This is a genomic window from Pseudomonas graminis (assembly GCF_004364335.1).
In the GTDB taxonomy this organism is placed as follows: domain Bacteria; phylum Pseudomonadota; class Gammaproteobacteria; order Pseudomonadales; family Pseudomonadaceae; genus Aquipseudomonas; species Aquipseudomonas graminis_D.
This window is the reverse complement of sequence record NZ_SOCR01000006.1, coordinates 1-57,268: the sequence shown is the minus strand read 5'-3', so window position 1 is coordinate 57,268 and position 57,268 is coordinate 1. Positions and strand designations below refer to the sequence as shown.

Here is a 57,268-nt window from a genome sequence, read left to right as displayed (position 1 = left end):
ACCAACCGGCCTGGATCAGCAGGGGTGTGCGCTGGGGTGACGGCGCCGTCAGGTGCGGACCCGCAACCCGGTAGTGATCGCCCGCATGATTGATCGGACGGATGCGCTCGCCACGGGCATAGAGCGGGACAGATTTGTCGGCCACTACCGCGTCATCAGCCCAGCTGCCCTCCCACAGTTTGTAGACCACGTCGAGAAATTCCTCGGCCCGCTCATAGCGGTCATCGTGCTTGATCATCTCCTCAAGCCCGAAGTTACGCGCGGCGCTGTTCAGGTAGGAGGTGACGATATTCCAGCCGATACGTCCGTCAGTGAGGTGATCCAAGGTGCTGAAGCGCCGGGCATGGCTGAACGGATGTTCGTAGCTGGTGCTTACCGTCACGCCGAACGCGAGGTGCTCGGTCACCGCCGCCAGCGCCGGAATAATCATCAACGGGTCATTGGCGGGCGCTTCAACTGCCCACTTCATGGCGGCATCAGCGTTGCCGCCGTACACGTCGTAAAAACCCAGCACATCACCGAAGAACATCATGTCCAGATGCGCTTGATCGGCAATTCGGGCCTGGTTTGACCAGAAGCGTAACGAGTTCATGGTCAGGCGCTCGTCTGCCGGGTGAGCCCACAGGCTGGGGGCGCCACCGCAGCCCACGCTGGCTTGCTCATACAGGGCGAACAACAGAGGTTTTGGATCGGACATGGGATTTCCTGCCAAAAGTGGTAAAGCGCTGGCGATCAGCGCTGGTTCTTGAAGCCTTTGCCGTAATGGCGTTCCAGGCGCAGTTGAATCAGTTCAAGCCCGATGGACATCAACCAGTAGAGCACCGCTGCGGTGGTCAGCATCTCGATGTAACGATACGAAGATCGGCCATAGGACTGCGCCAGAAACATCACCTCCCAAACGCCCATTACCGATATCAGCGATGAGTCCTTGAGCATGGAAATGAACTGGCTGGTGGCGGGCGGGATGATGGTGCGCATGGCTTGGGGCAACACAATCTGAATGAACGTCGTCACGGGTTTAAGGCCCAGTACGGCGGCAGCTTCCCGTTGACCCGGCGCCACGGAAAGAATCCCGGCGCGAAAGATTTCGCTCAGGTAGGCCCCGTAATTGAGTGACAAGGCGATGATCCCGGCGCTGATAGCGCCAGGCACCACGCCCAGTTGCGGCAGCCCCAGGTAGATCAGCAGTATCTGGATCAGCAGCGGCGTGCCACGAAAGAACGACGCGTAGAAGCTGGCGATACCGAACGCCACGGCGCTGCGCGACAGTCGCGCCAATGCCGTGACGAACCCCAGGATCAACGATAACCAGATCGAACAAAAGCACAGGAACAGCGTCAACGCCGCCCCCTGCAGAAAGCCGTTCGGGCTCAGATGGACGCCGATCAGGTTGGGGAGCTTGTCCAGAATGATCGAGAACTTCAGGTCGAAGCTCAGGAAAAACTGCACGCACGCCGCCAGCAGCACCAGCCAGGTCAAATACACGCGTGTGCGAAAGCCCAGGCGCGCGCGGAGCCGGCCGAGCAGCGTTTCAGGAGCGCCTGCGGTTGGCGCCGGTCGTGGTTCAAAGGCACTCATTGGGTGATGTCAGAGCCGATCCATTTTTGCGAAATCTTGCTCAACGTGCCGTCAGCCCTCAGTTGGGCGATGACCTCGGTCACTTTGGTCCGCCACTCGGGGTCGCCTTTTTCGATCGCGACGACGTTGGGCTCGGCATACAGAGGCTCACCGACCACCTTGAAGCGCGGGTCTTGGGCGATGCGTTGGTTCGCCGTAATCAAATTGGTAACCATGGCGTCCAGACGTACGCCAGTGCCCAGCGCCAAGTCCTGGAAAGCCACCTGCTCATTGTCGTAGGGGGCAACTTGAACGCTGCTGAAAGGGTAGGTGATGGGCCTGTCTTCAGCCCCTTCGATCACAAGGTCTTTGTTCAGGTAGGCCTCATAGGTCGAGGCGCTGATTACGCCGACTTTCTTGCCCGACAAGTCTTTACCAGTGGTGATGCTCTGGTCCTTGGCGTTGACGACCACCACAGCGGGCGACTGGTAGTAGGTGGCCGGGAAGTCAAAGACTTCAGCGCGTGCCTTGCTGGGCGTCATCGAGCAGATGCAGATGTCAAAACGACCGCTCCAATGACCGGCGGCGATTACATCCCATGAGGGCGTCTCAAGCTTGAGTTTGACGCCAAGACGCTCGGCTACAGCCTTCGCGACATCCACGTCGAATCCGTCCAGCTGGTTCTGATCATTCAGAAACGAAAAGGGCGGATAACTCTCCATCAGGACTTCAGTCAATTCGCCTGTTTTCGTCACGCGATCCAAAGTTGAACCGGCAAATGCCGTCGAGCAGGCGATGAGCAAAGCAGCGCCGATGACAAAGTGGGGTTTCTGTTTCAAGGACACGCTCCAACGCGGCAATTTGCGCCGGATTTAACCGCATTGGAGAGGGGCGTGGGTACGAGGTTTTTTGACTAGGAAGCTAACTTTTTGGCATATCAGCCTGTTTTTTTATAGGCGTTTAATAGGCATTTAATAGGTGCTTTTGATTACAGGAATTTCCGAATGGCGGGCCTCGAACCCATCACTCCAGCCCCAGTTTTTTCAACCGATAACGCATCGACCTGAACGTCAAATTCAAACGCTGCGCGGCCGCTGTGCGATTCCAGCGGGTTTCCTCCAGCGCCTGCAGGATGAGCTTGCGCTCGATGCTTTCCAGATAGTCTTCCAGGTTATCGATGTTGGCCAGACTCGGGCCGTCCTCCTCGGCGGTGCGGGACGGCTCGGCCAGGCGCAGGTCTGCGGTATTGATCTGATCGTCTTCGCACAGCGTGTACGCCCTTTCGAGCATGTTCTCCAGCTCGCGCACGTTGCCGGGAAAGCGATAGCCCTTGAGCGCCGCCAGCGCGTGGGGCGGGAGGAGGGTGGCAGGCTCGCCAGCGGATTCAGTCAGGCGACGCAGCACGCTGTTGGCGATCTCTTCGATGTCTTCGCGGCGTTCGCGCAAAGGTGGTACGCGCAGCTCAATGACGTTCAGCCGATAATACAAATCCTGCCGAAAGCGCCCGGCGGCCACTTCCTGATTAAGGTCCTTGTGGGTGGCGCATAGCACGCGAACGTCCACGATTTGCTCCTGCTGGCCGCCGATGGCGCGAACGGACTTTTCCTGTATCGCGCGGAGCAATTTCACCTGCATCGCCAGCGGCAGGTCAGCCACTTCATCGAGAAACAGCGTCCCGCCACTGGCGACCTGAAACAGCCCGGGCTTGTCTTCGTGGGCGCCGGTGAAACTGCCTTTGCGATGGCCGAAGAATTCGCTCTCCATCAGTTCTGACGGGATCGCGCCACAGTTGACTGGCACGAACAGCTGCTGGGCGCGCGGGCCTTGCTCATGAATCAACCGGGCCACCAGTTCCTTGCCGCTGCCCGACTCGCCGCTGATGTAAATCGGTGCCTGGCTGCGCGCCAGTTTGGCGATCTGCTTGCGCAGCGATTGCATCGGTGGAGAGCTGCCAAGCAGGCGATGGTCGATGCGGTTTTGCTCGGCAGGCGCGAGGCGCAGGCGCAAGGCGCTGGCGACCAACTCACGCAAGCGCGTCAGGTCGACCGGCTTGGTCAGGAAGTCGAACGCGCCGGCTTTCAGGGCATGAATCGCCGTGTCGAGGCTGCCATGGGCGGTGATCATCGCCACCGGCACCTGGTTGTGGCGCTTCTGAATGTGTTGCACCAGCTCCAGGCCATTGCCATCGGGCAGGCGCATGTCGGTCAGGCACAGGTCAAACGCCTCGCGCGCCAGCCAATCCTGCGCTTCCTTGACGTTTCTCGCGCTGCGGGTGTCCAGCTTCATCCGTCCGAGCGTGATTTCCAGCAACTCACGAATGTCCGGCTCATCGTCGACGATCAGGATCTTTTGCCGTTGGCTCATGTTCAGCTCAGCTTGAACGGATGGGCGAAGGTAATTCGCATGCAGCTTCCGCCACCTTCCCGTGGTGTGTAATTGAGGCTTGCCTGATTGCTTTCGCACAGCTCGCGCGACAGGTACAGGCCCAGGCCGGTTCCTTTGCTTTCGGTGGTGAAGAAGGGCTCGAAGATTTTTCCAAGATGCTCTTCGGCAACCCCCGGGCCGTCGTCGAGAACCTCCAGCGTCGGCAGTTCGCTGAACGGGGCCTGAAACAACCTTAGCCACACTTGTGCGTGTTCGTGCAGCTGCCCGCTATAGCGCAAAGCGTTTTGCACCAGATTGCTCATCACTTGCTGCAATTGCTCAGCGTCCATCTGTGTGGAGAGCGCGCCCGGAAGGATGTCCAGATGCACGCTTTGACCGGTCTGCAGCTCATCGCCAAGGTCTCGCACGAAATTTTCGAGCCACTGCTTGAGATCGAGCAGCTGGGGTTCGGTCTGACGTCGACGAGACAACTGCAGAACGTTCTCGATCACCAGATTCATCCGCCGCGATTGATCGTGAATGATCTGACTGAGACGCCGGTCCGGCGTGGTCAGTTCCTCGGATTCCAGCAGCAGTTGCGCGGCATGACTGATGGCGCCCAGCGGGTTGCGGATCTCATGGGCAATACCGGCGGTCAGTCTGCCCAGCGCGGCCAGTTTGAGCTGCTGGGCCTGTTGGGAGATCTGAGACAGGTCATCGAGAAACACCAGGGTGTGGCGATGACTGCCCCGCGCCAGTGCGATGAAACCCGGACGCAGTACCGGGCCAATGGCTGATGTGGTGATGCTGCGCGGTGCCATCGACGGGTTGGTCATCCATTGACCCAGGCGCTCGACCAGTTGCGGCGAGTAAGCGTCGACGATCTCGCCCAGCAAGCGCTCGTGGCCCAGCAGATTCAGCGCACTCTGGTTGGCGAGCAGCACCTTGTGATCCTCGTCGAGCACCAATATGCCGGTTCGCATGCGTTGCAGGATCAGCGCGTTGAGCTCTTCAAGGTTGTCGACGTCCGCGGCGCGACGTTCGGCGATGTCTTCGCTGAGCTGGAGGCGGCGCGATAGGGCCTGAACCAACAGTGCTGCCGCGAAGCACAGGGCGCCCAGCGAGCCGGCCTGCACGAAATGATTGGCCGCGGAAGGCTTGTGATAGCTGATGTAGAAGGTCAGATAAATGATGCCGATGGCCGAAAGCGCGGCGATAAGCAGGCCCGTCCGCTTGCGCAGCAGCACATTGCTGATCGCCACAGACGCAATGATCAGATTGCCAATGCCGCTCGGTGCCCCACCTCCGGCGTAGAACAGCGCCGCCAGCATCAGCGTGTCGGCCATGGCCAGGGAGAACAGTTGGCCCTGGCGGCTCGGGCGCTCAAGCAGCACAACGACGAGGATGTTGAACACCAGATACAGCCAGCAGCCGATGCGGAACAGCTCGATATCGGCCAGCTCCAGCAATTCGGCATCCAGGCTGCTGGAGATCAGCAGCACCAGCAGCACGCCGATGCTCAGACGATACAGGTGATACAGCCGCAGGATGCGTTGGGCCTGGGGCGTCGTTAGCGGCAGGCTGTCAGCGGTCACGTGCAGCGGGGCCCTGCAGCCGGTGCGCTTCGGTGCAATACCATTGCTGGTCTTGGCTCAGCGCCCGATCGCGAGGGACATGCACCCCACATTGCGCGCAGCGCACCATGGGCGCTGCATGGAGCTCCGGCGTTGCGGGTTTCGGGCGTGGGGCGGGGCCTTTCACCAGGCGTTTGAAAAACCAGATGGCCGCCACAATCAGGGCGATCCACATAATCAAGCGAATCATGTCTGTCAGCTTATGAAGTGAAGAGCGCGCAGTGTAGCCAAGCGGGTGTCGGGCGCACAGTCATCTCCATCGCCGGATGCTGTCGGAAAACGGTCAGGCATGAAAAAAGGCCCCGAAGGGCCATTTTTTTTAGCTGACGTTTGGCAGGGACTGAATCAGTCGAACAGGCCAAAGGTCATGTAGCTGAAGATCGAGCGGCTTTTTGGCGTGCCGTCATCGTCAGTGTTTTTCTTCTCGTCGTCAGCCGACTGGTTTTCAGGCAACAGGTCGGCAGGGATGGCTTCCTTGGCGTCCTGATACTGCTTGATCACGTCCTGGTTGGCGCGGGTTTGTCCTGGCGGCAGCGGCGGACGGCTTTCGATCAGGCCCAGCGTCGCTTTGGACAGCCACGAGCGGTTGTCGGCTTCTGCCGTGCGCGCTTCGAACTTGCCGTCGACCAGTTGCGGGTGATCCGGGTAGTTGGTTTTCAGGACCTGCAAGCTGGTGTCAGCCAGATCGTCCAGGTGCAGACGCTGATAGGCCTCGACCATGACCGCCAGGCCGTCACCGACCGATGGGGTTTCCTGGAAGTTTTCAACTACGTAACGACCGCGGTTGGCCGCTGCCACGTAGGCCTGACGGGTCAGGTAGTAGTCGGCAACGTGAATCTCGTAGGCCGCCAGCAGGTTGCGCAGGTAGATCATGCGCTGCTTGGCGTCAGGGGCGTAGCGGCTGTTCGGGTAGCGGCTGGTCAGTTGGGCGAACTCGTTGTACGAATCGCGAGCAGCGCCCGGGTCACGCTTGGTCTGATCCAGCGGCAGGAAGCGGGCGATGATACCGACGTCCTGGTCGAACGAAGTCAGGCCCTTGAGGTAATAGGCGTAGTCGACGTTCGGGTGTTGCGGGTGCAGACGAATGAAACGCTCGGCCGCCGACTTGGCAGCTTCCGGCTCGCCATTCTTGTAGTTGGCGTAGATCAGCTCGAGTTGCGCCTGGTCAGCATAGCGACCGAACGGATAACGTGACTCCAGCGCCTTGAGCTTCTCGGTGGCGCTGTTATAGCTGTTGTTGTCCAGATCGGCCTGCGCCTGCTGGTACAGCTCGACTTCACTGAGGTTTTCGTCGATGACTTCTTTCTTCGAAGAACAGGCAACAGTAAGTCCGAGGATGGCTATCAGCAGCAGGTGTTTCACTTGCATGGCGGCTTGCGTCCCTATAACGGCCTGCTGTCTTGCGCAGGACCGTCCTGTTATGATGGGCGCCCCGTGGAACCCCCGGGACAAAAGACGCCGTATTTAACCACAAGCGCACAGCCGAAACCAAAGGCCAGTGCCACCTCCTAGTTTGAGCATGTCTGAGATCATAGAACTCCGCGCAGAGGTGCCGTCCGAATTGGGCGGTCAACGCCTCGACCAAGTCGCCGCCCAACTATTCGCAGAGCACTCGCGCTCGCGCCTTTCCGCCTGGATTAAAGACGGCCGCCTGACTGTGGACGGAGGCGCTTTGCGCCCGCGTGACATCGTGCATGGCGGCGCCGTTCTGCTCCTCAAAGCCGAGCAGGAAGCCCAGGGCGAGTGGATCGCGCAGGACATCGAGCTCGATATCGTCTACGAAGACGACCAGATCCTGGTGATCAACAAGCCGTCCGGTCTGGTTGTGCATCCCGCAGCGGGTCACGCCGACGGCACCCTGCTCAACGCCTTGCTGCACCACGTGCCGGACATCATCAATGTCCCGCGTGCCGGCATCGTGCACCGCCTGGACAAGGACACCACCGGCCTGATGGTAGTCGCCAAGACCATTCAGGCGCAGACGCAGCTGGTCACCCAGTTGCAGAATCGCAGCGTCAGCCGCATCTATGAGTGCATCGTCATCGGCGTGGTGACCTCAGGTGGCAAGATCAACGCACCGATCGGTCGTCATGGTCAGCAGCGTCAGCGCATGGCGGTCATGGAAGGCGGCAAGCCTGCGGTCAGCCATTACCGGGTTCTGGAGCGTTTCCGTTCGCATACCCACGTGCGGGTCAAGCTGGAAACCGGGCGTACCCACCAGATCCGTGTGCACATGGCCCACATCAACTTCCCGCTGGTCGGCGACCCTGCCTACGGCGGTCGTTTCCGGATCCCGCCTGCGGCCAGTGTCACCATGGTCGAATCGCTGAAACATTTCCCGCGTCAGGCGCTGCACGCGCGTTTCCTTGAACTGGATCATCCGACGACCGGTAAGCGCATGAGTTGGGAATCGCCGCTGCCGGACGACTTTGTCTGGTTGCTGACCCTCCTCAAGCAAGACCGCGAAGCGTTCATCGGATGACTGAACGCGTGGCGGACTGGCTGATTCCCGACTGGCCTGCGCCAGTGGGTATCAACGCGTGCGTCACGACACGTTCGGGCGGTGTCAGTGTGGCGCCATTCGACAGCTTCAATCTGGGTGATCACGTTGACGACGATCCGGCAGCCGTCGCCCATAACCGGTCGGCACTGACCTCGCGCCTGGATATCCAGCCTGCATGGTTGAAGCAGGTTCACGGTGTTGAGGTCATTGAGGCCGCGCCGGCAGCAGTGCTTGAGGCTGATGCCAGCTGGAGCAAAACCCCGGGCGTGGCCTGCACCATCATGACGGCCGATTGTTTGCCGGCACTTTTCTGCAATAAAGCAGGCACTCAGGTCGCCGCTGCCCACGCGGGCTGGCGAGGTCTCGCGGCGGGTGTGCTTGAGGCGACGGTGCACAGCTTTGCCGATGCGCCCTCCGACATCCTTGTCTGGCTCGGCCCTGCCATCGGGCCGCAGGCGTTCGAAGTGGGCCCTGAAGTGCGCGATACCTTTATGGCTACGCATCCCGAGGCGGCCGATGCATTCGTGCCAAGCGCCAACCCCGGCAAGTTCATGGCCGACATCTATCAGTTGGCGCGTCTGCGTCTCGCCGCCCACGGTGTCACGGCTGTCTACGGCGGAGGTTTTTCGACCTACAACGATGAGCGATTCTTCTCGTATCGCCGCGGCGCACGTACCGGACGGTTCGCTTCGCTTGTCTGGATCGACGCCCGGTAGTCTTAGCCGCGCTTCTGCACTCATTCCTCCCGAAACCCTTCCTTCACGCTAATGTTGATCCATGTCAACCCGTTAGCGCTTGAATCCTGCCTAATCGACCGCATGTAAAGGACCATCTGGCAGGTTTTCTTTATTAGGTGTGTTCATTACTCCGGCCTGCCCTTATAGGAAGGTAAATCATGCGTATTGACCGTTTAACCAGCAAATTACAACTCGCTCTTTCGGATTCTCAATCACTGGCGGTGGGCCTGGACCATCCGGCCATTGAGCCTGCGCACTTGATGCAGGCCCTGCTTGAGCAGCAGGGCGGCTCGATCAAGCCTTTGCTGCTGCAAGTGGGCTTCGACATCAACAGCCTGCGCACCGCGCTGACCAAAGAACTCGATCAGTTGCCGAAGATCCAGAATCCGACTGGCGACGTGAACATGTCGCAGGATCTGGCGCGCCTGCTGAATCAGGCCGATCGCCTGGCTCAGCAAAAAGGCGATCAGTTCATCTCCAGCGAGTTGGTGTTGCTCGCCGCCATGGACGAGAACAGCAAACTCGGCAAGCTGCTGCTGGGCCAGGGCGTCAGCAAGAAAGCCCTGGAAAACGCCATCAGCAACCTGCGTGGCGGTGATGCCGTCAACGACCCGAACGCGGAAGAATCCCGTCAGGCGCTGGACAAGTACACCGTTGACCTGACCAAGCGCGCTGAGGAAGGCAAGCTCGACCCGGTGATAGGCCGCGACGACGAGATCCGTCGGACCATCCAGGTGCTCCAGCGTCGGACCAAGAACAACCCGGTGTTGATCGGTGAGCCTGGCGTGGGTAAAACCGCCATCGCCGAAGGCCTCGCCCAGCGCATCATCAACGGCGAAGTGCCGGACGGCCTGCGCGGCAAGCGTCTGCTGTCGCTGGACATGGGTGCGCTGATCGCGGGTGCCAAGTTCCGTGGCGAGTTCGAAGAGCGCCTCAAAGGCCTGCTCAATGAGCTGTCGAAGCAGGAAGGGCAGATCATCCTGTTCATCGACGAGCTGCACACCATGGTCGGCGCCGGGAAGGCAGAAGGCTCGATGGATGCCGGCAACATGCTGAAGCCGGCATTGGCCCGTGGTGAGCTGCATTGCGTGGGCGCCACGACGCTCAACGAGTACCGCCAATACATCGAGAAGGACGCCGCTCTCGAACGTCGCTTCCAGAAAGTGCTGGTGGATGAGCCGAGCGAAGAAGACACCATTGCCATCCTGCGCGGTTTGAAAGAACGCTACGAGGTTCACCACAAGGTGGCGATCACCGACGGTGCGATCATCGCGGCAGCCAAGCTCAGTCATCGGTACATCACCGATCGGCAGCTGCCGGATAAAGCGATCGACCTGATCGACGAAGCGGCCAGCCGCATCCGTATGGAGATCGACTCCAAGCCGGAAGTCCTCGACCGTCTTGAGCGTCGCCTGATCCAGCTCAAGGTAGAAGCGCAGGCGTTGAAGAAAGAAGACGATGAGGCCGCGATCAAGCGCCTGGAAAAACTGCAGGAAGAGATTCAGCGTCTTGAGCGGGAATATGCCGATCTCGAAGAAATCTGGACATCCGAAAAGGCGGAAGTGACCGGCTCTGCGCAGATCCAGCAGAAGATTGAGCAGTCCCGTCAAGAGCTTGAAGCGGCGCGGCGTAAGGGCGACCTCAACCGCATGGCTGAATTGCAGTACGGGGTCATCCCCGATCTGGAACGCAGCCTGCAGATGGTCGACCAGCACGGCAAGCCGGAAAACCAGTTGCTGCGCAGCAAGGTGACCGAGGAAGAGATTGCCGAAGTCGTGTCCAAGTGGACAGGCATTCCGGTGTCGAAGATGCTCGAAGGCGAGCGTGACAAGCTGCTGAAAATGGAAGAGTTGCTGCACCAGCGCGTTATCGGACAGAACGAAGCGGTCGTCGCGGTGGCCAACGCGGTGCGCCGGTCGCGTGCCGGGCTATCGGACCCCAACCGTCCGAGCGGGTCGTTCATGTTCCTCGGCCCAACCGGTGTCGGTAAGACCGAGCTGTGCAAGGCGCTGGCGGAGTTCCTGTTCGACACCGAAGAGGCCATGGTGCGGATCGATATGTCCGAGTTCATGGAGAAACATTCCGTGGCTCGACTGATCGGCGCGCCGCCCGGCTATGTCGGTTACGAAGAGGGTGGTTATCTGACCGAAGCGGTCCGCCGCAAGCCTTACTCGGTCATTCTGCTGGACGAAGTCGAGAAAGCGCACCCGGACGTGTTCAACGTCCTGCTGCAAGTACTCGAGGACGGGCGTCTGACCGACAGTCACGGGCGTACGGTTGATTTCCGTAATACCGTGATCGTCATGACCTCCAACCTGGGCTCGGCTCGCATCCAGGAGCTGGTGGGCGATCGGGAAGGGCAGCGCGCGGCGGTCATGGACGCGCTCACCACGCACTTCCGTCCGGAGTTCATTAACCGGGTGGACGAGGTGGTAATCTTCGAACCGCTGGCCCGCGACCAGATCGCAGGCATCACCGAGATCCAGCTGGGCCGCCTGCGCCAGCGTCTGGCGGAGCGCGATTTGGGTCTGGAGCTGTCGAGCGAGGCCATGGACAAGCTGATCGCCGTCGGCTACGACCCGGTGTATGGCGCACGGCCGCTCAAGCGAGCCATCCAGCGCTGGATCGAAAACCCGCTGGCTCAGTTGATTCTGTCGGGTGGCTTCATGCCTGGCACCAGCATCAGAGGTACGGTGCAGGACGACGAGATCGTCTTCGGCTGATCCGCGCTTCTATAGAAGATAGAGGTGCAGAAGGGCTCTCCTGGCGAGAGCCCTTTTTTATGCGCGTTGATTTATTGCCCGAACCGCAGAAATTTCGGGGGCTTGAGGGCGATCCGCAAAAAATTCGCAAATCATTGTCTTGAAAGCAATTTAGAGGGTTGACAGGTGTTTCTGGAAATGTAGAATAGCGCGCCTCAGAGACGTGAACGCAGCGATGCGAACAGGTCGAAGAGGCTGAAAATGCGGTAGGTTCAGTGAGGTAAACGCCAGATTCGTTTGGTGGAGATCTACTGAATTTGTTGTGTTGAAGCGCGTCAAACGCTGCATCTGAAATTGATAGATTTGAAAAGATCGTTCCGTGATAGCTCAGTCGGTAGAGCAAATGACTGTTAATCATTGGGTCCCAGGTTCGAGTCCTGGTCACGGAGCCAATTTCAAGAGGTAGTACCGTCGGGGTATAGCGCAGTCCGGTAGCGCGCCTGCTTTGGGAGCAGGATGTCAGGAGTTCGAATCCCCTTACCCCGACCATTATTTGGGTCGTTAGCTCAGTTGGTAGAGCAGTTGGCTTTTAACCAATTGGTCGTAGGTTCGAATCCCACACGACCCACCATTTTTGACCTGGCTTCATCGGGTTGGATCTTAGGGAGTGACGCCATTCGCGTCACCCGCTCTGGAAACGCCTCAGGGTGTTTTCATGTTTCACCGGGGTATAGCGCAGTCCGGTAGCGCGCCTGCTTTGGGAGCAGGATGTCAGGAGTTCGAATCCCCTTACCCCGACCATTTTCGCCTTGGTTGTATCTGGGCAGAAAATACCGCTTAAGCGCCACTCGCGCTGAAGCTACAAAAAAGCGTCCTTCGGGGCGCTTTTTTCGTTTCTGACATTTATTGAGCCTTGGGTGTGGTCGCCCAGTACGCCTCGATCTGATTCTTCAGGTCATCCGGGATCGGTGCGAAGTCCAGGGAGCGTGCGTGTTCCTGCCCGCTCTCCAGCGTCCAGCGAAAGAAATCCTGAACGGTCTTCTGACGATCAGCGTCCTTTGGCTGCTTATACATCACGATGAACGTTGCGGCGGTTATCGGGTAGGCGTTTTCCCCCGGTGCATCAAGCATCGACAGATCAAAATCCTTCGCGTTTTTCCAGTCTGCCGTGGCGGCTGCCGCCTGAAAGCTTTCAGTACTCGGCGTCACGAACGTGCCGGCAGCATTCTGCAACAGCCCATAATTCAACTTCTGCTGTTTGACGTAGGCGTACTCGACGTAGCCGATCGAGTTCGGCACCTGCTTGACGTACGTCGCCACGCCCTCGCTGCCTTTGCTGCCCATGCCCACCGGCCAGTGGACCGATGCGCCTGCGCCGACCTGGCTCTTCCATTGCGGGCTGACCTTCGCCAGATAACTGACCCAGTTGAACGTGGTGCCGGAATCATCCGAGCGGTACACCACGCTGATTTTCGCATCAGGCAATTTCGCGCCCGGGTTGAGGGCAGCAAGGGCCGGGTCATTCCATTTGCTGATTTTGCCCAGGTAGATGTCGGCCAGCACCGGGCCTGTGAATTTCAGGGTGCCCGTTTGGACCGAAGCGACGTTGATGACCGGGACGATGCCGCCGATCACTGAAGGAAACTGCTGCAGGCCTAGAGCTTGAAGGTCTGCTGAACTCATCGGCCGGTCAGTCGCGCCGAAATCCACGGCGCCTTCCTTGATCATTGCGATGCCCGCGCCAGAGCCGATGTACTGATAATTAACCTTGATCCGGGTCTTCTGGTTGTAGTCGGTGGCCCATTTGTACAGCACCGGATAAATGAACGTGGAGCCCGCGCCGGTGACCTCGGACGCTGCGCCTGCCGTGGCGGCCATGGATAGATTGAGCACGATGCCAAGGCCTGCGGCCAGCATCATTCGGGAGAGCTGCAACATGGATGACTTCCTGTAATCGAGCGACATCGGGGTGAGATGCGTTGATGGGATCACAGCAAACAGCACGTTTTTATGACAGGGCGTGACAGATTTTCTTCATCGGCTGGTTGATCAATCGCAACGGCCAGGCCGTTTATTTACACGGCGCTCCGGTGCGGATTCACAAGGCCCGGTATAGACTTCAGGCAGTCTTTTCAGGATCGGCCGTTATATGAAGTCGCCAACGCCTTCACTCGAGCAACAGCGACTTGAAGCGCTGCACCTTCTCGAAGTACTCGACACGCCCCCCGAGGTCGCGCTGGACCGGATCACCCGTCTGGTGGCACAAGTGCTGAACGTGCCGATCGCCCTGATATCGCTGGTGGATCAGGACCGCCAATGGTTCAAGTCCCGAGTGGGGCTTGAAGCGGTAGAGCTGCCGCGGGAGGTAGCGTTCTGTGCGCACGCCATCCTTGAAGCCACCGAGCTTGTGGTGCCCGACGCCATCGAAGACACTCGGTTCTGCGACAACCAGCTCGTCACTGGTGATCCCCATGTCCGCTTTTATGCTGGCGTACCCATACGCACCAGGCAGGGCTTTGCCGTGGGTACGCTTTGCGCCATTGACGCGCGGCCCAGAATCCTCAGCCCGGACGAGTTGGGCATCCTTCACGATTTGGCCGAAATAGTCAGCCGTGAAATGCAGCTGCGGGAAAACCTGATGTTGGCGCGGATTCAGAAGAATCGCTCCGAAGCGATGTTCCAGGCCAGCGAGGCAGGCTATCGCTCGATGTTCGAGCTGGCCTCGGTGGGCATTGCGCTGGTCGCGCCGGACGGTGGCTGGATCAGCGTCAACGCCGCGCTGTGCGACGTGCTTGGCTACGCGCCCGATGAGCTCAAGCACCTGACGTTTCAGGACATCACTCATCCCGACGATCTGGACAGTGATCTGGAAATGCTGCATCAGCTGAGTGTCGGTCAAATCGACAGCTACCAGATGGAAAAGCGTTACCTGCGCAAAAATGGCAGCGCGGTATGGGTCAACCTGAGCGTCACCAAGAAGCTGTCCGAAGCAGGAGAGCTGGAATATTTCATTTCGATCATCCAGAACATTCAGGCGCGCAAGGAGCTCGAGCAGGAAGCACGGCATGATTCCCTGACCGGCCTGCACAATCGCCGCGCGCTGGACTCGCTGCTGCCCATCGCTCAGGCCCGGGCTGATCGCTCAAAACTCCAGCTGGCGCTGATGTTCATCGATCTGGATGGATTCAAAGTCATCAACGACAGTTATGGGCACGATGCCGGTGATGATCTGCTGCGCGCTATTTCCACACGCTTGCAGAGCTGCATCCGCAGGACTGACAGTCTGGTTCGGCTGGCCGGCGACGAGTTCATCGTGATTCTGGAAGGCATCACGCCCGGCGTGGATGAAGCGCGAGAAGTAGCGCACAAACTCCTCGCCGCGATTGCACAGCCCCTGACGATCAAAGGGGATGTCATTCGCAGCAACGCCAGCATCGGCTTTTCCATGTATGAACCCGGTTCAGGCAAAGCGCCTGACGAACTCATGCGCGAAGCCGACCGCTGGATGTACAAGGCCAAGCATCTGGGCAAAGGGCAGGTGATGCCATAGCGCGCTGTCGCTCGGCGCGGTAACTCAAGCGCAGCGCCTACGCCTTAAAACCAGACCCACATCCCGCAGCAACACCATCGTTGCAGGCGCGCGCTTGCCTGCGAAGACTTACGGACAACCGATAGAGACGCGTCGGATGTACCCACGCTTTCGCGGGCAAGCGCGCTCCTACGCCTGCGGCAGAAGCGGGCCGGTGTATGCGTGAAAGGGGGCGTTGATTCTGGCCTGGGGCCGTAGGACCGTGAATCGCATCCGCCGGACGTCCAGCGCCTGGCACAGATCATTGTAGGAGCGCGCTTGCCCGCGAAGACTTACGGACAACCGATAGAGACGCGTCGGATGTACCCACGCTTTCGCGGGCAAGCGCGCTCCTATGCCTGCGGCAGAAGCGGGCCGGGGTATGCGTGAAAGGGGGCGATGATTCTGGCCTGAGGCCGTAGGACCGTGACTCGCATCTGCCGGACGTCCAGCGCCTGGCACAGATTATTGTAGGCGTGCGCTTGCCCGCGAAGACTTACGGACAACCGATAGAGACGCGTCGGATGTACCCACGCTTTCGCGGGCAAGCGCGCTCCTACGCCTGCGGCAGAAGCAGGGCGGCATATGCGTGAGAGGGGCGTTGATTCTGGCCTGAGGCCGTAGGACCGTGACTCGCATCCGCCGGACGTCCAGCGCCTGGCACAGATCATTGTAGGAGCGCGCTTGCCCGCGAAGACTTACGGACAATCGATAAAGAGGCGTCGGATGTACCCACGCTTTCGCGGGCAAGCGCGCTCCTGCGCCTGCGGCAGAGGCGGGCCGGTGTATGCGTGAAAGGGGGCGATGATTCTGGCCTGAGGCCGTAGGACCGTGACTCGCATCCGCCGGACGTCCAGCGCCTGGCACAGACCAGTGTAGGAGCGCGCTTGCCCGCGAAGACTTACTGACAACCGATAAAGAGGCGTCGGATGTACCCACGCTTTCGCGGGCAAGCGCGCTCCTACGCCTGCAGCAGAAGCGGGCCGGTGTATGCGTGAAAGGGTGGGGCGGTGATTCTGGCCGGAGGCCCTAGGACCGTGACTCGCATCCGCCGGACGTCCAGCGCCTGGCACAGACCAGTGTAGGAGCGCGCTTGCCCGCGAAGACTTACTGACAACCGATAAAGAGGCGTCGGATGTACCCACGCTTTCGCGGGCAAGCGCGCTCCTACGCCTTCGGCAGAAGCGGGGCGAGGTATGCCTGAGAGGGTGGATCTTCAAGCCAGATCCGCCGCACTATTCGCGGCGGACCTGCAGGACTCCGCCTTAGTGCAGCTTCATCCGTGGCTCGGTTCCGCGACCGATTCGGCTGCCCAGCATGAGCATCAACGTGCGGAACATCCCGTACAGCGCCATCTGGTGCATGCGGTACAGCGAGACGTAGAACATCCGCGCCAGCCAGCCTTCGAGCATGACGCTGCCGGTCAGGTTGCCCATCAGATTGCCGACCGCCGAGAACTTCGACAGCGAAATCAGCGAGCCGTAATCCTGATAGCGATACTCCGGCAGCGTGCCACCCTCGATGCGCAGCTTCAGCGATTTCACCAGCAGCGACGCCTGCTGATGCGCCGCTTGGGCGCGGGGCGGGACATTACGGTCAGTGCCTTTTTGCGGGCAGGCCGCGCAGTCACCGAAGGCGAAGATATTGTCGTCGCGGGTGGTCTGCAGCGTCGGACGCACCTGTAGCTGGTTGATGCGATTGCTCTCAAGCCCGGCGATGCCCTCCAGAAACGCCGGAGCGCGGATGCCCGCCGCCCAGACCTTCAGCGTTGCAGGAATCACCTGACCGGTCGCCGTCACCAGGCTGTCAGCCGTTACCTCGCTGACCGCCGAATTGGTCAGCACCGTCACGCCCAGTTTTTCCAGCGTCTTGTGCACCGGGCCGCCAATACGTTCCGGCAGTGCCGGCAGGACGCGCGGCCCGGCCTCGATCACCGTGATGCGCAAGTTTTCCGGCTTGATCTGGCCCAGTCCGTAAGCCGCCAATTCGTGCGCGGCGTTGTGCAGTTCTGCTGCCAGCTCGACACCCGTGGCACCGGCACCGACGATGGCGACGTTGATTTCTTCAGCCGCGTCATTCTGGCTGGCGTGGGCGCGCAGGTAGCGATTGAGCAATTGCTGATGGAAGCGCTCGGCCTGCTTGCGCGTGTCGAGGAACAGGCAGTGCTCGGCCGCGCCTTTGGTGCCGAAATCATTGGTCGTACTGCCAACGGCAATCACCAGCGAGTCGTAGTCCAGACTGCGCGCCGGGACCAGCTCATTGCCGTTTTCGTCGAGGGTCTCGGCCAGGTGGATCTGCTTGTTCTCGCGGTCCAGCCCGGTCATGCGGCCCATCTGGAACTGGAAGTGGTTCCACTTGGCTTGCGCCACGTAGTTCAGCTCATCCTCATAAGAGTTGAGCGAGCCGGCGGCCACTTCGTGCAGCAGCGGTTTCCAGATGTGGGTCAGATTGGCGTCGACCAGCGTGACGCTGGCGGTGCCTTTCTTGCCCAGGGTTTTACCCAGACGGGTAGCCAGCTCCAGACCGCCAGCGCCTCCGCCGACAATCACAATACGATGGGTCATGGGGATATCTCATAAGGCTTAGGGAATTCTGTGTCAGCGCGATCCGCGCGAGCGCAAGGCAGCTCATAGCGTCAGATCGTTCGGTAACCGGCTCAAAGGGCCCGGTCAGAGCACCACCACAAGGAGCAGCCAGAGCCAAAAAGGCCGGCGCTCGACTTGGGCGGGGTGCTTGACGGTACTCTTCGACACGCGCTGTGTCGGCAGGTTTCAGGCGGCTGATCATTTGAGGCTCATTAACATATTGACCCGGATCAGGAAACGGCGCTGTTGGCTGCGTTAAAGTCCTGGACGCTCGGTTCGATCGGCTCGATACACAAAACATCATCCAGACGCACGATGCCGCTTTGTAACACTCGCGCGGTGATTCCGCCATGGCCGCGAACGGCCTGAAAAATACCGTGGCCGAGACGTTGCTCAAGGCGCGCGCAGGGTTGGCACCAGCCGGTGGTTTCGAAGATCGCCTGGCCGATGCGAAAGCGTCGATTCTTCAGGCTGAACAGGTTGATGCCGCTGATCACGATGTTGCGCCGCAGATCCTGTGGCAACACCGGGTTGTCCTCGGCCCGCCCCATCAGTGAGCTGACCACGGCGAAATGCTCCCACTGGATCAGCGTCACCTGTCGGGCGTTGCGCGGCCCCGGGCGGGCGTGATCGCCAGTCAGGCCTGCTTCGCGGCGGGCTTCCACCGCGTCAAGTTCAACCATCTCGCCACGGGATTCCGGGCGCACGCCGATCCAGCGCACACGTCCGCGCTGGGGCACATCGGCGATCAATTCCTGCAACGGACTCATAGACTGATTCCCACATCAAACACCACGCTGCGGCCCAGATTGGTCCGCAGGAAATCCGGGGCATCCGGATGGGCGAACAATACCCGGGCGAAGGTCGGCCCGACCAGCGAGAGTGATCGCCATCCTTGACGCAAATACTCGGTGGGCGGCGGAAAGTGGCTGTTCAGGTCCAGCACCTCGCGCTTGAGGCTGGCGAAGGCAATGATGTCCAGCTCGCCCAAATCCAGCCCGCGTTCTTTGTAGTTGTGAGCCTTTTTGCGCAGCGTAGGTGCCAGGCGGCGGAGCAATTCGGCAGCAGGAATGCGTTTGGGTTTGGCTTCTCGCCGCACCAGCTGACTGAGGGAAAACGCGCTGCGCCGACGTTGCAGTTCTTCGCGCCACTCATCGTTGAGCCGACGGCCTTCATCCAGAACAAAGAACACCTCAAAACACGCATCGCGAAACAGTACGTCCGGCGGCTCTTGCCCGGCAGGCAGGAAGTCGTCGGTGCGATGGGGAATGTTCAGGCCCTGCAGCAACCGTTCGCACACCCAACGTTCGCGCTCCCACTTGCGCGCATTGGACAGAAACGCATTGGCTTGCTCGGCCTGGCTCGTCAAAAGACGCAGATAATCGGAGTCATCCATGGGGCCAAGCTTAATCCATCTTGGAGCCGGCTTGCTGGCGAACGCGATTTATCCCTCACTGCTGCGTCATCTGACCCCATGCCTTCGCCAGCAAGCCGGCTCCTACGTTTGATGCAGCGCAGAGCCCTCGCCACCGCAAGTCAGTTGTGCCGCTCGATGACAAATGCGGTCTGCGCTCTTCATTGGTGGTGCCTGACCCAATGCCTTCGCCAGCAAGCCGGCTCCTACCGTTTGATGTACAACACAGAGCCCGTGCCGTCGCACGTCGAGTGTAGGAGCGCGCTTGCCCGCGATTGCGGTGGGGCGGCACCGATTGTCTTCCAGGTAAATCCGGGCTGCTACAGGCGCAGAGTGCGGCGTGCTACAAATCCCGCTGTTTCCTGAACTGCCCCGGCGGCATGCCGTGGGCGTGGCGGAAGCGCCGCGAGAAGTAGGCCTCGTCGGCAAACCCACACAACCGCGCCACTTCCCCCACCGGTTTGCTGCCGTTGAGCAGCAGCGTGCGCGCCAAGTGCATGCGCCGCTCCAGCACCAGCTCGCTGAAGGTCTTGCCGACTTCCTTGCGCAGCCAGTGGGTCAGGTAGTTGGGCGACAGAAACGCGGCCGAGGCGGCTTTTTTCAGACTCAGGTCCGGGTCGTCGAGATTCTTGCGCACGTACTCCGACATCCGCGCCAGTGCGTCGCGGCGGCTGCGCTCTGCGGCGTTGTCATCGGCCAGCAGCTTGATCGGGTCGGCGTACAACTGGCAGACCGTACCGATCAGTTGCAGCAGACACCCCTTGAGAACTTCCCGCGTACCGAACTGCCGGTTCGCGTCCAGCTCGCGCATGCGCCCCAGCAAATGCTCGATCTCGGAGAAGTTTGCCGCGTTCAGCGTGAAATCCAGATGCTCCTGAAAACGGAACGGCGACAGCTCCGGGGCGAGGGCGATGGCCACGTCTTCAAGGTCCAGCGGGTCGCATTGCAGCTGCGGCAGCAAGAAGGTTTGGGCAAAGTTGATCAGCAGGAAATTGCCTTCCGGCGGATGCGGGATCAAATGCAGTTTGTGCGGCAGGATGAACGCCAGCGTGTTGCGCGGGAAGGGCCGCACCACGCCGCCAATGTGCTGCACGGTATCGCCGCCGAGGTTGATCTGGATCTGAAAATACTCGTGCCGATGGGGTGCGGTTTCCGCCTTGCCCTCGGTCTTGCCGCGAATGTAAAAATCCGTCCGCTCACTGCGCTGTTGCATTCCGTAGGTGGGTACGCGATTGACGGAATCCATCGAGTGCTCCTCGTCTTGTATTTCTTATTGTCGGTCGTCGTATGACTAAATCCAAAACTTTCATCCGGGAGATGGCGAGTCGAATTGTCCAAGAATGCTATTACCGCTCGCCTTCTAAAGACCGCTCTAGCGCAGGCATTTGCGCATGCATTCGCTTGATGATTGCTGTTTTAGCACGCGCACCGTTTTTTGGACAATTCATTACGGGCGCCTTTTGAAATCCGAAAACGTTCTAAGCGTCGTCTTGTTTAAAACCGGTCGTACGATAACTTGGGGGTGCACGTCATCACTCGATACCAATAAAAACAATGAGGAATTCTCATGTCGAGCAACCCTGATATTCAGGCGATGGATGCTGTCGTGGCCGCTCCAGTCACTGCCGCTCCCGCCCGACCTATGACCCACCGTCGCTGGTTCATGCTGTCGCTGTTGTTGATCGCCACCATCATCAACTACGTCGACCGCGTCAACATCTCCATCGCGGCGCCCTTCATGGCCAAAGACCTCGGTCTGGATAAAGTCGAGATGGGCCTGATCTTCTCCGCTTTCGCCTGGACCTACGCCTTCGCCCTGGTGCCCGCCGGCTTCATCGCCGATCGATTCGGTTCACGGTTCACCTATGGCGCCTCACTGATCTCATGGTCGGCGGTCACCGTGTGCCAGGGCATGGTCGGCGGCTTCGCTTCGTTGTTCGGGTTGCGTCTGGCAATCGGCGCGATGGAAGCGCCGGCGTTTCCGGCCAACAGCCGCGCGGTTACGGTCTGGTTCCCGGCGCGGGAGCGGGGCACGGCCAGCAGCATCTACGTGTGCGGGCAGTATCTGGGCACGGCACTGTTCACCGGTTTGTTGCTGTGGCTCGCCACGACCTATGACTGGCGCCACGTGTTTTATAGCACCGGCATTGTCGGCATCGTCTTCGGAATTGCCTGGCTCCACCTGTACCGCGACCCGATGAACTGCAAGAAGGTCAGCAAGGAAGAGCTGGCCTACATCGAAGACGGCGGCGGCCTGGTCAAAAGCAGTCAGGAACGAAACAAATTCAAGTGGGCGCAAATTGCCGAGCTGCTGAAATACCGTCAGGTGTGGGCCATCTGCCTGGGCAAGTTTGCGAGCACGTCGGCGCTGTACTTTTTCCTGACGTGGTTCCCGACCTACCTGATTGAAGAACGGCATCTGACCATGGTCAAGGTCGGCATCTTCGCGGTACTGCCGTTCATTGGCGCCACGGTCGGCGTGCTGCTGGCGGGGTTTATCGCCGACTGGATGATCCGTCGCGGCTACTCGCTGTCTTTCTCCCGCAAGCTGCCGCTGGTGGTGGGTTCGGCGCTCGGCATGTCGATCATGCTTGTCAACTTCACCGACTCCAATGAAGTCTGCATCGCACTTCTCACAATCGCCTTTTTCGCACAAGGCATCGCGTCATCCTCCTGGGCGGCCGTGTCGGAAATCGCACCCAAGGAACTGATCGGCCTGACCGGGGGCATCACCAGTCTGGCGGCCAATATCGGCGGCATTGTCACCCCGATTGTCATCGGGCAGATCCTCCACGTCACCGGCAACTTCGCATGGGCGTTCTGGTTCATCGGCGGGGTCGCGTGCATCGGCACACTGTCTTACTCACTGCTGCTCGGCCGCATTTATCGAATAGAGCTCAAGGCCAGCTAACCGCTCAAGAATGTGTGTGTGAACTTATGCCGTACTGGGCAGAGGCGTATGCAAATACGCCTTTTTTAATCCCGGCGATATTGAGTTTTTTAGTCCAGCGCAAACACGGTTTTATCCAACTTTCCCACGGTTTGATCCCGTAGGCTGAAATGCATCTGACTGAATTGAGCGTCTTTCGGCGATAAGGAATTCCATGAGCAACTTTGTATTCGAACCGCCCCGCGTCAGCAGTTTGCCGGTGCATGGCACTGATGCGCGATTCCCCATTGGCCGGGTGTTTTGCCTGGGCCGGAACTACCAGTGGGGCGATGTCGCAAGTGACGAGCGCGAGGTCCCGGCGTTCTTCATGAAGCCGGCGACGTCGGTGGTGGATGCAGTGGGCGAGGTCGCGTTTCCGACCCAGACTGAACAGTTCTGCCACGAGATCGAGCTGGTCGTCGCCATTGGTAAGGACGGCTATGAGATCGACGCCGAGCAGGCGCTGGACCACGTCTGGGGCTACGCCGCCGGGCTCGACCTGACCCGTCGTGATCTGCAAATGGCCGCCAAGGCGGTGGGCAATCCGTGGGAGCCGGCCAAGGCGTTCGACGGCTCCGCGCCGATCACGCCCATTCGCCCGGCAGGCCGCGATGGGCACCCGCGACAAAGCGCCATCTGGCTGAGTGTCAATGGCGTCGAGCGTCAGCGTTCCGATCTCGACGAGCAGATCTGGTCGGTGAGCGAAGTCATCAGCCAGCTTTCCCATTCCGTTACGTTGCGCGCCGGTGACCTGATCATGACCGGCACGCCGCCCGGTGTTGCTGCGCTCGAAGCGGGTGACGTGATCAATGGCGGCATCGACGGTATCGGCGAATTTGAAGTGAGAGTGGGTGAGCGCCGCTGAGCGATTCATCCAGAACCGCAGCATTTTGATGAGCAACAAGGAGAACAATAATGACTGATCAATCCGTTTCGAAAATTGCCCTGGTCACCGGTGCTGGCAGTGGCATCGGCCGCTCCGTCGCGTTCGGCCTGCTTGAAGATGGCTACAAAGTGGTGGTCACCGGGCGTCGTCTGGAGCCCCTCGAAGAGGTGGTCGCGCAAGCGCGCGAGCAGGGCAGGGAAGCGTTGGCGGTGTCGTGCGACGTGCGCGATCCGGCCAGCGTCGACCAGCTGTTCGCGACCATCGAGGAGGCGTATGGCCGCCTCGATCTGGTGTTCAACAACGCCGGTGTCAACGCCCCCGCTGTGCCGATGGACGAGTTGCCCATTGAGAAGTGGCTGAGCGTGATCGACACCAACGTGACGGGCGTTTTCCTGTGCAGCCGGGGCGCGTTTGGCCTGATGCGCAAGCAGTCGCCGCAGGGTGGCCGGATCATTAACAACGGTTCGATCTCCGCCCATGTGCCACGGCCGTTCACCGGGCCCTACACCGCCAGCAAGCACGCCGTGCTGGGGCTGACCAAAAGCCTGGCGCTGGACGGTCGGGAATTCAACATCGCCTGCAGCCAGATCGACATCGGCAACGCGCTGACCGAGCTGTCGGTGCGCATGACCAAGGGCGTGCGTCAGGCCAATGGTTCGACCGCCGTCGAGCCGATGATCGACGTCAAGCACATTGCCGACGCGGTGCGTTACATCGCCGCGCTGCCGCTGTCCGCCAACGTACTGAACATGACCGTCATGGCCACCAACATGCCTTTCGTGGGCCGTGGTTGATCCGTCCGAAATCGAGATGAGCGAGATACCGATGAAACCTGAAATCCTCCAGTTGAGCCCGATCCTGATCCCTGAAATCAACGCGCGTCTGAACGAGCTTTACACCGTTCGCCCGTACTTCCAGCAGGCTGACAAGGCTGCCTATTTACGCGAGCACGGCGCCAACATCCGCGGCGTAGTCACCGGCGGCCATACCGGCATCACCCGCGAAGTAATGGAACAGTTACCGAAGGTGGAAGTCATCGCGGTCAACGGCGTCGGCACCGATGCGATTGATCTGGCCTACGCGCGGGACCGTGGCATTCGTGTCTCGGCCACCATCGGCGCGCTGACCGAAGACGTCGCCGACCTCGCCATCGGCCTGCTGATTTCGGCCTGTCGCGGGCTGTGCACGGGCGACCGCTATGTGCGCTCCGGCGCCTGGGCCAAGACCGCAACGCCGCTGGTGCCGCTGCCACTGGCGCGTCAATTCAGCGGCATGCGCATCGGCATCGTCGGCATGGGCCGGGTAGGGCGGGCCGTTGCCACACGCGCCGCGGCGTTCGGTTGCCCGATCAGCTACACCGACCTCAACGCCATGGGCGACGTGCCTTACACCTTCGTCAGCGATCTGGTCGAATTGGCGGTGCAGAGTGACGCGCTGATCATCGCTGCAGCCGCCGACAAAGCCAAAGGCATCATCAACGCCAGGGTGCTGGAAGCGCTGGGCGCGCAGGGGTTTTTGATCAACGTGGCGCGCGGCAGTCTGGTCAATGAGCCGGACCTTGTTGCAGCGCTGGAAGCGGGATCAATTGCAGGCGCGGGGCTGGATGTGTTTGCTGACGAACCCCATGTGCCGGATGCCTTGTTCGCTCTGGAAACGGTAGTCCTGCAACCCCACCGCGCCAGCGCCACTGTGCAAACCCGAACGCGAATGGGTGAGATGGTGTTGGCGAGTCTGGCGGATGGTCTGGCGGGGAAATTCCCGGTGGGGAGTGTGGTGTGAAGGACCTGACACCGCCGTAATTGTAGGAACGCGCTTGCTCGCGATGACGTGCGTACCAACGATAGAGATCTGGCGAATGTACGACCGTTTCGCGGGCAAGCGCGCTCCTACACAGTGCCCGTGTCGTTTGCAGAAGTTATGGCGGGTCATGGTGTGTGGGAGCCGGCTTGCTGGCGAATGCGGTGGGTCAGTCCTCTTCGATGGATCTGACAGATTGCCTTCGCCAGCAAGCCGGCTCCTACGGATGGACTGAGCATTCAGGCCATGTTTTTCTCTTAAAACGCCCCGGATTCAACCGACAACTCAGCCACCAGAAAATCGATAAATGCCCGCGTCTTCATCGGCACTCGTCGAGCTGAGGGATACACCGCATTGACCGTAATCGCCGGCGCTTCCCACTCGCACAGCACCGGCACCAGGCGTCCATCCGCCACCGCGCGCTCGATGATGAAATTGGGCAGCAATGCGATGCCCATTCCCGCCACCGCAGCCTGCGCCAGGATGTCACCGTTATTGGCGTGCAACGGCCCGCTCACCGTCACTCGCTGGGTTTCCTTGCCATTGCACAGCTGCAAACTCACGCCGCTCTGCAGATAGCCGTAGCTCAGGCACTTATGGTGTGCCAGATCCTTCGGCGTTTGCGGCGTGCCTTCGCGCGCCAGGTAATCAGGCGAGGCCACCATGATCCTCGGCGCCGGGGCCAGTGAGCGCGCGATCATCGACGAATCCGGCAGGCTGGCAATCCGAATCGTGACGTCGAAGCCACCCTTGACCGGATCCACCTGCTGATCGCTCAGCACGACCTGCAGCTCGACGTTCGGGTGCAGCTCATTGAAACGCGGAATCAGCGGCCCCAGACGACTCAGCCCAAACGACATCGGCGCGTTGACCCGCAACACGCCGCGTATCTCACCCATGCCGGTCCGCGCCCGTTGTTCGGCTTCGTCCAGCGAGGCGATGACATCCCGACACGCGTCGTAGTACTCGGCACCCGCTTCGGTCAGATGCAGGCTGCGGGTGGTGCGCTGCAGCAGTTGCACGCCAATGGCTTCTTCCAGGGCCTGAATTTGCTTGCTGATTTTCGAGCGCGGCACATCCAGTGCGCGGGCCGCTGCGGCGAAGCCATTGGCGCCGACGGTGGCGACAAACGCGCGCATGCATTCGATACGATCCATGACCGTCCCTGAATTGGAAACAATGAGTCCCGATTCTATGGGATTGTTCCTTGAGCAGCCAGTCCGTAAATTCACTCCCAAGCTAGCCAACACGCTTAACGAGCGCAGCGGCTAACCCATATCGAACTCACTGCTGTCCATTAAGGAATCTACCCATGTCCATTCGCGAACTGCTGAACCCAACCAACGCTGCGCTGATCCTGATCGACCACCAGCCGCAAATGGCCTTCGGCGTTCAGTCGATCGACCGCCAGACGCTGAAGAACAACACCGTCGGCCTGGCGAAAGCTGCGAAGATCTTCAACGTGCCGACGATCTACACCTCGGTCGAAACCAAAAGCTTCAGCGGTTTCATCTGGCCTGAACTGCTGGCGGTGTTCCCGGATCAGCAGCCGATCGAGCGCACCTCGATGAACTCGTGGGAAGACAAGAAACTGGTGGAGGCGGTCAAGGCGACCGGCCGCAAGAAGCTGATCATTGCCGCGCTGTGGACCGAGGTTTGCCTGAACTTTCCGACGCTGGACGCGCTGGCTGAAGGCTACGAGGTGTACATCGTCACTGACGCGTCCGGCGGCACGACCAAAGAAGCCCACGACATGTCGGTGCAGCGGATGATTCAGGCAGGCGCCGTGCCGGTGACCTGGCAGCAGGTGTTGCTCGAGTTCCAGCGCGACTGGGCACACAAGGACACCTACGAAGCGGTGATGGAGCTGGTCCTGGAACACAGCGGTGCTTACGGCATGGGCGTCGACTACGCCTACACCATGGTTCACGGCGCGCCGCAGCGTAAGTTGGGCTAAAAGCCTCGGCCACAAAAAAAGCTTCGCGATTTAGGTCGTGAAGCTTTTTTCGTTTCCGGGTTTTATAGCGGCAGAGCAGACTGATGTTGATCACATGCTTATCGAACACCGCAAACCCTTGTAGGAGCGCGCTTGCCCGCGAATGCGTCAGCACAGTCAACCTCGTACTACCTGACCCACCGCCATCGCGGGCAAGCGCGCTCCTACAGTTAGATATTCATCCGGAACGAGGGGAATGTGGCGGCACTTGGGTTGTTCGGCCAGTGTGGCTGCCAAATTCGATCAATGCTGACGCGGGTCGAGATCACCCGAAAACAGTTCGTCTTCAGCATCCGGCGCCACCGGAATCGCATGCTCTTCCGACGCCCAGGCGCCCAGGTCGATCAGCTTGCAACGGTCTGAACAGAACGGCCGGAATTTACTCTCCGGCGTCCATTCCACGGGCGCTCCGCAGGTTGGGCAATCGACGGTCATTGGTTGGCTCATCATTGGCCTCCACGCAAAGTTAAATAAAAGTGATGCAGACGCTCGACCTCGCTTTTCAGCCAGGCCGGGTCACGGTCATTGACGATCACATCATCGGCCCGGCTCAAGCGCTCCTCGCGACTGGCCTGCGCCTTGAGAATCGCCCGGACCTGTTCTTCGTTGGTCTTGTCGCGCAACACCGTGCGCTCGATCTGCACCGATTCCGGCACATCAATGACCAACACCCGCTGCACCATCTGGTGCTGAGAAGTCTCCAGCAACAGCGGCGACACCAGAATCGCGTAAGCCGATTCAGCGCGCGCCAGGTACTGACGGATCTCCTCGCGGATCAGCGGATGAAGCAGGCTTTCGAGCCAGACCCGCTGTTGCGGATCCTTGAAAATCAGCTCGCGCAACGCCGAGCGATTCAGCGTGCCATCGGCCTGTAACACGCTTGGGCCGAAGTGCTCGGCGATCTGCGCCAGGGCAGGGCGCCCGGGTTCGACAACCCAGCGAGCAGCGTGATCGGCGTCCACCAAATGCACGCCGAGATCGACGAAGCACTGAGCCGCCGCACTCTTGCCGCTGCCGATGCCACCGGTGAGGCCCAGAATCCAGGGTTTTGACGCAGGAGAAGTCATCTGAAACCGGCGATCTGCAAATACGAAGTGGTTATTTGATCACCCCAGAGCAAAGCGATCCACCCCGCGAGCGCCAGATAAGGACCGAAGGGGATCGGCGTGCTGGTTTCGACATTACGCAAACGCAACAAAATCAGGCCCAGTACCGCCCCGACAATCGACGACAGCAGAATCGTTAGCGGCAGAATCTGCCACCCGCCCCACGCGCCGAGCATGGCCAGCAACTTGAAATCGCCATAGCCCATACCTTCCTTGCCGGTGACCAGCTTGAACAGCCAGAACACACACCACAACACCAGATACCCAGCGACCGCGCCCCACAGCGCATCGGTCAGCGACGTGAACAGCCCGAACGCATTCACGATCAGCCCGAGCCACAGCAGCGGCAGTACGATTGCGTCCGGCAGAAGCTGGTGGTCGGCGTCGATCAGGCTCATCGACAACAACCCCCACGTCAGCACCAGCATCGCCGCTGCCTGCCAGCCGAAACCGAAATGCCAGGCGATGAAGGCTGAGACTAAGCCACACGCTAATTCAACCAGCGGGTAGCGCTTGCTGATCGGGGCTTTGCACTGGGAACACTTGCCGCCGAGGAACAGGTAGCTCACGACCGGAATGTTCTCCCACGCGCGGATTAGGTGTGAGCAATGCGGGCAGCGGGAGTGGGGGAGGATGAGGTTGAAGGTTTCTGCTTGCGGCTCGGCGGGGAGGTCGAGCATTTCCCGGGACTGGGTTTTCCAGTCGCGGATCATCATTAGCGGTAATCGGTAGATCACGACGTTTAGGAAACTGCCGACGAGTAGGCCGAGGATGAGCGTGCATAGAACGAAGGCCAGCGGGGAGCTGGCCAGGAGGTCGAAGAGGGGCATGGTTAGACGACGTTTCCGAGCTGGAAGATTGGGAGATACATGGCAATGACGAGCCCGCCGACAATGACACCAAGGAACGCCATGATCATCGGTTCCATAAGGCTGGTCAGGCTGTCGACCATGTTATCGACCTCATCCTCGTAGTAGGTCGCGACTTTATCGAGCATCGAGTCCAGCGCACCGGATTCCTCGCCGATGGCGGTCATTTGGACTGCTAGCATGGGGAAGACGCCGGTGCTGCGCATGGAGAAGTTGAGCTGCATGCCGGTAGAGACGTCTTGTTTGACTTTGTTGACGGCGTTTCGGAAGACGACGTTGCCGGTCGCACCTGCCACAGAATCTAACGCTTCTACCAGCGGGACGCCGGCGGCGAAGGTTGTGGAGAGTGTGCGGGCGTAGCGAGCCACAGCGGATTTGTACAAAAGGGGGCCGATAATAGGGATTTTCAGCAGCAGCCTATCGATCCAGTTTCGAAATTTTTCTGATTTCTTATGGGCGTTTTTGAATGCCAGCACTACTGCGACAAGGGCGATAATGAACATGTACCAATAACTCTGCAGTGCCTCGGAAAGGCCAATCACCATCAACGTAAATGCCGGAAGTTTCGCCCCGAAGCCTGCGAAAACGGATTGGAACTGAGGAACCACTTTAATTAACAAGATTGCACTTACAATAAGCGCAACTATCACCACCGCGATCGGATACGTCATCGCTTTTTTGATCTTTGCTTTGAGATATTCAGTTTTTTCTTTATAGGTAGCAACGCGATCTAAAAGTGACTCAAGAGCGCCAGCCTGCTCGCCTGCATCCACTAGATTGCAAAACAGATCGTCGAAGTACTGTGGCTTTTGTCGTAAGGCGGTCGCAAAACTATGACCAGCAGCTACCTCCTGCTTGATGTCATCTACGAGCTTGCGCATATTCGGATTGTCCGAACTCTCGCTGATAATGTCGAAGGACTGTAATAACGGCACGCCTGCTTTCATCATTGTCGCCATTTGACGACTAAAAAAAGCGATATGCAATGGTTTAATTTTTTTTCCTGAACCGAAGATGGATACCGCTTTTTTCCTTACCTTGGTAGGGTTGATGCCCTGCTTGCGCAGCTGAGCCTTCACAAGCGCAGGGTTGTGGCCGTTGACCTCCCCCTTTTGTTTAATGCCTTTTTTATCTACTCCCTCCCAGGTGTAAACGCTGACTTTTACTGATTTGGTCGCCATGTTTAATCCTTGGTCACCCGGTTGATTTCCTCAAGGCTGGTCACGCCTTGCATAGCCTTTATGAGGCCAGACGTACGCAAGTCATTGAATCCATCCTTGCGCATCTGCTCGGAAATCGCGATGGAATTTCCTTCTTCCATAATGATGCGCTCCAAAGCAGGAGTGCTTTTCACAACCTCGTAAATGCCAACGCGGCCTTTATAGCCGGCATTACAGTGTTCGCAGCCTACTGGGGAGTAAAGCTTAAACGAGCCAATTTTCGACTCCGGGAAACCTTCGGCAATTAAAGTCTCGCGTGGGATGTCTACCTCGCCCTTGCAAAGAGCGCAAAGCTTTCGAGCGAGGCGTTGAGCAATAATCAGGTTTATCGCGGTGGCGATGTTGAAGGCTGCAACCCCCATATGGTGTAGACGAGTAAGTGTCTCGGCGGCGCTGTTGGTATGCAACGTCGATAGCACCATGTGACCTGTTTGTGACGCCTTGATAGCAATTTCGGCTGTCTCGAGATCTCGGATCTCGCCGACCATAATTACGTCTGGGTCCTGACGTAGAAACGCGCGAAGCGCTTGGGAAAAGTCCATCCCGTGCCGCGGGTTAACGTTGACCTGATTGATGCCTTCGAGGTTAATTTCCACCGGATCCTCTGCTGTGGAAATATTGATATCGACGGTGTTTAGGATATTCAGACCTGTGTATAGAGAGACCGTTTTCCCGGAGCCAGTAGGGCCCGTTACCAAAATCATCCCCTGTGGCTTACTTAAGGCCTCCAGATAAAGGGCCTTTTGTTCAGGCTCATACCCCAAAGCATCAATGCCCATTTGGGCGCTCGTGGGGTCGAGAATCCGCATTACGATTTTCTCCCCCCATAATGTGGGCAGCGTATTGACCCGAAAGTCGATGGCGCGGTTTTTTGAGATGCGTAGCTTGATTCGACCGTCTTGAGGTCTGCGGCGCTCAGAGATATCCAAGCTTGCCATGACTTTCAAGCGCGCCGCGATACGACCGGCCAGGTGCGTAGGAGGCTTGGCTACCTCGTGAAGAATTCCGTCCGTGCGTAACCGCACTCTAAAAACCTTCTCATATGGCTCGAAGTGCAAATCCGAAGAACCTAGTCGGATTGCATCCATGAGCATCTTGTTGACAAAGCGTACGACTGGCGCGTCGTCTGCATCCTGACCGGCGATGGACGATTCTTTGCTCTCATCAACCGATTCAATTTCGAGGCCAAGATCTACGTCAGCCAAATCCCCCATACCCGAGTGGCTGTCAAAAAACTTCTCAATAGCTACGGTGAGCTTGTCGTCCTCTACGAGGATCGCTTCCGTGGTCAAGCCGGTGCTGAACTGAATATCGGTTATGGCCTGATGGTTTGTTGGGTCGGAAATACCAACAAATAACTTGTTGCCGCGACGCCACAACGGCAGCGCCCAATGCTGGCGAACAAGTTTTTCGCTGACGAGGCCCTTTGGTTGGCCCTCTTTATCCAGGTTACTGAGATCCATAAAGGGGATGCCGAACTGATCGGATGCTACCTCGGCGAGCGTCAGGCTTTTCACCAGCTTGCTCTGCACTAGATAGCTAACCAGCGATACTTTGTTCTGGCGAGCCTGCAGGTAGGCCTGCTGCGCAGATTTCTCATCCAGGAGCTCAGCAACAACGAGTTGTTTTGCCAACCCCGTAAGCACGACATCAGTCATCAAAACCACCACACACAGACAGTCAGTGGTTTATATCGTAGTCGGGCTTGGCTGCCAAATGCGCGAGCGGCCTATGACCATTTTTGTCACTTTATGCTGATGCGTGGCGGCACTTTCATGGCCTACGAGAGTGAATGTCTCCCCAGACATTCGATGAATAGTTGGCACGACATGTGCGTAAACACCTTCGACGCGACACCAAATTGACGATCGGAGATGTACGTTATGCAATCACAAAAAGGTTTTACTCTCATTGAATTGATGATCGTGGTAGCGATCATCGGCATTTTGGCTGCTGTAGCCATTCCCGCGTACCAAAACTACACGCTCCGGGCTCAAGCCTCTGCTCTGCTTGCCGGTCTTGATGCTGCGAAGCTAGGTGTCGCAGAAAACTTTTCAAACGGCTTAGCTCAAACTGCTCTATGTACCAACATGACACTTGGCACTGGACAATCCTGTTCAAACGGAACGCTCACAGCCAGTCGTACCAACCCTACAGTTTCGGTAACTTTGGCCCCTACGCTTCCAGTAGCGACAGCTACAAGCACGGGTCAAAGCATCACTTGGGCATGTACTGTCTCGCCGGCTCCTGCTGCTCCAAGTGCATGTACAGGATCGTAAATTTTTAATAAAAAGGCGCGAAAGCGCCTTTTTATTTTCAAGTATTTTGCTGGATCGGGTGAGCAGTGCTAGTGACGCCGTCTAAATACCATCACACGCTCATCTCCATACTGGTTTTTTTGCCTATCACCTGTGCTCTCTTTTATGGGCACGATCTCCAGCGGTATGACCAGATCCTTATAGGCGCCCTAGCGGTCATACCCTGGTGTGTCTGTGGCGTCGAGCACCGATCGATATTGCTGCCCAGTCGGAACGTGAAAATAGCTAGCTGTCTGATACTTTTGCTTGGCATTGTCTCAAGCGTGCGATCAGAACTCAGTGGTTGGGCGTTCTGCGAATTATCTTTGCTAATCATTTGTTGGAATTTTGCATTTTACACGGCTCGATCAAGACGTATTCGCGGAAAAAGATCAGATGATTTTTTTATCGGTTTCGTGTTGGCTCTTTGCATGGTGAAGGTTTTGCAATTTGTGGTATCAGGCATCGCCGCTTTTGCCAGTCATGCTTCGATAATCGATACCGATCTGCTATTAGAAGGATTCTCGAATAAACGGTTCTATGGCCAGTTTCAAACCTTTACGCTTCCCCTCCTTGCGTTACCGTTGCTCCGTAGTTACAGCAATTGGATCAGACTGGGGGCACTCAGTCTTCTTAGTCTCTGGTGGATGATTGCAATCAGCGGCGGTACTCGTGGAACTTGGTTGGGGCTAGTCGTTGCCACGCTCGTTTTGTTGATATGCGGGGCGTCTGGTCGCCGCTGGGGGGGCTGGCAGATCGGCGCAGCGGTATTGGGAGGGCTTTTGTTTTTAAGCTTCTTCAGTGCACTCCCTTCCTTTCTCGGTATGGAAACGCTTAATTTCGCAGGCGACAGGCTAAGCACATCGCTCTCCGCCCGTGAAATTATTTGGCACCAAGCGTGGGAAATGATTAAGGAGCGGCCGCTCCTAGGGTTCGGCCCTATGCACTTCGCTGACATCCCTAATCCCGTAGCGGCACATCCCCATCAAGCTATCTTGCAGTGGGCCTGCGAATGGGGGATCCCTTCTACACTTTTGGTAATGTGGCTCGTCTCTAAAGGATTATGGGCTACGTTCCGTTTGATTCGCGCGAACCACAGGTCGACTGAGCCTGTGGACTTATTGCGAGTCTGTCTATTCGCGAGCTTGATTGGCGCGTTGACTCAGTCAATGGTCGATGGCGTTATCGTAATGCCCTACTCTCAGTTGTGGCTCGCTATTGTCGTGGGCTGGCTGATTGGTATCCATGAATTTTCGCCTGAGCCCCCAGCGGTACAGCCAATTGCGCAAAAAGGATGGGTTGCAATATTGACATTGGCCGTCTTATATCTGGGCTATGTAGCCTTTCGTGATGCCCCAAATCTTGATCAGCGGGAGCAGGTTTATATCCAGGAACATGGGGGACGATTCCAGCCTCGATTTTGGATGCAAGGAGTCATCGCGCAGCCTGGTGGCCGCTTGTTGGAGCAAACGAATACTGATAATTTCGCACCATTACCAACGCCGAAATAGCTCAGTCGGTAGAGCAGCGCACTCGTAACGCGAAGGTCGTAGGTTCGATTCCTATTTTCGGCACCATTTCTCATCAGCGTTCACATAGAACCCCAAAGCTCAACGAGCATAAGCGTCAACCCGAGCATCACTCCGGTCTCGCGACCTTCCTCCGTAGTTATAAAAAGGTCGGTTCGTGTTACCTCCATCGAATAGCTCCATCTCTCCAATCTGCCCGACTCGCCAGCATCACGGTTCCTGCCAGAAGGTGTATTTGCAATGGAGCTAGCGCCGAGAGCATCACTCATCAAGCAGTTGGCTCCCTTGGCAATGCAGTGGGGCGTGACGGCTTACTCCGCTGCAGTCTCGTTGGGCCTTTCGGTCCTGTTCGCACGCAGTATGGGTTCAAGCTCGTTTGGGCATTACACCTACATCTATGTGCTGGTGAGCGTTCTTGTGCTTATGCAGGATGCAGGTTTCAACACGCTCTTGATGCGGGAGCGTGCGTCGCCATCCGCTGCTCTAAGCACACGTTACTCAGAACTACCAAGCACTGCGCTGATGCACCTGCTGCTAACAACTTCAGTTTTCCTGTTGCTGGCTGGCGCATTGCACCCTTGGGTAGACGGGCCTGCTCTCATGGCCGGCATCTTCTGCTTCGCCATGATCACTCTCACTCAATGGCAGTCCTCTTGGTTTAAGGGCGCCGGAAATTTTGAACGAGATGCCCAGTTTCTTTTCTATGGCAGAACCGTAAGCGCCTTGCTTGTACTTGGATCGGTGCTCATCGCTGGCGCTGCCCCGGTGTCGATTTTTCTTGCTTGGGGGCTTGGCCTCGGGCTGACACTCGCGTGTCACTTCAAGCACTTCCCAGCGCTGCGCCGAATTGAGTGGAAGGTGCCGGTTTGGGCCTACCGCAGTTCGTTGAGTTTCTTCGCGGTCGGCCTTGCTTCCACTCTCTATCACCACATTGACATCATTATTCTCCGGCACCTGTTGGGAGAAGTGCCCGCTATTGGTCAATATGCGGTAGCGACGAGGATTCAAGACGGCCTTATGGCGTTAGCTACGCCGGTGGCTTTGATGCTTTTTCGGAGGATGAGAATTCTGGCAGTGGACGGCGTTGAGGGAAGCCGATTCAGTCGCAATTCGGTCGTCGGAGCGGCGGTTGTCGGCTTGCTTTTGGCAGTGGGCGGGTGGATCTTTGGCCCTTGGGTGGTGGGCGTTTTGTTCGGGAGCGCTTACTCAGAAGGGGCTCACACCATAATTCGGCTACTGTTCACCGGCCTGATTTTTGCGCTTCCGAACTACGTGATGGAGCAGCATGCCATCGCTACGCAGCAGGAGCGATGGTTTGCAAAAAGCTTAATCGCTGCGGTCACTGTGAACGTCGCTCTGAACTTCGCCTTGATTCCGGTGATAGGCGTCGCCGGCGCTGCCCTTGCAACTCTCTTAACAGAGATCTGCCTTTGCGCTGCTCTTTGCTGTCGGCTCCGCCGCACGTTGTTTAACTAGTTATTCCCAATTGGTGAAGTGCTCCGTCGCTGTGTGCGACGCGCGGACTACGTCCCGATCTTGAATGGGGTGGGACAGAGAGAGAGTGAATCGCATACAGATTCATATGGACGTATCCCACCGTAGTTCAACGTAAGCAACTGAGGCGTAACCGGTGTATAGTGCGCCCTGTTTGCTGAATCAAGGACGAGCCAGATGGATGAGTTTTGCGATACGGTGTCCAATAGCAGCCCGACATGGGGGCTTCTTGATGTCTTGATGTGGAAGGTTGTTCCAGAGCCTTTAGGTGGTGGTCGGGCCTATATACAGCGGTTCAAAGATGCCTGGGTAGTCCACAACAAGCTAATCATCAAAGCGGCTGCGCTTAAATACGCACTTCCCGTCGAGCTTGTGGCTGGGGTTTGCTGGATTGAAACCGGTGGTGATCCCAACTTTATTGATAGAGTGGCTTTTGAGGTGCGTGCGTTCGATCACATTGGTAATTTTTCAACTGTGATTACGAATCCGCCGTCAAAAACTAGCTTTGGATGGGTAAGTATTCAACTTAAAACCGCCGCTTTGACAATAGGCTTAGATCCAGAGCAGATGAATGTAAGCCAGTTACGGAGTTTGTCTTACTGTCTTGAGCGCGATGTGTACAACATTGATCTGGCTGCCAAACATCTGCGAATGCTTGCCGATCACGATGGTTTTACTTCCATTGGGTTAGATGAGGTCAGAGTGATTGGTGCTCGCTACAATAGGGGGATGGCCTTGTCGCTAGATAAAATAAAAGAAAATACTAGATACGGAGATTTCATCGTAAGAAACTGGCTTCGTTTTAGTCGGCTTATGATGTGAATATTATGAGTAAAAATAGAAATGTATTGCGCGTAATTTTGTATGTCCTCTTTTTCGTTCTTTTGTTCATGTACGCATTATTTCATGGGTCCAAGTACGACTGGATGGACTCGCTAGACTCTGCGCAAAGCTCCGCAGGTGTCTTGGTGGAAGATGAATCTAGCAATCGGTCAGTTTTTAGGGGCGTGATTCTGGCGCTGGTAATAGGAGTGCAGTTTATAATAGTTTCTAAATGCTCTAGGCTGGAAGCGGCGCTGACAACAGCATTGCTTGCTTTAACAGTCATAGCCTTCTGGTAATGTGTAGGTCCGCCAGCGCCACTGGCGGACCTTTGCGCCGATTTTCTCAGCGACTATCACCCATATGTTTATGCGAAGGGTTTATTCGCTGTCCGGTCCCAGCCACCGGATACGATGCCCGCACTTGCTCCATCAACCCGTCGTTGCTGTGTATATTCGAATTTGATACGTCCATAATTTAGAGTTATGGTTTCTACAGGCAGGCCCGCAAATTCGGCGCCTTGACCACTTACGGTAGATATCAATACTTCTTCTAAAACAATGTCTAGGTACTTGAATTTTTCAGCCCCCGCCCGGTGTATGCGAATAGTCACATGTTCGATGTGCGACCCTCTGCAACACAGTTCGAATAGTTTAGGTGTGGCCCGGTCAATGTATTTGGTAACGCGGAAGTCTCCTAAGCTGACGCCTCCTGCGGATGCGCCGCCATTTGAGCTGGCAGACTGACTGATTGACTGGATAGCATCGTAGTGATACGAGAGTAGCTCGACCCAACCCTTGTGATCAGCATCAAGCGACTCTCCTTCAACACCGTTTACCTGCATGAATGCGTCGAATGACATATTAGCTTCCTGCTCTTGACTGTTGGGGGGGGGAATCCTAACTTATGATCCTCACCATTGCCAGTCATGTGACCGCACCTAGTCCCAAGCTCTCGTAGGAAAGTGAGCGTGCATCTCAGTGTGCGAAATCACCTTGCAGTCTCACAGATATCACTATGAGCCCTATGTTGCGCTATTGGCGGGGAAGTGACGCTCCATTACAAGTCAGCAAACCGAATAGTTAATTTCCCCAGGTTGGGGTAACTGATTCGAGTTTGCAACCAAGCTGGTTATCTGAATTGGCCTCGTGACAGTGAAGTGCTATCTCGCAGTGGGTGAAACTCCATTCGAGACGGTACTGGTCTGTGTTGAGATGCTCGGCTTGATTAAACGACGGGAAAACCCGGTCTTAAGCACCGGGCTTATTGGTATCCAACACCCGCATCATCCCGCCAATCAACAAATCCCCGGCGGAATTCCGTCCTTGTTGAAATCCTTCAGCCGCTCCTTTTCTTCCTCAGTCGAATGAGCCGGCACGTCCTTCTCGGGTTGTTCTTTTTCGTCAGGTTTCTTCTCATCAGCCATCGTCATCTCCTCATCCGTCCTATCAAAATCCCAAACCACAAAGCCTCAAGCCCAAACCGCTGTCTCGCTGTTGATCTGCGCCATAGACGTGGCATTGGACTGCCTCTGCCGATGCAGGTCTTCGCGCATTCTGGAAAAATTAAGCGGCTTCGACGGTAGCTGCCTGATCACGACATCCGAGATCAGGTATTCACCGCAGTCACGGCACACAACAACCTTCCCACCCTGCGTCGACTCACGCTGCTGAGCTTCGATCGCGCACAGATAACAATTCATGCCCGTTCTCCCCATCAAGGTAATAACAAGCAGAGCCCGAGCAACCTTGGCAGTTCAACCTTAATGACGTCGCAACGCTCTCAAACGCTCAACCGCATCGACAAATCCACCGCCTTCACATCCTTAGTCAGCGTGCCAATGGAAATGTAATCAACGCCAGTCTCAGCGATAGTGCGCAAAGTCGCGTCCGTCACACCACCACTGGCTTCCAGCTTGGCGCGACCCGCAGTGAGGCGCACGGCTTCGCGCATGTCCTCCAAGCTCAGCTCATCGAGCATGATGATGTCGGCGCCGCCGTCGAGGGCTTGGTTGAGTTCGTCGAGGCTTTCCACTTCGATTTCCACAGGTTTGCCCGGCGCGATCTTGTGCGCAGCGGTGATGGCTTCGGCAATACCGCCACAGGCTGCGATGTGATTTTCTTTGATCAGAAACGCATCGAACAGCCCGATGCGGTGGTTATGGCAGCCGCCACAGGTGACGGCGTATTTCTGCGCCATTCTCAGGCCGGGGAGGGTTTTGCGTGTGTCGAGCAGTTTGACCTGAGTGTCCGCGACCATGTCCGCGTAGTGCTGCGCGCGGGTGGCAACGCCTGACAGCAGCTGCAGAAAGTTGAGCGCGCTGCGTTCCCCCGTCAGCAAGGAGCGGGCGGGGCCTTCTAGATGGAACAGCGCCTGATTGGGCTGCACGCGATCGCCGTCAACAACCTGCCAATGCACGGCGACGCGTGGGTCAAGTTGACGGAAAACAGCGTCAACCCACGCCGTGCCAGCGATCACCGCTGCGTCGCGGGATATCACAGTGGCCTTGGCCAGTCGCTCCGCCGGAATCAGCTGCGCGGTGATGTCGCCACTGCCCACATCCTCGATCAACGCACGGCGCACGTTGGCTTCGATTTCGGCAGCGAGGGCGTCTAGACGTAGGTTTGGCATATCAGGCTCCGCGGACTAAGTGTGCGGAGTATATGGCAGGCGCGTGTACCAACCCACGTGCGCCAGGTGTCCAGTCGGGTGCAAAACCTGCACTTTGTCGGGTTTTTCATCGGTTATGCGACAGATTGTGATTTTGAGTGTCTATCGCTGCGCACGTCTCTTCGCCGCCTCCTATTATTCCAACTAAGGCGAAGTGTCCGCTGGCGAGCGGGCCTGATTTAACCGATACTTTCGCCTTGTATTTGACGCCATAGTGTTGACGTCAGCCTGCTGCATCCCAAGGGATAAATTTTTAGATCCGTCCGAATGGAGTCGAGTCTTCATTCGCTGCGGGGTGTAGCTGTTGTTAAAGCAGTTGTGTCGACGGTGTAGAGGAGTCCTTGATGCAGAACGACGGTAATAAGGTGGTGCCCTTGAAGGCGGGCCCGGATCATCCGGGGTCCTCGCCTCTTGCTCGGCTGCCCGTCGTCCTGCTTCAGGTCCGTGACCGGGCCGCGCAGCAGTTGAAGGAAAGTCTGCAGACGCTGTTTGATAACGCTGACGATACGCTCTTCGAAATGGCTGACCGTGCTCACAACAACGCTGAGCAGAACCTCTTCTTCGAAGCCATGCGCGACTTGCGCCTGAAGCGCAAAAGCATCGAGCGCAACTTTCTCGACAAGTTTTTCGAAGCATTCCTGCGTCTGGGCCAGTACGAAGTCGCTGAGCCCCCGATGCCCGAGCCCGTTTCCTACGACAAGCTCGCGCTGGTTCACAACGACGACCTTGAGCGCACCGTCGCAGTAGACGCCATGGTGGTCAAGGTCATGAGTCGCGACGGTATCGCCCTCGGTCAATTGACCACGCGTTTGAACGTACTCATCCCCCAGCCGTTGACTGACGAGACCAATCCGTTGGGTCCGACGCTGCTGTGCGACTATTTTCTGCAGGCCGGGCGCAGTCTCGGCGTTGAAATCAAGGTGAAGCTGATCATTCTCAAGCTGTTTGAGAAGTACGCCCTGAGCAACGCTGATCAGCTCTATGAGGAAGCCAACCAGTTGCTAATTTCCGCAGGTGTATTGCCGGAACTGAAGGCATTGCCGTCCCGCCGCTCCACTGATCGTATCGCCAGCGTGCCGCCTTCGAGCGAGGCCGTGCGTGCCGACAACGCCGCCATCCTTCAGGCCACGGAAAGTCTCGATAAAAGCGTGCAGGACGTGTTTTCTGCCCTGCAGGAATTGCTGGTTTATGTGCGTGGCCACCTGACGCCGCGCCCTGAGTCGGTGACCGATGCGCGCCCGATTTCCAGTCAGGACCTGCTGCGTCTGTTGTCCCACTTACAGCAGTACGTGCCGAAAGCCGAAGAGAGCGACGACTTCGACCTGCGCGCCCAGCTTGAGCAGTTGATCAGCCGGGTCAGCGCGAGAAGCGGCAAGTTTCGTGTCGTGGGCACGATGGATGAGGACGTCATCAACCTCATCTCGATGCTGTTTGAATTCATTCTCGATGACCGCAACCTGCCGAGTTCGCTGCGCGCGTTGATCGGCCGTTTGCAGATTCCGATGCTCAAGATCGCCGTCATCGACAAGAGTTTCTTCAGCCGTGGCAGCCACCCTGCGCGCCGGCTGCTGAACGAAATCGCTTCGGCAGCCCTTGGCTGGGGTGGTCGCGACGATACCCAGCGCGACACGCTTTATGCCCGCATCGAGCAGATCGTCCAGCGCCTGCTTCATGATTTTGTCGATGACCCGGCAATCTTTACGGAGTTGCTGGTGGATTTCCTGGCCTTCACCAGCGACGAGCGTCGTCGCAGTGAGCTGCTTGAACAGCGCACCCGTGACGCCGAACAAGGCCGCGCGTTGGCCGAGTTGGCCCGACAGCGGGTGCAGCAGGCGCTGAATGATCGCCTGCTCGGCAAGACCCTGCCTCAGGTGGTTGTTCGCCTGTTGCAAGAGGCGTGGAGCAAAGTGCTGTTGCTCACGTGCCTTAAGCACGGTGATCAGTCGGTCGAGTGGACGTCAGGCCTTCAAGCCATGGACGATCTGATCTGGAGCGTCGAGGCCCATGACGAGCCGGAAGCCCGGCAGCGTTTGCTTGAGCTGGTGCCTGGGCTGCTGAAGTCCCTGCGCGACGGCTTGAGCAGTGCTGCCTTTGACCCGTTTGCCACCAGTGAATTCTTCAGTCAGCTCGAAGTGCTTCACGTCCAGGCATTCAGCCATGTGGCGCGGACGCCAAGAGGCGATGCGGAAGGCGAGCAGCCCCAGTCTACTAACGGCCCCACGATGATGGCGGTGGTTGAGGAGATCGTGTTGGTTGGCCCGGGCGAGCAGATTCAGACTGAACCGTCGATGCAGTTACCTGCCGACGACGAAGGTTTGATACAAGTCGAAAAGCTCCGTCTTGGCAGTTGGGTCGAGATCCACGAGGACGAATCCCACAAGCTGCGCTGCAAGCTGGCGGCCATCGTCGAGCCAAGCGGGCGCTTTGTTTTCGTCAATCGCACCGGCATGAAGGTACTCGAGAAAACCCGCATGGGCCTGGCGGTGGAATTCCGTCGCGGTACCATTCGTGTGCTCGACGACGCCTTGCTGTTCGACCGCGCACTGGAGTCGGTACTGGGCAATCTGCGCAAGCTCAAGGGCCAAGGCTAGATCGGTCCTACGACTTGTAGCTGCGAATCTGTGCGACCCCAGCGTAGATTGGCCATCCACATCCTTTCTCGTCGCGGGCATACTGCGCGCTGTCGTTTCACGCCTTAAGGACTTCCCATGCATCTGGACCCTGCCACCGGCTGGTGCCACGGCGCTCAGCATTGCCCCTCACCCAATTTCAATGCCCGCCCGGAAAACGAAATTTCGTTGCTGGTGATCCACAACATCAGTCTGCCGCCGGCGCAGTTCAAGACCGGCAAGGTCCAGGCTTTTTTCCAGAACCGGCTGGACGTCACAGAACACCCTTACTTTGAAGGCATCGCCGAGCTCCGTGTGTCTGCGCATTTTCTGATCGAGCGAGACGGAGAGGTGATTCAATTCGTGTCCTGCCTCGACCGTGCCTGGCATGCGGGTGTGTCGGTGTTCGAGGGGCGCGAGACATGCAATGACTTTTCTGTTGGCGTCGAGCTTGAAGGCACTGATGATCAGCCTTTCACCGACGCGCAATATGAGGCGTTGATCGAGTTGACTCGCCAGTTGCAGGTGGCGTGGCCGGCCATTACGGTGCAACGCATATGCGGTCACAGCGACATTGCGCCGGGACGCAAGACCGACCCGGGTCCGTGTTTTGACTGGGCGCGGTTTCGTGCCGCCCTGGATGTTTGAAGTGAGGAATAGTCGATGAGTTTTCTGGTTTTGCTGCTGGCGGTCTGGATCGAGAAGTTCTCGGCCCTGCGCCAGCGTATTCAGCGCGACGGGCCATGGCTCAATCAACTGAGCCGGCTGGAATCTAATCCCCGCTCAGCCAAACGGCCGTGGTGGATTTTAATGGTGACGGTGGTGCTGCCTTTGGTGGTGCTGGCCCTGGTGTTGGTGATTGTCGGCTCGGTGGCCTATGGCTGGCTCGCGCTGCCGATCCATTTGCTGGTGCTGATTTACAGCCTGGGCCGCGGTGACGTCAAAGCCACCCTCGGTTCGTTTCGTGACGCCTGCCGTCGGGGTGATCAGGAAGCGGCGGTGCTGGTTGCTGAACGGGACCTGGGTGTCCAGGCCGAGAATGAAGAGCAGCTATTGGGCGGCGCTCAAACGTATTTGCTGTGGCAGATTTATCAGGGCTTTTTCGCGGTGATTTTCTGGTATTTCGTACTCGGCCCGGTTGCTGCACTGGCGTACCGCTTGCTGGCCCTCGCTTCGGAGCACGGCAAAACGCCGGCGCTGGTCGAGCGTGCGACCCAGGCAAGGCACGCATTTGACTGGGTGCCCGTGCGCTTGCTCGCAGCCAGCTTTGCGCTAGTGGGGAATTTCGTCGCGGTCAGCCGCGTGATGCTCAGCGAACTGCTCAACTGGAACATCAGCGCCTCGCGCCTGATCAGTAAGGTCGGCTGCGTCGCCGGCGAGGTCCCCGCGCCAGTGGTGGGCGTCGAGGGCGTCAACAGCCTGGACGTTTTGTGGGAATTGCTCATCCGCTCGGCCATTGTCTGGTACGTCGGCTTTGCATTGATCACGTTATTCGTATGAATCGATAGGAGCCGCTTGCTGGCGAACGCGTGGGATCAGTCGACATCTTTACGTCTGACCTGCCTCGTGTCGCCAGCAAGCCGGCTCCTGTACTTTGAGTGTGTGCCTAGCCTTATTCATGGGCAGTTCTCCGCGAAATAATGCCCGCGGCCACGAGGCTATTCGTCATCCGATTGATATAGGTCAATTGCACGCTGATTTCTGACGCTATCCTCTTTTGTCTCCGGCCAGGCGCCGCCATCCCTCTGAACTAACAGTTCTATTTCGCGTTATCTACCCTCTCAAACACCTAACTAGCCCAAGTAAAGATGGCTGGTCGCCAGCAAATAGCAGTCGGCTATTTCTTGATTAACAAGACGCTGTTTTCTTGATTAACAAGCATCCTTTGCTATAGGTAAACCTCCTTTACTTCTTTCACATAGGGCAACGGAATGGCAGTCGCTAAGAAAATGAGCGTGGGCCAGCTCACGATGTTGACAGCGGTCAACATGCTGGGATCCGGAATCATATTGTTGCCCACCAAACTCGCCGAGGTCGGCGGCATTTCCATCCTTTCCTGGCTGATCACGGCCACCGGCTCGCTGGCTCTGGCCTACGCCTTTGCGCGGTGCGGCATGCTGAGTCGCAAGACGGGCGGCATGGGCGGCTACGCGGAATACACCTTCGGCAAGTCAGGCAACTACATCACCAACTACACCTACGGTTTGTCATTGCTGATTGCAAACGTGGCCATCAGTATCACCGCAGTTGGATATATTCAGACGCTGTTCGATATCAAGTTGGGTTCGCTTGAAGTCGGTCTCGCCACTATCGCGCTGTTATGGATTACCACGTTCGCCAACTTCGGCGGCGCGAGTATTACCGGCAAGATTGGCGCGGTGACCGTATGGGGTGTTATTGCCCCCGTCGTGCTGGTCTCGACCATCGGCTGGTTCTGGTTCGACAGCAGCACCTATGCGGCCGGATGGAATCCTCACGACAAAAGCTGGTACGAAGCCGCAGGCGCTTCAGTGGCGATTACCTTGTGGGCGTTTCTCGGCCTGGAGTCGGCGTGCGCCAACGGCGATGCGGTGGAGAACCCCGAAAAGAACGTGCCTATTGCCGTGCTCGGCGGGACCCTCGGCGCCGCAGTGATCTACATCGTGTCGACCAATGTCATCGCCGGCATTGTCGGCAACGCGGAACTGGTTTCTTCAACCGCGCCGTTCGGGCTGGTGTTCGCCAAGATGTTCAACCCCATGATCGGCGACATCGTCATGGGCCTGATGGTGCTGGCTTGTGTCGGCTCATTGTTGGGCTGGCAGTTCACAGTGGCTCAGGTGTTCAAAAGCTCGGCGGACACCGGATACTTCCTGCCGATCTTCGCCAAGGCCAACAAGCACGGAGTGCCCATCATCAGCATGTTGATCCTGCTGGCGATCCAGACCGCACTGGCGCTGCTGACCATTAGCCCCGACCTGGCCAAGCAGTTCGACACGCTGGTCAATCTTGCGGTGGTCACCAACCTGGTGCCGTACATCCTGTCGATGGCAACGCTGATGACCCTGCAAAAGATCTCCAACGTGCCGCCGCAAAAAGCCCTCATCACCAACATCGTCGCTGGCATCGCGACCGCGTACAGCTATCTGGCACTGTACAGCTCCGGCGCCGAAGCGTTGATGCTTGGCGGGGTGGCGACCATCGTCGGCTACACCTTGTTCGGCTTCGTCAACACTCGCTTGATCAAGCTTGAAGCGCTGAACAACAGCGTGCCGACCCAGACCGTTGCGGCGCAGCACATCGTCGGCGAACCGATCCCCGTCAATAACCTGAACCTGGCCAACCTGGAGACTCGACCATGAGCGACAACAGACACTTGCTCGGCATGCTGGCGCTGCTGGTCAGCAGCCAGCCCGACAAACGCAGCGTGTTCGGCCGGGCCCTGATCCAGCTGATCAGCGACGTGGAAGATCGCTCCATCAGCGTGCTGACCTCCGAAAGCCTGAGCGACGCGAAGTCGATCCTCAGCTCTGATCCCGCTATCCAGTGTGTGCTGCTGAGTTGGGAGATGGACGACAGCCAGGATCACCATGAATGCATCAATTTGCTCACCGCCTTGCGTGAGCGCAACACGCGGGTGCCAGTGTTTCTGATCAGCGATCGCAGCACGGCGTCAAGTGTGCCGCTGATTGTCATGCAGCACGCCGATGACTTTATCTGGCTGCCGGAAGACACCAGCCGCTTCCTCAGCGGACGCATCATGGCGGCCATTGAGCGCTATCGGCAGGCAGTCTTGCCACCGATGTTCGGCGCGCTGCTGAAGTTCGCCCGCAGCTACGAATATTCCTGGCACACTCCGGGCCACGCCGGCGGTACGGCCTTTCTGAAAAGCACCGCAGGCCGTGCGTTCTACGAGTTCTTTGGCGAAAACCTGCTGCGCTCCGACTTGTCGATTTCCGTCGGCGAACTGGGCTCGTTGCTCGACCACAGCGGCCCCATCGGCCAGGGCGAGCGCTATGCGGCGAAGGTGTTTGGCGCCCATCGCACGTACTACGTGACCAACGGCTCCTCGATGTCCAATCGCGTGATCCTGATGGCCAGCGTGACCCGTGATCAGATCGCCCTGTGCGACCGCAATTGCCACAAGTCCGTCGAGCACGCGATGACACTGTCCGGTGCGATCCCCACCTATCTGGTGCCGACCCGGAACCGCTTCGGCATTATCGGCCCGATCCTGCCACGGACCCTGAGCCCCGAGAGCGTCAAAGCCGCCATCGCCAGCAACCCGTTGGTCAAAAGCCACATCGATTTGACGCCGGTGCATGCAATTGTCACCAACTCCACCTACGACGGCCTGACCTACAACGTCACACGCGTCGAAGAGCTATTGGGGCAAAGCGTGGACCGGCTGCATTTTGACGAAGCCTGGTACGGCTACGCGCGCTTCAATCCGCTGTACAAAGACCGCTTCGCCATGCACGGCAGCCCGGACGACCACGATCCGTCCAAGCCCACGGTGTTCTCCACGCAGTCGACCCACAAGCTGCTCGCGGCGCTGTCCCAGGCCTCGATGATTCATGTCCGTAATGGTCGCAACCCGATTCCTCACGGGCGGTTCAACGAGTCCTACATGATGCACGCGTCGACCTCGCCCAATTACGCGATCATGGCGTCCTGCGATGTCAGCTCGGCGATGATGGAAGCGCCGAGTGGACAGATTCTGACCAACGAATCCATCGAAGAAGCGGTGGCGTTCCGTCAGGTCATCTCGCGCATGCAGATCGACATGCTGAGCCGCGACGACTGGTTTTTCTCCTGCTGGCAGCCGCCTACCGTGCAGGTCGGGGCTACGGCGATTGCGTTTCACGAAGTCGATCCCATCCGGCTCAAGACAGATCCAAACTGCTGGGTCTTGCACCCCAACGAGGTGTGGCACGGCTTCGGCGACATCGAAGACGGCTACTGCATGCTCGACCCGATCAAAGTGTCCATCCTCAGCCCGGGCATGGGCGACGACGGCAACCTGCTGGACTTCGGCATTCCGGCCTGTGTGCTCAGTGCCTATCTGGACCACCAGGGGATCATCGTCGAAAAGACCACCGACTTCACCATCCTCTTCCTGTTCTCCATCGGCATCACCAAGGGCAAGTGGGGCACGCTGGTCAACGCGTTGCTCGACTTCAAGCGCGACTACGACACCAACCTGGAACTGGAACTTTGCCTGCCCGAATTGCTGACCGCGAACCAGCAGCGCTATGCCGGCATGGGGCTTAAGGATCTGGCGCAAGCTATCTTTGCCGCGATGAAAGAGACCAAGACCACGGCCGCCATGTCGAAGGCGTTCGGCACCTTGCCCAAGGCGGAATTCAGCCCGGTGGAGGCGTACGAGAAGTTGGTCAAGAACGAGGTGGAGCAGGTCACCCTCGAAGAGGCCGCCGGGCGCACTGCCGCGACCGGCATCGTGCCGTATCCGCCGGGCATCCCGCTGTTGATGCCGGGTGAAAACGCAGGGCCTGCGGACGGGCCGCTGCTGGCCTATCTTCGGGCGCTGGAAAGCTTCGACCGGTCATTCCCCGGCTTCACCCATGACACCCACGGGATTGAAAGCGAAGCGGGGGTTTATCGGATGCTGGTGTTGAAATAGCTTCAGCGCTGGAAGAGACGCGCCGTCTGGCGCACCTCCATCTCAGTTGCTCTGGGCCTTTTGCAGCGCCTGCTGCGTCAGCGCCACACATTCGCGCCCACCGTCATCGTTGTGCCGCGCCAAGGCCGCTTCGGCGCGGTGCACGGTCGTGTCGATATCGCTTTTCACCGCGTCGCTGAGATTGGGGTTGGCGACTTTCGCGTCACGAACCTTGCTCAGGTTCATCTGGCACTGATTGTTGTCGTCGTTGGCAGTTGCCGTGAAGGGCAGGGCACAAGCAGTCAGGAGCAAGCCGGCGAGCAGGGCGTGTTTCATGTTGGTTTCCGCAGAAGTAGGGGTGTGGCTCGTTATCTGTACGAGCTTTCCGCATCAGACCTCAGATTCCGGATTTCCGCCAGTGGGTGCTTAACGCGAGGCTGTCACTTGACCAGCGTAATGATGCCCACCACCTTCTTGTCGCCATCCAGCACCGGCAGGTACTTGCTGTCATTCCTGGCGAGCATGGTCATCGCATCAGCCATCGAGTGCTCCAGCGACAGGCTTTGCGTACCGCGCGCGAGAATCCGCGTGGCGTCGATATCTGAACGGTTGCGCCGCAGCGCGTGCTCTTCGGTCTTGTGCAGAATCTCCTCAAGGTCCTTGCGGGAGACATCAACGAACTCGCCCATTTCCTCCAGCGCCTTGTCGAGATCCTCAGCGTTGAAGCCGTCACTGTTGAGCGGCACCTGTTCGGGCACCGGCAGTTCCCTGGCCTGCGCCTTGGGGTAACGCACGCTCGTCAGGTTGTTGTAGATCAGCGCGCCGGCCAGCAGACACACCGCGTTGAGCATTACCGGACCAAGCACGTGCAGGCCCATGGGCGACAGCTCGTTCTTCGACGTGACGATGCAGATCGCGACTGCCGCAGCGGGCGGATGCAGGCAGCGGAACACGCACATGAGCAGGATGGACGAGCAAACCGCCAGGCTGGCGGCGTTGATTGTGTTGCCAAGTAGCCTGATGGACAACAGCGCCACCAGCGCGGCGATCAGGTAACTGCCAAGGATCGACCACGGCTGAGCGAGCGCGCCGGTCGATACGGCGAACAGCAGCACTGCCGACGCGCCGACCGGACCGAGCAGGTGCAGCGTGATGTCGATGCCATACAGCTCGCGGCAGAACACTGCACTGACGAAGATGCCCAGGCACGCGCCGATTGCGGCGCGCCACCACTCGGCAGGATGAGTGTTAGACGAATGGGGGATAAAACTGCGTAAGAGGTTTTTCACGATCAACACATTTCAAGGGAGGGGGGACAAAGCGCGGGGATTTTCAAGGCATTGGCCGGCCAAGGCAAACGTGAATGGCGCTGGCTTGATTCAACATGCGTGAGACATGGGACAGATGCGCGCAAAAGAAAGCCACCCATGTCGCCAAGGTCGGGGTTACCTGGCTGCAGGGGTGGCAATGTGCAAAAACTCTATTTACAAGCTGCGCGACTGAACTGACTGTCGAGTTCGACGTGCAGGTCGGGCCTCTTCAACTTCCAGCAAGTGCATGGCCAATACGTCAGTCAAAAACCGGAACTGATCGTTGAAGCCCACCACCTCATTACTGAAGTGGTTTTCCGCCGATGGCATCATGAAACCGCCGAAGCGGTTGTCCTCAACGAGACCATGGCTGTTCTTGCGGGCAACGACATGTTGTGAGAAATAGTTTTTCCCAAATGAGGGAAAACCAACGTGCAAAGTGACGTCTCGGGTCATGTCGATTGCTCCGCATCTAACAGGAAGTTGAAAGCGTGAAAGGTGCTGATTAGTGTCAGCTACTTGGCCTTAGTTGGCCGGTGCCACAACACGACTGTCCTCTTCGTCCGCAGTCATCACGACCGATGTCAGATCGAAGAGTTTGAGGGCGACGACGTAGCTGGTGAGAGCTGCAAGCGTCAAGCAAGTAAGGAGATGAACGATCATTTTTCCTGCCCTCGGTTCGTGTTTGGGTGTGAGGGCGATGGTACGCCCATGAGTTTTGAGCGGAAGGCATTCGCGGGAATGTTGGTTATCGATGGGAATGATGGATCGGGACTCCCACCGTAGGAGCGCGCTTGCCCGCGAATGCGTTCAGGCAGGCGCATCAGACTTCCTGACCAACGTGATTCGCGGGTAATCGCGCGCCTACCGCAGGTCGTGCATCTGCCCGCCTGACCGTTGGTTTTGTTGCCTACGCCCGAATGGTTTCGCCATACCGATGCGTCGCCAGGCACGCCAGCAGCAACCCACTGATCGCCACCATTCCGCCGACCAGACCGATGTTGGCCACGCCGAGCTGGCTGATCACCACGCTGCCGAGCAGCGCGCCGCCGCCGATGCCGATGTTGTAGATGCCCGAATGCAGCGCCATCGCCACATCCGTAGCGTCCGGCGCCATCGCCAGCACCTTCGACTGCATCACCAGACCAAAGCACATGATCGCCATGCCCCAGACCACGCTCAGCGTACCCATCGACGAGGCATTGCCGGACAGCGGCAGCAACAGAATCAGACACGCCGCCAGCGCGCCGATCGCGGTGATCAGCAGACCGCGCGGGTAACGGTTGTTGTAGCGGCTGAAGATCACTGACCCTACGATCCCGGCGCCGCCGAACAGCAAGAGGATAACGGTGGTCATGTCGCCATTCATCTTCGCCACGATCTGTGCGAACGGTTCGATGTAGCTGTAGGCTGTGAACTGCGCTGTGACCACCAGAGCGGTCAATAGATAAAGCGACATCAGCGCCGGGCGTTTGAACAGCATAGGCAGGCTCTGCAACGAACCCGAGTTCTGGCTCGGCAACAGCGGCAATGACTTCATCAACACCAGCACGGTCAAGCCCGAGGCAATGGCAATCGCCAGGAACGTTGAGCGCCATCCCAGCGCTTCGCCCAGCACGCGCCCCAGTGGAATGCCGAGCACCATCGCCAGCGCGGTGCCGGTTGCCAGGAGGCCGAGGGCTTGAACCTGCTTGCCCTCGGGCGCCACTCGCACGGCCAGCGATGCGGTGACCGACCAGAACACGGCGTGGGCCACGGCGATACCGACACGACTGACCAGCAGCATGCCGAAGCTCGAGGACAGGCTCGACATCACGTGGGCGGCGATGAACGTCAGAAACACAAACAACAGCAATTTGCGACGCTCGATGTTGCGGGTCAGCAGCATCATCGGCAGGGAGGTCAGCGACACGATCCACGCGTACACCGTCAACATCAGGCCGACCTGGGCAGTGGTCATGTCGAAGCTGTGGCCGATGGCGCTCAACAAACCCACCGGCACAAATTCCGTGGTGTTGAAGATGAAGGCTGCCAGGGCCAGCGCGATGACGCTCAGCCAACTTCCGGTGTGTGCGTTAGTGGTATTCATTAAAACGAATGCCCTCCTGAAAAATTCGGTTGGCCGCGTCCCCAACAAAAACGCCGACAAGCAGGAAGACCGCTCGAGGCGTTTGCCTGGGCGGTGCATGCGGTCAGCTGAATATTATGAGTATGGGGAGATGCGACGAGATGTTGCGGATACTACGCCGTTGTCATCGTTGTCACAACGCAGCGCCCCCATGAAGAGGGGCGTTCTTTTGTCGCAGGCGGGCTGCGGCGCTTGCTTTCAGCAGCGGCGACAGAAGTGAGGCGTGATGAGATCCGCGTTCAACCTGAGGCGCCGCCTACAAAACCGCCCGTCTAATCCGGGGCACTTGGCGGGCTCAGGGGATTCTCATGGTTATGGTGCGGATAACTCGCACGTAAACGAGGAGATTGAATCATGGCTAACGACACTTCGCTTACAGGGACCAGCGCGCAGACGGATCCGGACAAAGAGCTTGGCTTCAATGAAGAGTCGCCCGATGTCTCCGACCCGCAGGTAGACCCGACTGAACCTGCGCGTACCGAGAATGATCCGGTGACTGACGAGCCAACCACTCGCCGCGGTAATGACGAGCCGTTGCCGGGGAAGGGCGGGGTCTGATCGACTCGCGCTGAATCCACAAGCCCTGCTGAGTGAAGCGGGGCTTTTTTATGGCCGACCTTCGGCGAGTCATCGAGGTGTCGCGCTTCCAGGGCTGCCAAGGTTTCGCGGCAACCATCGTGCGTGCTAACGGCGTGCTAATGGCGTGCTAATCAGCGCTGCTTGCGCGTGACGGGGATGACGCCGAGCTCATTCTGCTGATAGATCGTGTAGGGCAAGACGAGGGTGTCTGTGATCCCTGAGAGCAACATGTCAGCCGCAGCGATTGGCGCGGCGTCATGAACGCCATACCGTTCCGGCGCATTCAGGGTGCAATACCCGTAAGCGAAGCCGCTGTAAACTCGGGGGATCTGGGAACAATACGAATGCCAACCCGCCAGATTGTCCGATGCCTTGGGCGGGTTGTAGAGCGTGATGACTGTGCCGCAGCCGGTTAAGGTTGTGATGAGGAATGCTGCAATCCATTGCTTCACGGGGAGTCCTTGTTTTGAGGTTGGTGTTGCATCTTATACCCGGTTAACGGTATGTCGGCTTTCCGCTGGTATAGAGGAATATTGCTGTAGTGAACTTCGTCCAGCAGTGTCGGATCCCAAGTCTTCGTTATGGCGGCCAAGTACAACATGCCTAGCTTGATCGGTATTTTCCCTCGCCTATCCTTGCCCCGTCTGAATGAGAGCAGGTCGTAACCTTCCGGCACGAAATATCTGTAGGCGTCATAGTTTCCGAGGTCCACAGAGAACCGCTGGAAAAACTCAGGCATCAGCTCGTTCGCGTCATCCCCTTCAATGCCCAGCTGACGATTGAGGTCTGTCGATAGACTCAAATCTTTAGACGCATTGGCGCCGAACTCAAATGTTTCTTGGATGCACTCTATTATTTTGCCCAGCAGTTCATAATCAACGTCATCGTTGTCCATTCGATATACCTGATAGTCAGGGCGCGCATCGGCAATGGAGGTCCCCAGTAGCCTAGCCGAGATCAAATTGCTCGGTCAGCTCTAGCTTTTATATCCGCGTATCTTGGCGTACGTATAAGCGCTGCGTCGAAGTCTGCGCTGACGTCAGACTCCCACCTCTTGGTGCCATGCAGACTGAATATGACTCTGACCAGCAAGGTCAGCCCGACGCCTATTACCGCAAAAATGGCCCGTCCATCATCCACGCCTCTACTCCCTGTGATGGTGAAGGTCTGATAAGTACCGGCCACCAGTCACCGCTTCAGCTCAACCGGGGCACACACCCATGTCTCGCAGGAAGCCGATGGCACGTAGATCCCGCTTGATTGAGCCCCTATGCATGGTCTTCTGGGCTCATTACCACTCGACGCCCCACCGCGAAAAACTCAAACCGCACAAAAAGGCACAAAAAGGCACAAAAAAAGCACTTGCGCGAAGCGCTAAGTGCTTGATTTGTATTGCGTGTTTGGTGGAGCCGGGGGGATTTGAACCCCCGTCCCGCCTTTTAAAACCGCGGGCTACGAGCAGAGAGCTGTCATTTTGCTGTCATTACCGCTCAGGTCATCTGATGGATCTGCTCCTAGGTAACCGTTTGCCCGGCTAATTTCTACAATTTCGCCTACCGCGGCAAGTGCGCCGCCGAAAAGCTCCATTGCATCAAACTCCAGATCTTCGACCTTACAGATCATATATTCGGCTACTGATGTTTTTGCACCTTCTACGTGGTCAAAATCCATCGTGAGAGGATCGAAGTTGAAAATTGTCAACTCAGCGTCCGGATCTTCCTCCCGGTTTATCGTAGGATAACCTCCCATTGAGGTGATCGCCCCGTGGATTCCGACGTAAGTCCATATGGTGAATCGTCCTGGTTTGCCAAAGAAAGTCATGCTACAACCGCCGCCGTTAGCTCCATGCGCTTCTACCGAGTAGATTCGGGACTTTTTCTGATCAATCAACTTCCTGTGATGCACCCTCGAAAGCTTACCAATAGTTACGAGCCGGGAATCTATACCGGCAATGGGTTGGGTTGCGCGTAGCCACTCCGTAAAAAGAAATATCTTTGCATCGAGCTTGTCGCTTGTAGTAAGGCCCTTTGTCATTTTCCCCAGAGCTGAGCGAAACATTTGCTCGTCTGCTGCATAGGGGTAATAAACATCCTTGGCAGTTCGTTCATTCTGCTCTTCTATAAATATAGAGCTCCAGACCTTGAATGTTATTTGATCTAAGATATTTTTTATGGACGCTATGAGCTCTAGGGTCTCAATCCTGCTTTCTCGACTGGTTTGTTGGTCTGGCTCGCATTTGGAGAACTCTTCGGCTATGAGCTCAAGCTTTGAGTAGGCCTTTGCTAATTGAGCCTCGAGGTCATCGACAAAATCTGTATCAGGTTGTATGTCAATCATGTGGATACCAAAAGAGTTATGCTTATTGACGAGATCATCGTGGCTCTGCTGAGGCACCATATTCTTAAGTCAACACAGTCGGTCTTATCTCTATAGCGGAGGAAATAGCCGAAAGGCTGGCATATAGCTAACGTTATTGTATGATTACCCGACGTGGGCGCCGGCGTGGTTTTCTCAGGTCGCTAAGCGAATGATCACCTTCCCAGTTGTCGAGCGCTGTTTTGATCTTGCGAATCAGCTCCACAAACTTCCCTGTATCCAAGAAGTAATTAGGGTATGCCTTTCTCAGGGCTGCTAACGACTGTGCCGCGACCAATACCACCTGGATATTACTTTTATCCTTCGCCCATTTCTCACGAGCCAGGTACTCAGTGGTGGCCTCAGGAAGCGCGCCCCTGGCGAAGCCTTGGACACTTACGTTCATTCCCGCCGCATCAAGTTCGAGCAGATAATAGTGGGTTTTCTCTCCGCTGGTATCCTTGAGGTGCTCAACAATACTGTTATACATTTCTAGTTTTTTTATAACCTCGAGCTCTTGCTCAAGGGACATCAAAGTCTCTAGGATTTGTCGCTCATTCATTAGGTCATGAGCGGGTATAACCGAACACTCTTCGATTATTGCGAAACCGGACGAAGCGAAGCGAAAAAAATCGAGCCATTCATCGCTGCCGACACTGGACTTCAGTGCTTGATTCAAAAATACACCTGCAGTTTCTACTGCGGTTGCCCATGCGTGCTGAAGATCGTTGCGAATCTGGAGCTCAATCTGCAAACCCTCATATGCTTTCGCCCCGCCTTTGCGGTTGTTGTATTTGTAAATGAGATGAATGCCGCGATAGCCCGAATCTTTCGGCGACTTTATATAGTCATGCTCAGACACCAATACATGATCAAACTTGCTGTTTATTACGTAAGAGTCTCTGAGGGCGTAGATTTCGTTGGTGGTTTTCACAACTGCACGTAACCCACCAATGTCCTGCATCCGCGACAGACTCATATTTTTGAAGCGTTCCAGCTTTGACATGATAGAGGGGATCCGCTTCAGGCGTTGCCCGACAAGTCCGTCGATGCCAAGCGAGTTCAGCTTTTGTCTAAGCCCGGCCTGAAACGTGTTTACCGGGTAGCTATGACTTGAGCGCCAGTTGTTGAGGATTTGCAGCGCTTCTTCAAACTCATCGTCAGTCGCATCATCATTGAAAAGCATCGCTCCAGCGCGCTTTACCTTCTCTTTGCTGTAGAGGGGGACAACCCATGCCATTTTTCCATTCCTTGGAGGAGACCTATTTGCTGCGAAGAATGGCATTTTGATTGTGCTCAGGCAATTGTTCTTTGTCGCCAGGACTGGCTGCCCACGCCGCTACTGCTTTGGACCCCATCGACTCCTCATCATTGGTCATCCAGCGCCCGTAGACTCTCGCGATCATGGTCCAATCAGAATGCCCCATTTGCTTTGCCACCCACATGGGATGTTCGCCCGCAGAAAGCATCATCGAAGCGTAGGTGTGTCTAGTTTGATAGGGGCGCCGGTATCGTACACCTGCCTTCTTGATCGCATGTGCCCACATAGTCTTCCTGATAGGCCCATCGCCAGCCCAACGTTCGAGCGTTCGCGGGTTTTGGAACACCTCGTTGCCGGCCAAATACGTGTATTCCTTCTGCGTCCTTAGGGCCCCGGACGCAGGACCAAGCAACTTGACTGAACGCCTGCCTGCGGCGGTTTTAGGAATCTCAGCCACTCCCTTTGAAGCCTGAGTCATAGCTTTAGTGATCATTATCTCGCCCCGAATCCAGTCCACGTCGCCCCAGTCTAGCGCCACCAGTTCGCTCGTCCGCAGGCCTGTCCAGAACGCAAACTGCACCAGGTTTGCGGCCTGGCCTTCGAGCGCGCCTATGATGGCGTGCTGCTCTTCCGGACTGAATGGGTCGACGTCATCCTCGTCTGTCGGAGCGGACTTACGCTTGTAAGTCCAGCCCGCCATCGGATTGTTCTCAATCAATTCCTCGTCGACCGCCTCGGTGAGCGCCGAGCGTAGGCAGCTCTGGATATTGCTCAGCGTCTTGTTGCTGGTTTCCAAGGTGTCGAGCCAGTCTTTGATCATCTTCCGTTTCAAATCGACCATCATGTGCGCGCCCAGGGCGGGGACTAGGCGGTGCTCGACGAGCTTGCGATAGCCGTCGAACGTACTGCTGGCCAAATGTTTTTTCTTAGATGCAAGCCACCTGGTAAGGAAGCCTGCCACCTTTTCCCGCGAAGCCTCCGGCGCAAACTTTGCAGCCCTGGCCGAGCCCGGGAACGTGACCGCGTAATCGAACGTGCCGATCGAAATCGCATGCTCGATCGCGGCCTTGTGCTGCTCGGCTTTCTTCAGATTAGTGGCGGTGGGCTTGAGCGTGATGCGCTCGCGGCACCGGACGCCCCGATACATGAACGTGATTTCGATACTCGAATCGGAGACTGCCCGAACTCCCCGCCCATCTCTACCCATGACTCATATCCCTCTGTGTCGATCAGCGTCCGGCCGTCCGGAGCCTTGTACCAAATCTCGCCAAGCCGCCAGATGCCATCACGGATCTTCGAGCGGATAGCGTCCTCGCTGTAGCCAGACTCGCTGGCGAATTTCCTGATGGTCATGTAGCGCATTGGGTTTACTCCTGACTCGTCAGGTTCTTTGTTGTTGGTGACACTGACGCGTCATTGCTGTGGATCGCTGCTGCCCGAGTCAGCTACTGCGCGCAGCTTCAAGTCGATGCCGCAGGAGTTGGCCAAGGTCGTGAGCTGGCCAACGGTGGTAGCTGGTTCTTTTAAAGCCTGGCCGAAGCGGATCAGCCGATCGCCCAAGCTTTCGAACTCAGTACGCAGGTGAAGCTGACTGCCCTGGGACATGATCATTGGCCTGCCTTCACACCAGATCGATATCCCGCGAGGAAAACCACGTAGGCGTCCTGGGCGTACTTGTTCGCGAAGCCAGAGCCTTCCCGCTCCAAATCCTCGGGCGCAAAACCTGCGGGGTTTTCCTTCACGAAGAGGGAGCGCGGATCGACTTCGGCGGCCACCCGCTTGATGCGCTCATCGATATGCACCGGGCCGGTCGCGCCGAGCTCCCGCTGGATGCGCTGGTACACCTCCTCACGATGCACTTCGACGCTGGTAGGTGCCTGGATGCCGACGCGCGCCTGCTGGCCTTGGATGCCAAGGATGGTGACGGCGATCTCGCCATCGATGCGGAGGGCTTCGCCTATACGGCGGGTGAGAATTAGCATTGTCCTTTCTCCTGGCCGAGTGAATCCCGGCCGCGTTCTATGACTGCGCAAAAATGTTGGTTGTGGTTAGTGGTTCAGATCAGCCTGAGCACCGGACTGCGTCCCCGCTGGAGGCACACGCCGCTGCGAAAGCGGTCATGCGAGAAAGATACCGTCGTGGATATCCGATTCATCCTGCTGGGGCGATTGCGCAGGCGCGGAGAAGGCAATTAACCCTTGTATTATCGAAGCCACAACGAGATCTCTAATTGTCCGACAGCCCATTTTGAATCGTGCCGATTCGAGACGCTTTTCGCAGGTCTTCGGCGCGACGCCCATCGAGCGAGCAATCTGCTTCACGGTCATCCCGCCAGCTGCAAGTAACGTCGCCTCCAGCTCACGCTCGGCCAGCCCACGGCCCAGGAAACCCGTCCAATCGCCAACGTTGAGAGTGGAAGTGATCATGATGAAGCTCCTTGCAGGGTTAGTGGCGCAGGTGGTTTACCGCTGTAATGGGCGAACTATACGAATGCTCATATTTCCAGTCAATACGGAAATGCATAATTTTTTGCGTGGCGCATTAGAAAGCCCGCTGATTGGCGGGCTGTCTGCGGGGGGGGGGGGGGGGGGGGGGGGGGGGGGTGGGGGGGGGGGGGGGGGGGGGGTGGGGGGGGGGGGGGGGGGCGGGGGGGGGGGGGGGGGGGGGGGGGGGGGGGGGGTGGGGGGGGGGGGGGGGGGGGAGGGGGGGGGGGGGGGGGGGGGGGGGCGGGGGGGGGGGGTGCTC

The 57,268-nt window shown here is 57.9% G+C and carries 51 protein-coding genes, 5 tRNA genes and 1 pseudogene (1 of these 57 cut by a window edge); 24 read left to right on the top strand and 33 right to left on the bottom strand.

Annotated elements, in window-relative coordinates; genetic code table 11:
* From EC919_RS12430 to EC919_RS12400, 7 genes are all read right to left on the bottom strand, one after another.
* On the bottom strand, positions 1 to 697 hold the 5' portion of the coding sequence (locus EC919_RS12430; RefSeq protein WP_133774319.1) for an LLM class flavin-dependent oxidoreductase. 680 nt of this gene lie to the left of the window's left edge; the window shows 697 of its 1,377 coding nt (coding positions 1-697); the start codon lies at positions 695 to 697; its stop codon lies beyond the left edge, outside the window.
* A gap of 35 nt (positions 698 to 732) precedes the next feature.
* Complete coding sequence (locus EC919_RS12425) at positions 733 to 1,578, bottom strand: amino acid ABC transporter permease (protein ID WP_133774317.1); 846 nt, start codon at positions 1,576 to 1,578, stop codon at positions 733 to 735.
* Positions 1,575 to 2,279, bottom strand: coding sequence for a transporter substrate-binding domain-containing protein (locus EC919_RS12420; protein ID WP_432213815.1), 705 nt, complete (start codon positions 2,277 to 2,279; stop codon positions 1,575 to 1,577). Before EC919_RS12420 ends, EC919_RS12425 begins: the two co-directional genes overlap by 4 nt.
* A 301-nt stretch (positions 2,280 to 2,580) precedes the next feature.
* A complete protein-coding gene (locus EC919_RS12415) occupies positions 2,581 to 3,921 on the bottom strand; it encodes a sigma-54-dependent transcriptional regulator (protein WP_133774313.1) in 1,341 nt (446 codons plus the stop codon).
* 2 nt (positions 3,922 to 3,923) lie between these two features.
* A complete protein-coding gene (locus EC919_RS12410; protein WP_133774311.1) occupies positions 3,924 to 5,516 on the bottom strand; it encodes a sensor histidine kinase in 1,593 nt (530 codons plus the stop codon).
* Positions 5,506 to 5,745, bottom strand: coding sequence for a PP0621 family protein (locus tag EC919_RS12405; RefSeq protein ID WP_133774309.1), 240 nt, complete (start codon positions 5,743 to 5,745; stop codon positions 5,506 to 5,508). Before EC919_RS12405 ends, EC919_RS12410 begins: the two co-directional genes overlap by 11 nt.
* Positions 5,746 to 5,900: 155 nt before the next feature.
* Positions 5,901 to 6,923 carry an outer membrane protein assembly factor BamD gene (locus EC919_RS12400; protein WP_133774307.1) on the bottom strand — a complete coding sequence of 341 codons (1,023 nt, stop codon included), beginning with the start codon at positions 6,921 to 6,923 and terminating at the stop codon, positions 5,901 to 5,903.
* Between the two features lie 151 nt (positions 6,924 to 7,074).
* Between EC919_RS12400 and rluD the strand changes: the two genes are divergently transcribed.
* From rluD to EC919_RS12365, 7 genes are all read left to right on the top strand, one after another.
* Complete coding sequence (gene rluD / locus EC919_RS12395) at positions 7,075 to 8,037, top strand: 23S rRNA pseudouridine(1911/1915/1917) synthase RluD (protein WP_065987655.1); 963 nt, start codon at positions 7,075 to 7,077, stop codon at positions 8,035 to 8,037.
* The gene (gene pgeF, locus EC919_RS12390) at positions 8,034 to 8,774 is read left to right on the top strand and encodes a peptidoglycan editing factor PgeF (RefSeq protein WP_432213812.1); all 741 of its coding nucleotides are present in this window, start codon (positions 8,034 to 8,036) and stop codon (positions 8,772 to 8,774) included. The genes rluD and pgeF overlap by 4 nt, the downstream gene beginning before the upstream one ends.
* A 179-nt stretch (positions 8,775 to 8,953) precedes the next feature.
* A complete protein-coding gene (gene clpB / locus EC919_RS12385) occupies positions 8,954 to 11,518 on the top strand; it encodes an ATP-dependent chaperone ClpB (protein ID WP_074890543.1) in 2,565 nt (854 codons plus the stop codon).
* A 355-nt stretch (positions 11,519 to 11,873) separates the two neighbouring features.
* Positions 11,874 to 11,949: transfer RNA gene (locus EC919_RS12380), tRNA-Asn, on the top strand.
* 20 nt (positions 11,950 to 11,969) lie between these two features.
* Positions 11,970 to 12,046, top strand: a tRNA-Pro gene (locus EC919_RS12375).
* Positions 12,047 to 12,052: 6 nt separating this feature from the next.
* Positions 12,053 to 12,128: transfer RNA gene (locus EC919_RS12370), tRNA-Lys, on the top strand.
* Positions 12,129 to 12,221: 93 nt separating this feature from the next.
* Positions 12,222 to 12,298, top strand: a tRNA-Pro gene (locus EC919_RS12365).
* Positions 12,299 to 12,400: 102 nt separating this feature from the next.
* Here EC919_RS12365 and pstS read toward each other — a convergent pair.
* A complete protein-coding gene (pstS, locus tag EC919_RS12360; protein WP_243842250.1) occupies positions 12,401 to 13,435 on the bottom strand; it encodes a phosphate ABC transporter substrate-binding protein PstS in 1,035 nt (344 codons plus the stop codon).
* 211 nt (positions 13,436 to 13,646) lie between these two features.
* On the opposite strand from pstS, the gene EC919_RS12355 reads away from it, so the two are divergent.
* Positions 13,647 to 15,047 carry a sensor domain-containing diguanylate cyclase gene (locus EC919_RS12355; RefSeq protein WP_133774303.1) on the top strand — a complete coding sequence of 467 codons (1,401 nt, stop codon included), beginning with the start codon at positions 13,647 to 13,649 and terminating at the stop codon, positions 15,045 to 15,047.
* Positions 15,048 to 16,330: 1,283 nt separating this feature from the next.
* Here the strand turns inward: EC919_RS12355 and EC919_RS12350 are convergent.
* The 4 genes from EC919_RS12350 to EC919_RS12335 form a co-directional block, all read right to left on the bottom strand.
* Positions 16,331 to 17,629, bottom strand: a complete 1,299-nt coding sequence (locus EC919_RS12350) for an NAD(P)/FAD-dependent oxidoreductase (protein WP_133774301.1) — start codon at positions 17,627 to 17,629, stop codon at positions 16,331 to 16,333.
* A 251-nt stretch (positions 17,630 to 17,880) separates the two neighbouring features.
* The gene (locus EC919_RS12345; RefSeq protein WP_133774299.1) at positions 17,881 to 18,420 is read right to left on the bottom strand and encodes an MOSC domain-containing protein; all 540 of its coding nucleotides are present in this window, start codon (positions 18,418 to 18,420) and stop codon (positions 17,881 to 17,883) included.
* Positions 18,417 to 19,046, bottom strand: a complete 630-nt coding sequence (locus EC919_RS12340; protein ID WP_074888345.1) for a DUF1780 domain-containing protein — start codon at positions 19,044 to 19,046, stop codon at positions 18,417 to 18,419. The genes EC919_RS12345 and EC919_RS12340 overlap by 4 nt, the downstream gene beginning before the upstream one ends.
* A gap of 361 nt (positions 19,047 to 19,407) precedes the next feature.
* Positions 19,408 to 20,310: a helix-turn-helix transcriptional regulator gene (locus EC919_RS12335; RefSeq protein ID WP_133774297.1), complete on the bottom strand. Its 903-nt coding sequence runs from the start codon at positions 20,308 to 20,310 to the stop codon at positions 19,408 to 19,410.
* Between the two features lie 348 nt (positions 20,311 to 20,658).
* Between EC919_RS12335 and EC919_RS12330 the strand changes: the two genes are divergently transcribed.
* The 4 genes from EC919_RS12330 to EC919_RS12315 all read left to right on the top strand — a co-directional run bounded on the left by EC919_RS12330 (position 20,659) and on the right by EC919_RS12315 (position 24,658).
* Positions 20,659 to 21,975: an MFS transporter gene (locus EC919_RS12330; protein WP_243842259.1), complete on the top strand. Its 1,317-nt coding sequence runs from the start codon at positions 20,659 to 20,661 to the stop codon at positions 21,973 to 21,975.
* A gap of 193 nt (positions 21,976 to 22,168) precedes the next feature.
* Positions 22,169 to 22,858, top strand: coding sequence for a fumarylacetoacetate hydrolase family protein (locus tag EC919_RS12325; RefSeq protein WP_133774293.1), 690 nt, complete (start codon positions 22,169 to 22,171; stop codon positions 22,856 to 22,858).
* A 50-nt stretch (positions 22,859 to 22,908) separates the two neighbouring features.
* Positions 22,909 to 23,673 carry an SDR family oxidoreductase gene (locus tag EC919_RS12320; protein WP_133774291.1) on the top strand — a complete coding sequence of 255 codons (765 nt, stop codon included), beginning with the start codon at positions 22,909 to 22,911 and terminating at the stop codon, positions 23,671 to 23,673.
* Between the two features lie 31 nt (positions 23,674 to 23,704).
* Positions 23,705 to 24,658 (top strand): 2-hydroxyacid dehydrogenase, encoded by a 954-nt coding sequence (locus tag EC919_RS12315; RefSeq protein WP_133774289.1) that lies wholly within the window; start codon positions 23,705 to 23,707, stop codon positions 24,656 to 24,658.
* A gap of 275 nt (positions 24,659 to 24,933) precedes the next feature.
* Here EC919_RS12315 and EC919_RS12310 read toward each other — a convergent pair whose 3' ends face one another.
* The gene (locus EC919_RS12310) at positions 24,934 to 25,833 is read right to left on the bottom strand and encodes a LysR family transcriptional regulator (RefSeq protein WP_133774287.1); all 900 of its coding nucleotides are present in this window, start codon (positions 25,831 to 25,833) and stop codon (positions 24,934 to 24,936) included.
* Positions 25,834 to 25,988: 155 nt separating this feature from the next.
* Here EC919_RS12310 and EC919_RS12305 point away from each other — a divergent pair, with 155 nt between their 5' ends.
* Positions 25,989 to 26,633, top strand: coding sequence for a hydrolase (locus EC919_RS12305; RefSeq protein WP_108118958.1), 645 nt, complete (start codon positions 25,989 to 25,991; stop codon positions 26,631 to 26,633).
* Between the two features lie 282 nt (positions 26,634 to 26,915).
* Here EC919_RS12305 and yacG read toward each other — a convergent pair whose 3' ends face one another.
* The 5 genes from yacG to pilB are packed head-to-tail and all read right to left on the bottom strand — an operon-like array spanning position 26,916 to position 31,525.
* Positions 26,916 to 27,119 (bottom strand): DNA gyrase inhibitor YacG, encoded by a 204-nt coding sequence (gene yacG / locus EC919_RS12300; protein WP_074888353.1) that lies wholly within the window; start codon positions 27,117 to 27,119, stop codon positions 26,916 to 26,918.
* A complete protein-coding gene (gene coaE, locus EC919_RS12295; RefSeq protein WP_133774284.1) occupies positions 27,119 to 27,739 on the bottom strand; it encodes a dephospho-CoA kinase in 621 nt (206 codons plus the stop codon). Before coaE ends, yacG begins: the two co-directional genes overlap by 1 nt.
* A complete protein-coding gene (locus tag EC919_RS12290) occupies positions 27,736 to 28,608 on the bottom strand; it encodes a prepilin peptidase (RefSeq protein WP_133774283.1) in 873 nt (290 codons plus the stop codon). Before EC919_RS12290 ends, coaE begins: the two co-directional genes overlap by 4 nt.
* Positions 28,609 to 28,610: 2 nt before the next feature.
* Positions 28,611 to 29,828, bottom strand: coding sequence for a type II secretion system F family protein (locus tag EC919_RS12285; protein WP_133774280.1), 1,218 nt, complete (start codon positions 29,826 to 29,828; stop codon positions 28,611 to 28,613).
* Positions 29,829 to 29,830: 2 nt separating this feature from the next.
* On the bottom strand, positions 29,831 to 31,525 hold the full coding sequence (gene pilB / locus EC919_RS12280; protein WP_133774278.1) for a type IV-A pilus assembly ATPase PilB: 1,695 nt from the start codon (positions 31,523 to 31,525) through the stop codon (positions 29,831 to 29,833).
* Positions 31,526 to 31,750: 225 nt separating this feature from the next.
* Here pilB and EC919_RS12275 point away from each other — a divergent pair, with 225 nt between their 5' ends.
* The 5 genes from EC919_RS12275 (at position 31,751) to EC919_RS12255 (ending at position 36,009) form a co-directional block, all read left to right on the top strand.
* Positions 31,751 to 32,146, top strand: a complete 396-nt coding sequence (locus tag EC919_RS12275) for a pilin (RefSeq protein ID WP_133774824.1) — start codon at positions 31,751 to 31,753, stop codon at positions 32,144 to 32,146.
* Positions 32,147 to 32,343: 197 nt separating this feature from the next.
* Complete coding sequence (locus EC919_RS12270) at positions 32,344 to 33,675, top strand: O-antigen ligase family protein (protein WP_432213814.1); 1,332 nt, start codon at positions 32,344 to 32,346, stop codon at positions 33,673 to 33,675.
* Positions 33,666 to 33,741 (top strand) — tRNA-Thr (locus EC919_RS12265). The genes EC919_RS12270 and EC919_RS12265 overlap by 10 nt, the downstream gene beginning before the upstream one ends.
* Before the next feature lie 192 nt (positions 33,742 to 33,933).
* Complete coding sequence (locus EC919_RS12260; RefSeq protein WP_133774276.1) at positions 33,934 to 35,169, top strand: polysaccharide biosynthesis C-terminal domain-containing protein; 1,236 nt, start codon at positions 33,934 to 33,936, stop codon at positions 35,167 to 35,169.
* Positions 35,170 to 35,364: 195 nt separating this feature from the next.
* Complete coding sequence (locus EC919_RS12255; protein ID WP_133774274.1) at positions 35,365 to 36,009, top strand: hypothetical protein; 645 nt, start codon at positions 35,365 to 35,367, stop codon at positions 36,007 to 36,009.
* 367 nt (positions 36,010 to 36,376) lie between these two features.
* On the opposite strand, the gene EC919_RS12250 is transcribed toward EC919_RS12255, so the two are convergent.
* The 3 genes from EC919_RS12250 to nadC form a co-directional block, all read right to left on the bottom strand.
* A complete protein-coding gene (locus EC919_RS12250; protein ID WP_133774272.1) occupies positions 36,377 to 36,871 on the bottom strand; it encodes an Hcp family type VI secretion system effector in 495 nt (164 codons plus the stop codon).
* A gap of 435 nt (positions 36,872 to 37,306) precedes the next feature.
* Entirely contained in the window at positions 37,307 to 37,435 is a 129-nt protein-coding gene (locus tag EC919_RS27585) for a hypothetical protein (RefSeq protein WP_133774270.1), read from the bottom strand.
* Positions 37,436 to 37,791: 356 nt separating this feature from the next.
* The gene (gene nadC, locus EC919_RS12240) at positions 37,792 to 38,640 is read right to left on the bottom strand and encodes a carboxylating nicotinate-nucleotide diphosphorylase (protein WP_133774268.1); all 849 of its coding nucleotides are present in this window, start codon (positions 38,638 to 38,640) and stop codon (positions 37,792 to 37,794) included.
* Positions 38,641 to 39,023: 383 nt separating this feature from the next.
* On the opposite strand from nadC, the gene EC919_RS12235 reads away from it, so the two are divergent.
* From EC919_RS12235 to EC919_RS12215, 5 genes are all read left to right on the top strand, one after another.
* Positions 39,024 to 41,270, top strand: coding sequence for a DUF1631 domain-containing protein (locus tag EC919_RS12235; RefSeq protein WP_133774266.1), 2,247 nt, complete (start codon positions 39,024 to 39,026; stop codon positions 41,268 to 41,270).
* Positions 41,271 to 41,387: 117 nt separating this feature from the next.
* Positions 41,388 to 41,936 (top strand): 1,6-anhydro-N-acetylmuramyl-L-alanine amidase AmpD, encoded by a 549-nt coding sequence (gene ampD / locus EC919_RS12230; RefSeq protein ID WP_133774264.1) that lies wholly within the window; start codon positions 41,388 to 41,390, stop codon positions 41,934 to 41,936.
* Positions 41,937 to 41,951: 15 nt separating this feature from the next.
* Positions 41,952 to 42,788, top strand: coding sequence for a regulatory signaling modulator protein AmpE (gene ampE / locus EC919_RS12225; RefSeq protein ID WP_133774262.1), 837 nt, complete (start codon positions 41,952 to 41,954; stop codon positions 42,786 to 42,788).
* 431 nt (positions 42,789 to 43,219) lie between these two features.
* Entirely contained in the window at positions 43,220 to 44,629 is a 1,410-nt protein-coding gene (gene potE, locus EC919_RS12220; protein ID WP_133774260.1) for a putrescine-ornithine antiporter, read from the top strand.
* Positions 44,626 to 46,911 (top strand): Orn/Lys/Arg decarboxylase N-terminal domain-containing protein, encoded by a 2,286-nt coding sequence (locus tag EC919_RS12215; protein ID WP_133774258.1) that lies wholly within the window; start codon positions 44,626 to 44,628, stop codon positions 46,909 to 46,911. Before potE ends, EC919_RS12215 begins: the two co-directional genes overlap by 4 nt.
* 42 nt (positions 46,912 to 46,953) lie before the next feature.
* Here EC919_RS12215 and EC919_RS12210 read toward each other — a convergent pair whose 3' ends face one another.
* The 4 genes from EC919_RS12210 to EC919_RS12195 all read right to left on the bottom strand — a co-directional run bounded on the left by EC919_RS12210 (position 46,954) and on the right by EC919_RS12195 (position 50,289).
* Complete coding sequence (locus EC919_RS12210) at positions 46,954 to 47,226, bottom strand: hypothetical protein (RefSeq protein ID WP_133774256.1); 273 nt, start codon at positions 47,224 to 47,226, stop codon at positions 46,954 to 46,956.
* 104 nt (positions 47,227 to 47,330) lie between these two features.
* Positions 47,331 to 48,179 (bottom strand): HPP family protein, encoded by an 849-nt coding sequence (locus EC919_RS12205; protein WP_166650535.1) that lies wholly within the window; start codon positions 48,177 to 48,179, stop codon positions 47,331 to 47,333.
* Between the two features lie 195 nt (positions 48,180 to 48,374).
* Entirely contained in the window at positions 48,375 to 48,656 is a 282-nt protein-coding gene (locus tag EC919_RS12200; RefSeq protein ID WP_133774254.1) for a hypothetical protein, read from the bottom strand.
* 454 nt (positions 48,657 to 49,110) lie between these two features.
* Entirely contained in the window at positions 49,111 to 50,289 is a 1,179-nt protein-coding gene (locus EC919_RS12195; protein WP_133774252.1) for a sugar transporter, read from the bottom strand.
* A 393-nt stretch (positions 50,290 to 50,682) separates the two neighbouring features.
* Between EC919_RS12195 and EC919_RS12190 the strand changes: the two genes are divergently transcribed.
* A complete protein-coding gene (locus EC919_RS12190; protein WP_133774250.1) occupies positions 50,683 to 50,886 on the top strand; it encodes a DUF6021 family protein in 204 nt (67 codons plus the stop codon).
* Between the two features lie 152 nt (positions 50,887 to 51,038).
* Here EC919_RS12190 and EC919_RS12185 read toward each other — a convergent pair whose 3' ends face one another.
* The 8 genes and pseudogenes from EC919_RS12185 to EC919_RS12145 all read right to left on the bottom strand — a co-directional run bounded on the left by EC919_RS12185 (position 51,039) and on the right by EC919_RS12145 (position 56,949).
* Complete coding sequence (locus tag EC919_RS12185) at positions 51,039 to 51,359, bottom strand: YceK/YidQ family lipoprotein (RefSeq protein WP_133774248.1); 321 nt, start codon at positions 51,357 to 51,359, stop codon at positions 51,039 to 51,041.
* Positions 51,356 to 51,802: a DUF1493 family protein gene (locus EC919_RS12180; protein ID WP_133774246.1), complete on the bottom strand. Its 447-nt coding sequence runs from the start codon at positions 51,800 to 51,802 to the stop codon at positions 51,356 to 51,358. Before EC919_RS12180 ends, EC919_RS12185 begins: the two co-directional genes overlap by 4 nt.
* 557 nt (positions 51,803 to 52,359) lie before the next feature.
* The gene (locus EC919_RS12175) at positions 52,360 to 53,244 is read right to left on the bottom strand and encodes a hypothetical protein (RefSeq protein ID WP_133774244.1); all 885 of its coding nucleotides are present in this window, start codon (positions 53,242 to 53,244) and stop codon (positions 52,360 to 52,362) included.
* A gap of 133 nt (positions 53,245 to 53,377) precedes the next feature.
* The gene (locus EC919_RS12170; protein ID WP_133774242.1) at positions 53,378 to 54,502 is read right to left on the bottom strand and encodes a RelA/SpoT domain-containing protein; all 1,125 of its coding nucleotides are present in this window, start codon (positions 54,500 to 54,502) and stop codon (positions 53,378 to 53,380) included.
* A 22-nt stretch (positions 54,503 to 54,524) separates the two neighbouring features.
* Positions 54,525 to 55,730, bottom strand: coding sequence for an Arm DNA-binding domain-containing protein (locus EC919_RS12165; RefSeq protein ID WP_133774240.1), 1,206 nt, complete (start codon positions 55,728 to 55,730; stop codon positions 54,525 to 54,527).
* A 206-nt stretch (positions 55,731 to 55,936) separates the two neighbouring features.
* On the bottom strand, positions 55,937 to 56,134 hold the full coding sequence (locus EC919_RS12155; protein WP_133774236.1) for a hypothetical protein: 198 nt from the start codon (positions 56,132 to 56,134) through the stop codon (positions 55,937 to 55,939).
* Between the two features lie 206 nt (positions 56,135 to 56,340).
* Positions 56,341 to 56,505, bottom strand: a pseudogene (csrA, locus tag EC919_RS27420) (carbon storage regulator CsrA); the annotation flags it as partial.
* 135 nt (positions 56,506 to 56,640) lie between these two features.
* On the bottom strand, positions 56,641 to 56,949 hold the full coding sequence (locus tag EC919_RS12145) for a helix-turn-helix transcriptional regulator (protein ID WP_133774232.1): 309 nt from the start codon (positions 56,947 to 56,949) through the stop codon (positions 56,641 to 56,643).
* Positions 56,950 to 57,268: the final 319 nt, after the last annotated feature.

Coding starts and splice junctions, on each gene's coding strand:
- EC919_RS12425 (WP_133774317.1), bottom strand. CDS start 1,578: ATGAGTGCCTTTGAACCACGACCGGCGCCAACCGCAGGCGCTCCTGAA.
- EC919_RS12420 (WP_432213815.1), bottom strand. CDS start 2,279: ATGGAGAGTTATCCGCCCTTTTCGTTTCTGAATGATCAGAACCAGCTG.
- EC919_RS12415 (WP_133774313.1), bottom strand. CDS start 3,921: ATGAGCCAACGGCAAAAGATCCTGATCGTCGACGATGAGCCGGACATT.
- EC919_RS12405 (WP_133774309.1), bottom strand. CDS start 5,745: ATGATTCGCTTGATTATGTGGATCGCCCTGATTGTGGCGGCCATCTGG.
- EC919_RS12400 (WP_133774307.1), bottom strand. CDS start 6,923: ATGCAAGTGAAACACCTGCTGCTGATAGCCATCCTCGGACTTACTGTT.
- rluD (WP_065987655.1), top strand. CDS start 7,075: ATGTCTGAGATCATAGAACTCCGCGCAGAGGTGCCGTCCGAATTGGGC.
- pgeF (WP_432213812.1), top strand. CDS start 8,034: ATGACTGAACGCGTGGCGGACTGGCTGATTCCCGACTGGCCTGCGCCA.
- clpB (WP_074890543.1), top strand. CDS start 8,954: ATGCGTATTGACCGTTTAACCAGCAAATTACAACTCGCTCTTTCGGAT.
- pstS (WP_243842250.1), bottom strand. CDS start 13,435: ATGTTGCAGCTCTCCCGAATGATGCTGGCCGCAGGCCTTGGCATCGTG.
- EC919_RS12355 (WP_133774303.1), top strand. CDS start 13,647: ATGAAGTCGCCAACGCCTTCACTCGAGCAACAGCGACTTGAAGCGCTG.
- EC919_RS12350 (WP_133774301.1), bottom strand. CDS start 17,629: ATGACCCATCGTATTGTGATTGTCGGCGGAGGCGCTGGCGGTCTGGAG.
- EC919_RS12345 (WP_133774299.1), bottom strand. CDS start 18,420: ATGAGTCCGTTGCAGGAATTGATCGCCGATGTGCCCCAGCGCGGACGT.
- EC919_RS12340 (WP_074888345.1), bottom strand. CDS start 19,046: ATGGATGACTCCGATTATCTGCGTCTTTTGACGAGCCAGGCCGAGCAA.
- EC919_RS12335 (WP_133774297.1), bottom strand. CDS start 20,310: ATGGATTCCGTCAATCGCGTACCCACCTACGGAATGCAACAGCGCAGT.
- EC919_RS12330 (WP_243842259.1), top strand. CDS start 20,659: ATGGATGCTGTCGTGGCCGCTCCAGTCACTGCCGCTCCCGCCCGACCT.
- EC919_RS12325 (WP_133774293.1), top strand. CDS start 22,169: ATGAGCAACTTTGTATTCGAACCGCCCCGCGTCAGCAGTTTGCCGGTG.
- EC919_RS12320 (WP_133774291.1), top strand. CDS start 22,909: ATGACTGATCAATCCGTTTCGAAAATTGCCCTGGTCACCGGTGCTGGC.
- EC919_RS12315 (WP_133774289.1), top strand. CDS start 23,705: ATGAAACCTGAAATCCTCCAGTTGAGCCCGATCCTGATCCCTGAAATC.
- EC919_RS12310 (WP_133774287.1), bottom strand. CDS start 25,833: ATGGATCGTATCGAATGCATGCGCGCGTTTGTCGCCACCGTCGGCGCC.
- EC919_RS12305 (WP_108118958.1), top strand. CDS start 25,989: ATGTCCATTCGCGAACTGCTGAACCCAACCAACGCTGCGCTGATCCTG.
- yacG (WP_074888353.1), bottom strand. CDS start 27,119: ATGAGCCAACCAATGACCGTCGATTGCCCAACCTGCGGAGCGCCCGTG.
- coaE (WP_133774284.1), bottom strand. CDS start 27,739: ATGACTTCTCCTGCGTCAAAACCCTGGATTCTGGGCCTCACCGGTGGC.
- EC919_RS12290 (WP_133774283.1), bottom strand. CDS start 28,608: ATGCCCCTCTTCGACCTCCTGGCCAGCTCCCCGCTGGCCTTCGTTCTA.
- EC919_RS12285 (WP_133774280.1), bottom strand. CDS start 29,828: ATGGCGACCAAATCAGTAAAAGTCAGCGTTTACACCTGGGAGGGAGTA.
- pilB (WP_133774278.1), bottom strand. CDS start 31,525: ATGACTGATGTCGTGCTTACGGGGTTGGCAAAACAACTCGTTGTTGCT.
- EC919_RS12275 (WP_133774824.1), top strand. CDS start 31,751: ATGCAATCACAAAAAGGTTTTACTCTCATTGAATTGATGATCGTGGTA.
- EC919_RS12260 (WP_133774276.1), top strand. CDS start 33,934: ATGGAGCTAGCGCCGAGAGCATCACTCATCAAGCAGTTGGCTCCCTTG.
- EC919_RS12255 (WP_133774274.1), top strand. CDS start 35,365: ATGGATGAGTTTTGCGATACGGTGTCCAATAGCAGCCCGACATGGGGG.
- EC919_RS12250 (WP_133774272.1), bottom strand. CDS start 36,871: ATGTCATTCGACGCATTCATGCAGGTAAACGGTGTTGAAGGAGAGTCG.
- EC919_RS27585 (WP_133774270.1), bottom strand. CDS start 37,435: ATGGCTGATGAGAAGAAACCTGACGAAAAAGAACAACCCGAGAAGGAC.
- nadC (WP_133774268.1), bottom strand. CDS start 38,640: ATGCCAAACCTACGTCTAGACGCCCTCGCTGCCGAAATCGAAGCCAAC.
- EC919_RS12235 (WP_133774266.1), top strand. CDS start 39,024: ATGCAGAACGACGGTAATAAGGTGGTGCCCTTGAAGGCGGGCCCGGAT.
- ampD (WP_133774264.1), top strand. CDS start 41,388: ATGCATCTGGACCCTGCCACCGGCTGGTGCCACGGCGCTCAGCATTGC.
- ampE (WP_133774262.1), top strand. CDS start 41,952: ATGAGTTTTCTGGTTTTGCTGCTGGCGGTCTGGATCGAGAAGTTCTCG.
- potE (WP_133774260.1), top strand. CDS start 43,220: ATGGCAGTCGCTAAGAAAATGAGCGTGGGCCAGCTCACGATGTTGACA.
- EC919_RS12215 (WP_133774258.1), top strand. CDS start 44,626: ATGAGCGACAACAGACACTTGCTCGGCATGCTGGCGCTGCTGGTCAGC.
- EC919_RS12210 (WP_133774256.1), bottom strand. CDS start 47,226: ATGAAACACGCCCTGCTCGCCGGCTTGCTCCTGACTGCTTGTGCCCTG.
- EC919_RS12200 (WP_133774254.1), bottom strand. CDS start 48,656: ATGACCCGAGACGTCACTTTGCACGTTGGTTTTCCCTCATTTGGGAAA.
- EC919_RS12195 (WP_133774252.1), bottom strand. CDS start 50,289: ATGAATACCACTAACGCACACACCGGAAGTTGGCTGAGCGTCATCGCG.
- EC919_RS12190 (WP_133774250.1), top strand. CDS start 50,683: ATGGCTAACGACACTTCGCTTACAGGGACCAGCGCGCAGACGGATCCG.
- EC919_RS12180 (WP_133774246.1), bottom strand. CDS start 51,802: ATGGACAACGATGACGTTGATTATGAACTGCTGGGCAAAATAATAGAG.
- EC919_RS12175 (WP_133774244.1), bottom strand. CDS start 53,244: ATGATTGACATACAACCTGATACAGATTTTGTCGATGACCTCGAGGCT.
- EC919_RS12170 (WP_133774242.1), bottom strand. CDS start 54,502: ATGGCATGGGTTGTCCCCCTCTACAGCAAAGAGAAGGTAAAGCGCGCT.
- EC919_RS12165 (WP_133774240.1), bottom strand. CDS start 55,730: ATGGGTAGAGATGGGCGGGGAGTTCGGGCAGTCTCCGATTCGAGTATC.
- EC919_RS12155 (WP_133774236.1), bottom strand. CDS start 56,134: ATGATCATGTCCCAGGGCAGTCAGCTTCACCTGCGTACTGAGTTCGAA.
- EC919_RS12145 (WP_133774232.1), bottom strand. CDS start 56,949: ATGATCACTTCCACTCTCAACGTTGGCGATTGGACGGGTTTCCTGGGC.